The organism is Mesorhizobium captivum, from assembly GCF_033977165.1.
GTDB classification, from domain to species: domain Bacteria; phylum Pseudomonadota; class Alphaproteobacteria; order Rhizobiales; family Rhizobiaceae; genus Mesorhizobium; species Mesorhizobium captivum.
The window spans coordinates 1-57671 of the sequence record NZ_JAVIJB010000026.1 but is presented as its reverse complement, the minus strand read 5'-3'; the positions used below and the strand labels follow the sequence as shown (position 1 = coordinate 57671).

Annotated in this window: 45 protein-coding genes and 1 pseudogene (1 of these 46 running past the window's edge); 36 read left to right on the top strand and 10 right to left on the bottom strand. The window is 63.4% G+C overall.

From position 1 onward, the window contains the following. From RFM40_RS21400 to RFM40_RS21385, 4 genes are all read right to left on the bottom strand, one after another. Window positions 1-691, bottom strand: the 5' portion of a protein-coding gene (locus RFM40_RS21400; protein WP_292298341.1) for a sugar ABC transporter permease. 563 nt of this gene lie to the left of the window's left edge; the window shows 691 of its 1254 coding nt (coding positions 1-691); its start codon is at window positions 689-691; its stop codon lies off the left edge, out of view. After that, window positions 688-1500 (bottom strand): ATP-binding cassette domain-containing protein, encoded by an 813-nt coding sequence (locus tag RFM40_RS21395; RefSeq protein WP_320278143.1) that lies wholly within the window; start codon window positions 1498-1500, stop codon window positions 688-690. The genes RFM40_RS21400 and RFM40_RS21395 overlap by 4 nt, the downstream gene beginning before the upstream one ends. A 164-nt stretch (window positions 1501-1664) precedes the next feature. After that, the gene (locus tag RFM40_RS21390) at window positions 1665-2732 is read right to left on the bottom strand and encodes an ABC transporter substrate-binding protein (protein WP_292338352.1); all 1068 of its coding nucleotides are present in this window, start codon (window positions 2730-2732) and stop codon (window positions 1665-1667) included. Between the two features lie 224 nt (window positions 2733-2956). Then, on the bottom strand, window positions 2957-3841 hold the full coding sequence (locus RFM40_RS21385) for an AraC family transcriptional regulator (RefSeq protein ID WP_320278142.1): 885 nt from the start codon (window positions 3839-3841) through the stop codon (window positions 2957-2959). Window positions 3842-4116: 275 nt separating this feature from the next. Between RFM40_RS21385 and RFM40_RS21380 the strand changes: the two genes are divergently transcribed. The 7 genes from RFM40_RS21380 (at window position 4117) to RFM40_RS21350 (ending at window position 13512) form a co-directional block, all read left to right on the top strand. Then, the gene (locus tag RFM40_RS21380; RefSeq protein ID WP_320225301.1) at window positions 4117-4719 is read left to right on the top strand and encodes an ANTAR domain-containing response regulator; all 603 of its coding nucleotides are present in this window, start codon (window positions 4117-4119) and stop codon (window positions 4717-4719) included. Window positions 4720-4721: 2 nt separating this feature from the next. After that, window positions 4722-5942: a CmpA/NrtA family ABC transporter substrate-binding protein gene (locus tag RFM40_RS21375; protein WP_320225467.1), complete on the top strand. Its 1221-nt coding sequence runs from the start codon at window positions 4722-4724 to the stop codon at window positions 5940-5942. A 210-nt stretch (window positions 5943-6152) separates the two neighbouring features. Then, a complete protein-coding gene (locus tag RFM40_RS21370) occupies window positions 6153-6473 on the top strand; it encodes a hypothetical protein (protein ID WP_320225300.1) in 321 nt (106 codons plus the stop codon). Between the two features lie 64 nt (window positions 6474-6537). Then, the gene (locus RFM40_RS21365; RefSeq protein WP_320225299.1) at window positions 6538-7833 is read left to right on the top strand and encodes an MFS transporter; all 1296 of its coding nucleotides are present in this window, start codon (window positions 6538-6540) and stop codon (window positions 7831-7833) included. A gap of 17 nt (window positions 7834-7850) precedes the next feature. Then, on the top strand, window positions 7851-10298 hold the full coding sequence (gene nirB, locus RFM40_RS21360) for a nitrite reductase large subunit NirB (RefSeq protein WP_320225298.1): 2448 nt from the start codon (window positions 7851-7853) through the stop codon (window positions 10296-10298). Window positions 10299-10509: 211 nt separating this feature from the next. Next, entirely contained in the window at window positions 10510-10839 is a 330-nt protein-coding gene (gene nirD, locus RFM40_RS21355; RefSeq protein ID WP_320225297.1) for a nitrite reductase small subunit NirD, read from the top strand. 3 nt (window positions 10840-10842) lie between these two features. Then, the gene (locus tag RFM40_RS21350; RefSeq protein ID WP_320278141.1) at window positions 10843-13512 is read left to right on the top strand and encodes a nitrate reductase; all 2670 of its coding nucleotides are present in this window, start codon (window positions 10843-10845) and stop codon (window positions 13510-13512) included. Window positions 13513-13524: 12 nt separating this feature from the next. Here RFM40_RS21350 and RFM40_RS21345 read toward each other — a convergent pair whose 3' ends face one another. After that, on the bottom strand, window positions 13525-14742 hold the full coding sequence (locus RFM40_RS21345; RefSeq protein WP_320278140.1) for an NAD(P)/FAD-dependent oxidoreductase: 1218 nt from the start codon (window positions 14740-14742) through the stop codon (window positions 13525-13527). A gap of 14 nt (window positions 14743-14756) precedes the next feature. After that, complete coding sequence (locus RFM40_RS21340) at window positions 14757-15521, bottom strand: HpcH/HpaI aldolase family protein (protein WP_320278139.1); 765 nt, start codon at window positions 15519-15521, stop codon at window positions 14757-14759. Between the two features lie 111 nt (window positions 15522-15632). Here RFM40_RS21340 and RFM40_RS21335 point away from each other — a divergent pair. The 18 genes and pseudogenes from RFM40_RS21335 to RFM40_RS21250 all read left to right on the top strand — a co-directional run. Beyond that, window positions 15633-15923 (top strand): annotated as a pseudogene (locus RFM40_RS21335) (NAD(P)-dependent oxidoreductase); the annotation flags it as partial. Window positions 15924-16028: 105 nt separating this feature from the next. After that, window positions 16029-16841, top strand: a complete 813-nt coding sequence (locus RFM40_RS21330; RefSeq protein WP_320278137.1) for a shikimate dehydrogenase family protein — start codon at window positions 16029-16031, stop codon at window positions 16839-16841. After that, the gene (locus tag RFM40_RS21325; RefSeq protein ID WP_320225292.1) at window positions 16834-17640 is read left to right on the top strand and encodes an SDR family NAD(P)-dependent oxidoreductase; all 807 of its coding nucleotides are present in this window, start codon (window positions 16834-16836) and stop codon (window positions 17638-17640) included. The genes RFM40_RS21330 and RFM40_RS21325 overlap by 8 nt, the downstream gene beginning before the upstream one ends. A gap of 11 nt (window positions 17641-17651) precedes the next feature. After that, on the top strand, window positions 17652-17999 hold the full coding sequence (locus tag RFM40_RS21320) for a RidA family protein (protein WP_320278136.1): 348 nt from the start codon (window positions 17652-17654) through the stop codon (window positions 17997-17999). A 77-nt stretch (window positions 18000-18076) separates the two neighbouring features. Further along, entirely contained in the window at window positions 18077-18865 is a 789-nt protein-coding gene (locus tag RFM40_RS21315; protein ID WP_320225290.1) for a FadR/GntR family transcriptional regulator, read from the top strand. Window positions 18866-19159: 294 nt separating this feature from the next. Further along, window positions 19160-19882 carry an SDR family oxidoreductase gene (locus RFM40_RS21310; RefSeq protein WP_320225289.1) on the top strand — a complete coding sequence of 241 codons (723 nt, stop codon included), beginning with the start codon at window positions 19160-19162 and terminating at the stop codon, window positions 19880-19882. Window position 19883: 1 nt separating this feature from the next. After that, complete coding sequence (locus RFM40_RS21305) at window positions 19884-20633, top strand: SDR family NAD(P)-dependent oxidoreductase (protein WP_320225288.1); 750 nt, start codon at window positions 19884-19886, stop codon at window positions 20631-20633. An 83-nt stretch (window positions 20634-20716) separates the two neighbouring features. Continuing rightward, on the top strand, window positions 20717-21667 hold the full coding sequence (locus RFM40_RS21300) for a LysR substrate-binding domain-containing protein (protein ID WP_320225287.1): 951 nt from the start codon (window positions 20717-20719) through the stop codon (window positions 21665-21667). Between the two features lie 87 nt (window positions 21668-21754). After that, window positions 21755-22789, top strand: a complete 1035-nt coding sequence (locus RFM40_RS21295; RefSeq protein ID WP_320225286.1) for an amino acid ABC transporter substrate-binding protein — start codon at window positions 21755-21757, stop codon at window positions 22787-22789. A 137-nt stretch (window positions 22790-22926) separates the two neighbouring features. After that, on the top strand, window positions 22927-24090 hold the full coding sequence (locus tag RFM40_RS21290; protein WP_320225285.1) for an ABC transporter permease subunit: 1164 nt from the start codon (window positions 22927-22929) through the stop codon (window positions 24088-24090). 3 nt (window positions 24091-24093) lie between these two features. Further along, window positions 24094-25173 (top strand): amino acid ABC transporter permease, encoded by a 1080-nt coding sequence (locus tag RFM40_RS21285; protein WP_320225284.1) that lies wholly within the window; start codon window positions 24094-24096, stop codon window positions 25171-25173. A 13-nt stretch (window positions 25174-25186) separates the two neighbouring features. After that, complete coding sequence (locus RFM40_RS21280; RefSeq protein WP_320225283.1) at window positions 25187-25942, top strand: amino acid ABC transporter ATP-binding protein; 756 nt, start codon at window positions 25187-25189, stop codon at window positions 25940-25942. Window positions 25943-25995: 53 nt separating this feature from the next. Continuing rightward, window positions 25996-27402 (top strand): FAD-binding oxidoreductase, encoded by a 1407-nt coding sequence (locus RFM40_RS21275; protein ID WP_320225282.1) that lies wholly within the window; start codon window positions 25996-25998, stop codon window positions 27400-27402. 114 nt (window positions 27403-27516) lie between these two features. Continuing rightward, on the top strand, window positions 27517-29187 hold the full coding sequence (locus tag RFM40_RS21270; protein ID WP_320225281.1) for a thiamine pyrophosphate-binding protein: 1671 nt from the start codon (window positions 27517-27519) through the stop codon (window positions 29185-29187). Then, window positions 29184-31280, top strand: coding sequence for a hydantoinase/oxoprolinase family protein (locus RFM40_RS21265; RefSeq protein WP_320225280.1), 2097 nt, complete (start codon window positions 29184-29186; stop codon window positions 31278-31280). The genes RFM40_RS21270 and RFM40_RS21265 overlap by 4 nt, the downstream gene beginning before the upstream one ends. Continuing rightward, window positions 31277-32893 (top strand): hydantoinase B/oxoprolinase family protein, encoded by a 1617-nt coding sequence (locus tag RFM40_RS21260; protein ID WP_320225279.1) that lies wholly within the window; start codon window positions 31277-31279, stop codon window positions 32891-32893. Before RFM40_RS21265 ends, RFM40_RS21260 begins: the two co-directional genes overlap by 4 nt. Then, window positions 32893-34095 carry a pyridoxal phosphate-dependent aminotransferase gene (locus RFM40_RS21255; protein WP_320225278.1) on the top strand — a complete coding sequence of 401 codons (1203 nt, stop codon included), beginning with the start codon at window positions 32893-32895 and terminating at the stop codon, window positions 34093-34095. Before RFM40_RS21260 ends, RFM40_RS21255 begins: the two co-directional genes overlap by 1 nt. Window positions 34096-34098: 3 nt before the next feature. After that, on the top strand, window positions 34099-34911 hold the full coding sequence (locus RFM40_RS21250; RefSeq protein ID WP_320225277.1) for an NAD-dependent epimerase/dehydratase family protein: 813 nt from the start codon (window positions 34099-34101) through the stop codon (window positions 34909-34911). Window positions 34912-35040: 129 nt separating this feature from the next. Here the strand turns inward: RFM40_RS21250 and RFM40_RS21245 are convergent, their stop codons facing one another. Together RFM40_RS21245 and RFM40_RS21240 are read right to left on the bottom strand one after the other, a co-directional pair. Further along, entirely contained in the window at window positions 35041-36024 is a 984-nt protein-coding gene (locus RFM40_RS21245; RefSeq protein ID WP_320225276.1) for a GlxA family transcriptional regulator, read from the bottom strand. A gap of 255 nt (window positions 36025-36279) precedes the next feature. Further along, window positions 36280-37656: an aspartate aminotransferase family protein gene (locus RFM40_RS21240; protein WP_320225275.1), complete on the bottom strand. Its 1377-nt coding sequence runs from the start codon at window positions 37654-37656 to the stop codon at window positions 36280-36282. A gap of 221 nt (window positions 37657-37877) precedes the next feature. On the opposite strand from RFM40_RS21240, the gene RFM40_RS21235 reads away from it, so the two are divergent. Further along, complete coding sequence (locus tag RFM40_RS21235; RefSeq protein WP_320225274.1) at window positions 37878-38996, top strand: NAD(P)/FAD-dependent oxidoreductase; 1119 nt, start codon at window positions 37878-37880, stop codon at window positions 38994-38996. Between the two features lie 125 nt (window positions 38997-39121). Here the strand turns inward: RFM40_RS21235 and RFM40_RS21230 are convergent, their stop codons facing one another. Next, window positions 39122-39736, bottom strand: a complete 615-nt coding sequence (locus RFM40_RS21230; RefSeq protein WP_320220810.1) for a Crp/Fnr family transcriptional regulator — start codon at window positions 39734-39736, stop codon at window positions 39122-39124. Between the two features lie 645 nt (window positions 39737-40381). Further along, window positions 40382-40975 (bottom strand): ABC transporter permease family protein, encoded by a 594-nt coding sequence (locus tag RFM40_RS21225; RefSeq protein ID WP_320225273.1) that lies wholly within the window; start codon window positions 40973-40975, stop codon window positions 40382-40384. A 441-nt stretch (window positions 40976-41416) separates the two neighbouring features. On the opposite strand from RFM40_RS21225, the gene RFM40_RS21220 reads away from it, so the two are divergent. The 10 genes from RFM40_RS21220 to RFM40_RS21175 all read left to right on the top strand — a co-directional run bounded on the left by RFM40_RS21220 (window position 41417) and on the right by RFM40_RS21175 (window position 57402). Further along, a complete protein-coding gene (locus RFM40_RS21220; RefSeq protein WP_320225272.1) occupies window positions 41417-43513 on the top strand; it encodes a GumC family protein in 2097 nt (698 codons plus the stop codon). A 20-nt stretch (window positions 43514-43533) separates the two neighbouring features. Beyond that, window positions 43534-44097, top strand: coding sequence for a transcription termination/antitermination protein NusG (gene nusG / locus RFM40_RS21215; protein ID WP_320225271.1), 564 nt, complete (start codon window positions 43534-43536; stop codon window positions 44095-44097). Between the two features lie 354 nt (window positions 44098-44451). Continuing rightward, entirely contained in the window at window positions 44452-46080 is a 1629-nt protein-coding gene (locus RFM40_RS21210; protein WP_320225270.1) for a hypothetical protein, read from the top strand. Between the two features lie 185 nt (window positions 46081-46265). Next, window positions 46266-47486, top strand: coding sequence for a glycosyltransferase (locus RFM40_RS21205; protein WP_320225269.1), 1221 nt, complete (start codon window positions 46266-46268; stop codon window positions 47484-47486). A 240-nt stretch (window positions 47487-47726) separates the two neighbouring features. After that, window positions 47727-48989, top strand: coding sequence for a polysaccharide biosynthesis/export family protein (locus RFM40_RS21200; RefSeq protein ID WP_320278172.1), 1263 nt, complete (start codon window positions 47727-47729; stop codon window positions 48987-48989). Between the two features lie 545 nt (window positions 48990-49534). Next, window positions 49535-51313, top strand: a complete 1779-nt coding sequence (locus RFM40_RS21195) for a type I secretion system permease/ATPase (protein ID WP_320225465.1) — start codon at window positions 49535-49537, stop codon at window positions 51311-51313. 31 nt (window positions 51314-51344) lie between these two features. Continuing rightward, window positions 51345-52649: an HlyD family type I secretion periplasmic adaptor subunit gene (locus RFM40_RS21190; protein WP_320225267.1), complete on the top strand. Its 1305-nt coding sequence runs from the start codon at window positions 51345-51347 to the stop codon at window positions 52647-52649. A gap of 62 nt (window positions 52650-52711) precedes the next feature. Then, window positions 52712-53662 carry a sulfotransferase family protein gene (locus RFM40_RS21185; protein WP_320220819.1) on the top strand — a complete coding sequence of 317 codons (951 nt, stop codon included), beginning with the start codon at window positions 52712-52714 and terminating at the stop codon, window positions 53660-53662. A 67-nt stretch (window positions 53663-53729) separates the two neighbouring features. Continuing rightward, a complete protein-coding gene (locus RFM40_RS21180) occupies window positions 53730-55235 on the top strand; it encodes a lipopolysaccharide biosynthesis protein (protein ID WP_320278135.1) in 1506 nt (501 codons plus the stop codon). A 151-nt stretch (window positions 55236-55386) separates the two neighbouring features. After that, on the top strand, window positions 55387-57402 hold the full coding sequence (locus RFM40_RS21175) for an RTX toxin (protein ID WP_320225265.1): 2016 nt from the start codon (window positions 55387-55389) through the stop codon (window positions 57400-57402). The last annotated feature ends 269 nt before the right edge of the window (window positions 57403-57671 follow it).

Genomic DNA, 57671 nt, shown 5'->3' with positions numbered 1-57671 from the left:
ACGAACGCGACGACAGCCCGGCGGCCTGGCGGCGCTGCGCCTTGCGGTAGCCGAGCAGCAACGCGAGCACGCCGGGTACGACGGCCAGCGTGTACGACACCCAATGCGGCATCACCAGGAGCTGGCCGAAATTCACCAGCGGCGAATCGTAAGGCAGATTGATCGAGCCGGTCGGGCCGAGGATGTAGAGCTGCAATCCGAGGAAGGCGAGCAGGCCAGACAAGGTCGACACGAAGCTCGGCATGCCGAGCCGGTTGAGCAGCAGCGCATAGACGCAGCCGGTCACGAACCCGACCGCCATCGCCGCCACGATGGCAAGCGCGACCGGCCAGCCCCACTGGACCCAAAGCACGCCGAGCAGCGCCGAAGACAGGCCGCTGACGGAGCCGACGGACAGGTCGATCTCGCCGACCATCAGAACGCAGACGATGCCGAGTGAGATGATGCCGACCGTCGAGCAGTCGAACAAAAGGTTGACCAGGTTGTTCGGCTGCAGGAATACGGGGTTCAGCGTCTGGAAGATCGCACAGATCAGGACCAGCCCGACAACCACGGGCAGCGAGCCGAGATCCCCGGACCGGACGCGGTCGAGAAAGCCCCTGATGGCGCCCTTCGCGCCGCTGCGATCCTTCAGCCGCTCGTCGCTGCGATCGAGCAGCGCGCCGGGATTGCGATCGGAAGCCGTCGTCATGGCTGTTCTCCCTGCACCTTCTCGGCTGTGCGCCTGCCGCGCCGCGAGACCGCGTTATCGTCGGCGCCGGTTATCGCGGTCACCAGTTCCTGATTGGATGCGCCGGGCAGGAAGATACCGTTGTTGCGGCCGAGCCTCAGCACCACGACGCGGTCGGCCACGGCGCGCACATCCTCCATATTGTGGCTGATCATGACGACCCCCAGCCCGCGGTCGCGCACGCGCTCGATGAGGTTCAGCACCTCGGCAGTCTGGGCAACGCCAAGGGCCGCAGTCGGTTCGTCAAGGAGAATGACCCTCGGTTCCATCAGCAGCGAGCGGGCGATCGCGACAGTCTGCCGCTGGCCGCCCGACAGCGACGCCACCGGCTCGCGCACGCTGGGGATCCGCGCCGACAACTCTTTGAGCAGCGTCCAGGCGCGGACCTCCATCGACACTTCGTCAAGGCGAAGCGGATGAAGCTCGCGGCCGAGGAAGATGTTGGCCACGACATCCAGATTTTCGCAAAGCGCGAGATCCTGGAAAACGGTGGCAATGCCGAGTTTTAGTGCCGCGGCCGGGTTGGCCAATGTCACCGGCTGGCCGTCGAAGGTGATCGAGCCGGAGCTCGGCATATGCGCGCCGGCGAGGATCTTCACCAGCGTCGACTTGCCGGCGCCGTTGTCGCCGACCAGGGCGACGATCTCCCCGGCGTTGATGTCGAGATCGACATCGGTGAGCGCCGACACCGCTCCGAAATTCTTCGAGATGCCGCGCAGGCTGAGCACCGGCTGGCGGCTTGTCGTGGACGGCGTGTCGGGTATTGCCATGGCGCTGTTACTCTTCCCGCGTTTGGTTCGGTATGTCCGGCCGCCAGGAGGTAGCGGCCGGACACGCCCGGCTGTCAGCCCAGATGGGCCTGCCGAGCATATCGCATGCGACGCGGCTTTCGCCGCATCGCTCTGGAGACAATGCCGCCAGGCGGCATTGCTCCTTATTCAATACCGAGCTTCTTGCAGCCTTCGGCGTAGCGGTCTGTGCAGAGCTGGGCTGCGGTCTGGATCTTCTTGTCGATGATCTCGGCCTTGAGGTTCTCCTGCGTCACCACCGCCGGCACGAAGAGCTTCGAGGGCGTGTCGTAGAGCGTCGTCTCGGCTTTGGGCGTCTCGCCCTTGAGAAGCTGCACCGCAACGTTCGCGGCTGCCGCGGCGACGATTTCGCTGGGCTTGGAGATAGTGTTGTACTGATCGCCGGCAATGATGAGCTGCAAGGCGGCGATCGTGGCGTCGTTGCCCGTCACCGTCGGCACCGGATCGACGCCGGCCGCCTTGAACGCGGCGATGGCGCCGCCGCCCGTGCCGTCATTGGCGGCGACCACGCCGACGATCTTGTTGCCGAAGCGCGAAATCTGCCCCGCCGCCCATTGCTGGGCATTCGACGGCGCCCAGTTCGGCGTGTCGAACTCGGCCAGCGTCTTGTAGCTGCCGGTCTTGAGGCCTTCATGAATGCCGTCCTTGATCAGGCCCGCCGCGGCATCGGTCGGAGAGCCGTTGATCTGCAGCACGCCGACATCGCCGTCGCTCGACACTCCCTTCGCTTTGAGATGCTCGACCAGCGAGGCGGCGATCGCCTTGCCGATGGCCTTGTTGTCGAACGACACGTAGAAATCGGCCTTGGTATCCGGGATCGGCCGGTCATAGGCGATGACCTTGACCCCTTGCGCCTGCGCGTTGTGCACCAGCGACGCCGCTGCCGCGGAATCGACCGGGTCGAGCACGATCACCTTGGCGCCCTGGGTGATCACCGAATTGAACTGCTGCTGCTGCTTGGTGACGTCGGCGTCGGCGTTGAGGTAAAGCACCTTGCAGCTGTCGCAGAGCTTCTTCATTTCGGCGACGAAGCCGGGATGATCGTGCTCTTCGTAACGCGTCGAGCCCTGGTCGGGCATCAGGAACGCGACGGTGGAACCGGCAATATCTTGCGCATTGGCAAACGTCGCGCCGAGAGCGAGGCTCGAGACGGCCAAAGCAGCCGCGGCCAATCTGGACATGTATCTGGACATAAGGTCTTCTCCATTCCCATTGTTTGATGTAACGACCTCGACATCGGGCTATGGATGTCTGCTCGTGTCGCCCGATCGGAAGTCTAGCGAACTCGTGCAGCAGCCTAACGGCTTCCTCCCGCTGGCATGACACGAGGCAATGCTCGTCCGTCGTGGTTCGCTCGCGCGACCCATCGCTTCGTCTTGGTTCTTACTTAGGCTTGTTTTTCCTCCCAAACTCCTTTCTATGCGGCGCGCGCGGCCGCGAAATTATCCGCAACCAATCGTCTGAACTGCGACGGCGGCATCCCCTTCTCGGCCAGAAACTGGCGGTTGAAGTTCGACAGGTTGTTGAAGCCGACCTCGAAGCAGATATCGGAAATCTGCGCCTGCTCGTCGCTCATCAGGATCTGGCAGGCGAGATTGATGCGCAGGCGCTTGATGTATTGCAGCAGCGACATGCCGGTGTGCTTGCGAAAGGACCGCGAGAACGCGCTCGGCGTCTGGCCCGCGATCGCCGCCAGGTCGCCTTCGTTGAATTGCTGGGTCAGGTTCTCGCGGATGTAGGCGAGCGCCTGGTTCATGCCGGCCGACATGTAGCCCGACGGGTCAGGCAGGTAGTTTTCGCTGGCGAGCACGCGCGGCGAGGTCTCGCGGCTCAGCGCTTCCATGATCGACATGAACAGGCTGATCCGGTGCACACCGTAGGCATGCGTGATCTCCGCCAGCAACGGCATCACCTGTCTGCTCACACCTTTGCCGAACAGGACGCCGCGCCGCGCCAGGTCGAGCAGCGGCGAGACTACGCCTAGCTCCGGAAAAGTCGTGATCGCGCCGCCGATGAATTCCTCGCTGAACTGAACCAGCCTGCAGCGCAGCAGAACAGACTGGCCTTCCGGAACCTCGCTGATCCAGTTATGCGGCAGGTTCGGGCCGGCCAGCACGAGATTGCCGATCTCGAACTCGCCGATGAAGTCGCCGACGAAATAGCGGCCCTTGGTCGCGACGATCTGGTGCAGCTCGTATTCGGGATGAAAGTGCCAGCGTACCGTATGGTACGGATAACCGTGCCACTTCACCGCGAACGACTCGCCAGGCCTTATCTGTATGACTTCCAGATCGGGTCCCATGCTTCCTCCCGGAGGCTGTCGGGTGCTTCAGCCTTCGAACCGCGGCCGTTGTTTGGCTCATCTAGGGTCAGGATAACCGCGGCCAAGCAGGTCCGCCACCTCGCCACGCCGCGTTGACTGATACGTTTTTGACCATTTTGGGCCACGAAGATCGCATCTTCGAAAATTAGACGCCGCGAACGTTCGGGATTGGCCAACGGCGCTTGGGCGGGGAAAGTTCGCTTCGGACCACGCTGCCGCATTGCACAATTTCGGTTCGACTGCACAATAGGCGCATGTCCGCCGGTTCGTTGACCATCCTTGTTATCGACGAGAACCGCATCCGCACCTCGATCATCGAGGCCGGATTGCGGGACGCCGGCCATCGCCATGTCACGGTGGTCCACGACGTGGCCGGCATCGCCCGGCGCATCGCCGAGATCGAGCCGGACGTCATCGTCATCGATCTCGAAAATCCAAACCGCGACATGCTGGAGAACATGTTCCAGCTGTCGCGCGCGGTGAAACGGCCGATCGCCATGTTCGTCGACCGCTCCGACCAGGCCTCGATCGAGGCGGCCGTCGATGCCGGCGTGTCCGCCTATGTCGTGGACGGGCTTAAGAAGGAGCGCATCAAGCCGATCCTCGACATGGCGATCAGCCGCTTCAATGCCTTCTCGCGCATGGCGCGCGAACTGGAGGAGGCGCGCAGCGAGCTCGAGAACCGCAAGGTCATCGATCGGGCCAAGGGAATCTTGATGAAGTCGCGCGGCCTGAGCGAAGAGGCGGCCTACGCGCTTCTGCGCAAGACCGCCATGAACCAGAACCGCAAGATCGCCGAGATCGCCCAGAGCCTGGTGACCGCGGCGGGATTGCTGGGACCGCTGGAGGGCGAATGAGCATGACTGCTGGGCATCAGATCACCGCCGGCTTCATGCCGCTCTTCGACAGCGCCGTTCTGGTCGCGGCCGGCGAGATGGGTTTTGCCGCCCGCGAGGGCATCGAGCTCAAGCTGCATCGCGAGACCTCCTGGGCCAACATCCGCGACCGCATCGCCATCGGCCATTTCGACGTAGCGCATATGCTGGGACCGATGCCGCTCGCCTGCAGCCTCGGCCTCACGCCGCTTGCGTCGGAAACCATCGTGCCCTTCTCGCTTGGGCTCGGCGGCAACTGCGTCACCGTCTCCAACACGGTTTGGCAAGGCATGGCGGCGAGCGGCGCCACGCCTGATCTCGATCCGGCGCGTGCCGGGGCGGCGCTTGGCGCGCTGATCCGCGAGCGTGCCGGCCGCGAGCCGCTGCGCTTCGCGGTCGTGCACCCGCATTCCGGGCACAATTACGAACTGCGCTACTGGCTTGCCGCCTGCGGCATCGATCCCGACCGCGATATCGAGATCGTGATCGTGCCGCCGCCCTTCATGGCGGACGCGCTCGCCGCCGGCCGCATCGACGGCTTTTGCGTCGGCGAACCCTGGAACAGCGCCACTGCTGCTGCCGGCACCGGCCGTATCGTCACCGTCAAGGCGCTGCTGTGGCGCAACAGCCCGGAAAAGGTGATTGGCGCGCGCAGGGCCTGGGCCGAGGAGAACCCGGAAGCGCTGGCCGCGTTGCTGAGGGCGCTGCATCACTCCGCCCGCTGGTGCCAGGATCCGGCAAACCGGGGCGAGCTGGCCGCGCTGATGGCGAGGCCTGCCTTTCTCGGGCAGCCGGAGGCGATCCAGATGCCGGTTCTCACCGGACGCCTTCAGCTCGGCGGTGGCGCGGAACGGCGCGTCGAGGATTTCTTCCTGCCCTTCGACAAGGCGGCGAATTTCCCCTGGAAGAGCCACGCGCTGTGGTTCTACACGCAGATGGTGCGCTGGGGACAGTTGCCACACACACCAGGCAACCTGGCAATTGCCCGCGACTGCTATCGGCCCGACCTCTACCGCTCGGCGCTTAAGCCGCTCGGCGTGGCGCTCCCCGGCGCCAATGCCAAGGTCGAGGGCGCGCTGAAGGTCGCGACGCCGGTCGGTTCGGCGGGGGCGAGCCTTGTGCTTGGCCCGGACGGATTCTTCGACGGCCAAATCTTCGATCCGGACAAAATCGACGCCTACATCGCCGGCCAGGAGCGCGCCTGATCATTTGCGCGCCATTCTTGTGCATTGCACAAAATTTATGCGCCCTGCCCGCGCTGTTGATCAATGTTTGACCGCTTTCCCGCTTCCCCGGATTGGCGCGCGATGCGCCTACCGCGTTGATTTCATTTGAATTTCATATTCAAGGCCAAACTGGCACGCTTCGTGCTTTGAAATAATCGAGCCCTCGCGGGCAAATAGAAAAGGCGTCCAATGGCGGGCGCCACAGGCAAAGCTGCCGCTCAGGTCACCACGCGATCCCGGATGTACGGACGCGAGGCCTGGACGGCAGCTTTTTTGTTTTTGGACCCGAACGCAATCGAAGGCGCCGATCCCAAGCGGCGCCACCCGGAGACGATGATGACGAAACGGATCGGACCTTCGCTCAAGGACTTCACCCGCCGCGACTTCCTGGTGAGCAGTGCGCTGACGGCAGCGCTCTTCATCGCCGCGCTACTGCTGTTTCCCACCAGTCACGAGACAGAGAGCAAGGGCTCGCAAGTGACCGCGCAAGTCCCGGTCTCACCGCGCTGACCGATGCCACGCCTCTGATCAACACAGCACGCGGCGCCTCCCACGCCGCAAACCGGAGCCGACCATGACCGCAAACCTCCCAGCCGCGCAAAGCCAGGACAGTAGCTCCCGGCAGGCGCTCGTCATGTCCACCATCGCCTTCACCGTCTGCTTCGCGGTGTGGACGATCTTTTCCATCATCGGCGTGCGCATAAAGCAGGAGCTTGGGCTCAACGAGACCGAATTCGGCCTGCTGGTCGGCACGCCGATCCTGACGGGCTCGCTCGTGCGCATGGTGCTCGGCGTCTGGACCGACCGCTATGGCGGCCGCCTGGTTTACACCATGACCATGCTCGCGGCTGCAGTCGCGACCTTCCTGCTCGCCTTCGCGCACACCTATGAGCAGATGCTGATCGCGGCCCTCGGCGTCGGGCTTGCCGGCGGTTCCTTCGCCGTCGGCGTCGCCTATGTCTCGCGCTTCTTCCCGGCTGGGAAACAAGGTACCGCGCTCGGCATCTTCGGCGTCGGCAATGTCGGCGCCGCGGTCACCAAGTTTCTGGCGCCGTTCGTGCTCCTTTCCTGGGGCTGGCAGTCGGTCGCGCTGATCTGGGCGGCGGCGCTGGTCGTCATGGCCATCGTGTTCTGGTTCACGACCGGCGACGATCCGGTCATCCGCGAGCGCCGTGCCGGCAAGGCCGTGCCGGTAAGGAGCTTCTGGCTGGAATTCGCGCCGCTGAAGAACCTGCAGGTCTGGCGCTTCGCCTTCTACTACTTCTTCTCCTTCGGCGCGTTCGTGGCGCTGTCGCTCTGGCTGCCGCGCTACCTGATCGGCGTCTACGGCTTCGGCATCGCCACCGCCGGCATGATCGGCGCCGCCTATTCGATCCCCGCAAGCGTTTTCCGCGCCTATGGCGGCGTGCTTTCCGACCGCGTCGGCGCCCGCACCGTGCTCTACTCAACCTTCACCGTCTGTGCCGTCGCGACCCTCGTTCTGTCTCTCCCCTCGGCAGACTACGTCGTGCGCGGCATCAGCGGGCCGATCCCGTTCCACGTCGAGATCGGCCCGCTCGCCTTCATCGCCGTCGCTTTCGTGCTCGGCTTCTTCATGAGTCTCGGCAAGGCCGCCGTCTACAAGCACATCCCCGTCTACTATCCGCAGAGCGTCGGCGCGGTCGGCGGCGTGGTCGGCATGATCGGCGGCCTCGGCGGCTTCATCCTGCCAATCGCCTTCGGCGCGTTGAATGACCTCACGGGCGTCTGGTCGAGCTGCTTCATGCTGCTCTTCCTGATCGTTGTCTCCTGCCTGGTCTGGATGCACCTCGCCATCCGCCGGATGGAGCGCGCGGCCGAGACCGCGTCCCTCTCCTACGCCGCCGAATAGATAGGAGCAGACCGGACATGACCGAGAAACTCGTCATCATCGGCAACGGCATGGCGCCGGGCAGGATGCTCGAGCACCTGCTGGAGGCCGCGCCTGACCGCTACGCCGTCACCATCTTCAACGCCGAGCCGCGGGTGAACTACGACCGCATCATGCTCTCGCCGGTGCTTTCGGGCGAGAAGGCGTTCGAGGAAATCGTCATCCACGGCGACGGCTGGTACATCAAGCACGGCATCACCCTCTACAAGGGCCACAGGATCGTCGCCATCGACAGGGACGCAAAGACCGTCACCTCGGACCACGGCGTGACCGAGAGCTACGATCAACTCGTAATCGCCACCGGCTCGGTTCCCTTCATCATTCCGGTGCCCGGCAAGGACTTGCCCGGCGTGCTCACCTATCGCGATCTCGACGACGTCAACGCCATGCTGCTTGCCGCGCAGTCACGCGCCAAGGCGATCGTCATCGGCGGTGGCCTGCTCGGCCTCGAAGCCGCGGCCGGGCTCAAGGAGCGCGGCATGGATGTCACCGTGCTCCACGTCATGCCGACGCTGATGGAGCGTCAGCTCGACCCGGCCGCCGGCTACCTGCTGCAGAAAGCGGTCGAGGCGCGCGGCATCAAGGTCGTGACCAGGGCCAACACCAAGGCCATTATCGGCAACGGCAAGGTCGAGGGCGTCGAGCTCATGGACGGCACGGTCATCCCCGCAACGCTGGTGGTGATGGCGGTCGGCATTCGCCCGAGCACCGCCCTGGCCAAGGAAGCCGGGCTGGAGGTCAATCGCGGCATTGTCGTCGACGACCGCATGCGGACCTCGAATCCGGCGATCATGGCGCTCGGCGAATGCGCGGAGGTCGGCGGCCATGTCTACGGGCTGGTCGCGCCTCTCTACGAAATGGCACGCGTCGCGGCAGCCGGGCTCGCGGACGAGGACAGGCGCTTCGTACACTCCGACACGCCGACCAAGCTCAAGGTCACCGGCATCGACCTCTATTCGCTGGGCGACTTCGCCGACGGCGACGATCGCGAGGAGATCATTCTGCGCGACGCGTCAGCCGGTATCTACAAGCGCGTCGTGCTGCAGGACAACCGCATCATCGGCACGGTGCTGTTCGGCGAGACCGCCGACGGCGCCTGGTTCAACGACCTCAAGAAGAAGGCCACCGATATCTCTCAGATGCGCGATACGCTGATCTTCGGCCAGGCGTTCCAGGGAGGCGCTTCCTCGGACCCTCTGGCGGCCGTTGCGGCACTGGCGGATGATGCGGAAATCTGCGGCTGCAACGGCGTCTGCAAGGGCAAGATCACGGGCGCGATCACGGCCAAGGGGCTGACCGGGCTCGACGACGTGCGCGCCCACACCAAGGCCTCGGCCTCGTGCGGCTCGTGCACGGGTCTCGTCGAACAGTTGCTGAAGCTGACGCTTGGCGAGGCCTACAATCCGGCGGCGGTGCAGCCCATGTGCGGCTGCACCAGCCTCGGCCACGACGATGTGCGGCGCCTGATCAAGGCGAAAGGCCTGAAGACTATACCCGCCGTCATGCAGGAACTCGAATGGAAGACCTCCTGCGGCTGCGCCAAGTGCCGGCCGGCGCTCAACTACTATCTCGTCTGCGACTGGCCGGACCAATATGCCGACGACTACCAATCGCGCTTCATCAACGAACGGGTGCACGCAAATATCCAGAAGGACGGCACCTATTCGGTAGTGCCGCGCATGTGGGGCGGGGTGACCAGCGCCGGCGAATTGCGCGCCATCGCCGACGTGGTCGACAAGTTCCGCATCCCGACGGTGAAGGTGACAGGCGGCCAGCGCATCGACATGCTGGGCATCCGCAAGGAAGACCTGCCGGCGGTGTGGGCCGATCTCGGCAAGGCCGGCTTTGTCTCCGGCCACGCCTATGCCAAGGGCTTGCGCACGGTGAAGACCTGCGTCGGCTCCGACTGGTGCCGGTTCGGCACGCAGGATTCGACCGGGCTCGGCATCCGCATCGAGAAGTTCATGTGGGGTTCCTGGACGCCGGCCAAGGTGAAGATGGCGGTGTCGGGATGCCCGCGCAACTGCGCGGAAGCGACCTGCAAGGATGTCGGCGTGGTCTGCGTCGACAGCGGCTACGAGATCCATTTCGCCGGCGCCGCCGGCCTCGACATCAAGGGCACCGAAGTGCTCGGCCTGGTGAAGACCGAAGACGAGGCGCTGGAGGTGATCGTGGCGCTCGTCCAGATGTACCGCGAGCAGGCCCGCTACCTGGAGCGCATCTACAAATGGGCCAAGCGCGTCGGCACCCCCGAGATCAAGAGGCAGATCCTCGACGACGCCGGGCGCCGCAGGACCCTCTTCGACCGCTTCGTCTTTTCCCAGAAATTCGCGCAGGTCGATCCCTGGTCCGAGCGCGTGTCCGGCAAGGACAAGCACGAGTTCCGGCCGATGGCCTCGGTGGGATTCGCCGAGGCGGCGGAATGATGGAGATGGTTGCGCGAGGCACCCCCCTCTGGCCTGCCGGCCATCTCCCCCTCAAGGGGGGAGATCAGCTTTCATTGCGGCCTTCGCCAATCTCCAACGCTGCAGGACGAACGCCAAAGGCGACGCTGCCAATCTCCCCCCTTGAGGGGGAGATGTCCGGCAGGACAGAGGGGGGTGCCCGGGCGCATTCCTATCAAGCAAAGGCGACCCAATGACCTGGACACTTATCGGCTCCCTCTCCGACATCCCTCGCCGCGGCGCGCGCTGCGTAGCCACACCGCAAGGCAAGATCGCCGTCTTCCGCACTGCGGAAGAGCAGGTCTTTGCCATAGACGACCACTGCCCGCACAAGGGCGGGCCACTCAGCCAGGGCATCGTCCATGGCGCGGCGGTGACCTGCCCGCTGCACAACTGGGTGATTTCGCTGGAGACGGGCGAGGCGCTGGGCCCCGACCAAGGCTCGGTCCGGACGATCCCGGTCAAGGTCGAGGGCGAAAGGCTCTTCATCGCGCTTGAAGCGTTGGCCTCGAAAGCGGCCTGAGGCATGGAAGAGGCACGCGAGGTGAGGACCACCTGCCCCTATTGCGGGGTGGGCTGCGGCGTGCTGGCCGAGATCGCCGCGGACGGCAAGGCAACCGTCCGCGGCGATCCCGAGCACCCGGCCAATTTCGGCCGGCTTTGCTCGAAGGGAACGGCTCTCGGCGAGACGCTCGGCCTGGCAGGCCGCCTGCTCCAGCCGGAAATATGCGGCAAGCAGGCAGGCTGGGACGAGGCGCTCGATCTCGTAGCCGCGAAATTCTCGCGGGTAATTGCCGAGCATGGGCCGGACTCGGTAGCCTTCTACGTCTCCGGTCAGTTGCTCACCGAGGATTATTACGTCGCCAACAAGCTGATGAAGGGTTTTGTCGGCTCGGCCAACATCGACACCAATTCGCGGCTCTGCATGGCTTCGTCCGTCGCCGGCCACCGCCGTGCTTTCGGCGAGGACATCGTACCCGGCGTCTATGAGGATTTCGAGTGCGCCGATCTCATCGTGCTCACCGGTTCCAACACCGCATGGTGCCATCCCGTGCTCTACCAGCGCATGCTCGCGGCGCGCAGGGAGCGCGGAACCAGGATCGTCGTCATCGATCCGCGCCGCACCGCCACGGCCGACGAGTGCGACCTGCATCTGGCGCTCGATCCCGGCACGGACGTGCTGCTGTTCAACGGGTTGCTCGCGCATCTGGTGCAGGCCGGAAAGATCGATGCCGGCTTCGTCCACGACAGCACCTCATGCTTCGACGCTGCAGCTTCGCTGGCCAGCGCCGATGCGCCGTCGATCGCGCGCGTCGCGAAAGGCTGCGGGTTGGCTGCCGCCGATGTTCAGGCCTTCTACCATCTCTTCGCCGAGACCGAGCGGACGGTCACAGTCTACAGCCAGGGCGTCAACCAGTCGGCGCACGGCACCGACAAGGTCAACGCCATCATCAACTGCCATCTCGCCACCGGCCGCATCGGCAAGCCCGGCATGGGGCCGTTTTCGGTCACCGGCCAGCCGAACGCCATGGGCGGCCGCGAGGTGGGAGGCTTGGCGAACCAGCTTGCCGCGCATATGGACTTCGCGGACGAGGCCAACGTCGACCGTGTCTCCCGCTTCTGGAACGCGCCCAACATTGCGCGCCGCGGCGGCCTGAAGGCCGTGGACATGTTCCAGGCAGTTGCCGACGGCCGCATCAAGGCACTGTGGATCATGGGCACCAATCCCGCGGTCTCGATGCCGGACGCTTCGCGCGTGCGCGCCGCTCTGTCCAAATGCGATTTCGTCGCTGTCTCGGATGTCACCCGCACCGACACCACGCGCTATGCCGACGTCCTGCTGCCGGCCGCCGCCTGGGGCGAGAAGGACGGCACGGTCACCAATTCGGAACGGCGCGTCTCGCGTCAAAGACCATTCCTGCAGCCCCTCGGCGAGGTGAAAGCCGACTGGCGCATCATCTGCGAGGTCGCCGCGCGCATGGGCTTCGGCGATGCGTTTGCCTACCGGACGCCGGCCGAGATCTTCCGCGAGCATGCAAAGCTCTCTGCCTTCGAGAACGATGGCGAGCGCCTGTTCGATCTCGGCGGCCTTGCCGATATCAGCGACGTGGACTACGCCGCCTTCCCTCCGCGCCATTGGCCGGCACCGAAGCCGCGCGAGCAGCAGGCGAGATTGTTTGCCGATGGCCGTTTCCCGACGCCCGACGGTCGCGCGCGCTTCGTGCCGGTGCGGCAGGAGGCAACGGCCTTTACGGTCGACGCGGACTATCCGCTCGCTCTGAACACCGGCCGGCTGCGCGACCAGTGGCACACCATGACGCGCACCGGCAACGTGCCGCGCCTGATGGCGAACGCACCGGAGCCCGCGGTCGACCTCCATCCGGCGGATGCGGCCGCGCACCATCTCAAGGATGGCGACCTCGCCCATCTGTCGACGCGCTTCGGCTTCGTGCGCGCAAGGGTGCGCGTGGCCGACGCGCAGCGGCGCGGCCAGGCCTTCATGCCCATGCATTGGAGCGGCCAGTTCGCGGCCAGGGCCGCGGCCGGCCTATTGTGCGCGCCTGTCACTGATCCGCATTCCGGCCAGCCGGAGCTCAAGCATGTCCCGGTCAGGATCGTGCGCGAAAACATCGGCTGGGCCGGTGTGCTTATCACAAGACGCGATCTCAGACCGACAGGTTTCGTCCATTGGAGCCGGCACGCGGTCGAGGGCGGTTGGGTCTACGAGCTGACCGGAACCGAGCCGCCGGACCAGGGCATTCTCCTGGCGCGCAAGCTGCTCGGCGTCATTCGGCAGGATCAGCTCTTGGAATACACCGATCGCCGCGGGCTCGCCTATCGCGCCGCGGCCATCGACGAAGGCGGCGCCATGTCAGAAGCCTTGCTGGTTGCCGCTCCGGACCAATTGCCGACGCAGGACTGGCTGGTGTCGCTGCTCGCCACGCATCAGCCGCTGTCGGCCACCGATCGCCACGCGCTTTTGTCGGGCCGCTCACCCGCGCCGACGCCCGCCATCGGGCGGGTCGTGTGCTCGTGCTTCCATGTCGGCGTCAACCAACTCGCTTCGGCGGTCGCCACGGGATGCGACAGTCTGGAGGCGATCGGGTCGACGCTACGCGCCGGCACCAATTGCGGTTCCTGCCGCTCAGAGATAAGGGCGATCATCGAGGCCCACCACGTTCAGGCAGCCGAGTGAGCGGCCGCGGAATCAGATAACCGCTTCTTCGAGGAACGGCTCGTTGCGCGGAATGCGCTCGTAGCAGAACGGCGACAAGTCGAGCGTCTGGAAGGCGCCTTGGACGATCAGCTCCGACACCGCCCGGCCGACGGCCGGCGACTGCTGCAGGCCGTGACCTGAGAAGCCGTTGGCGAACATGAAGTTCGTCACCTCGGGGTGGAAGCCGACGATGCCGTTGTGGTCGAGCATGTTGTACTCGTAATGGCCGGTCCAACTGGTCTGGACCTTCAACGCGTCGAAGGCCGGAATACGGTGCCAGAGCGCCGGCCAGATATAATCGTCGAACTCCTCGAAATGCATTTCGAAGTCGTCGTAATCGGCAGGTCCGTCGCCCTGCGGCGTGTTGCCGGTGAGGAAGAGCTCGCCTTCCGGACGCACAAAGGTGCCGGAGAGATCGATGACGTTGGGCATCCGCCCGGGGATCGGATTGGCGCTGGCGAAGACGAAGCTGTAGCGCTTGTAGGGCGCGACCGGGATCGACAGCTCGGCCATGCCGGCGACCTGTTGCGCCCGCGGGCCAGCCGCGTTGACCAGCGTGCCGCAAGCCACCGTCTCGCCTGTCGCGAGGCGGGCCGAGACCACCCGCCCACCCGCAAGTTCCAGCCCTGTCACGGCATTGTCGATATATTCGACGCCGCTGGCGCGCGCCGCGCGGCGGAAGCCGTTCAAGAGGCCCATGGAATCGAACCAGCCCTCTTCGCGAGCGCCCCAGGAGCCGCCGCCGAGGTCGTCGACATTCAGCCAGGGAAAGCGTTCCTTCAGAGGGCCGGGCTCGAGGAAGACCGTATGGGCGCCGAGGCTGCGCTGCAGCTCGACCCGTTCGCGCGCCGCTTCCACGCCTTCGGGCGAACAGCAATAGAGATATCCGTGCTCCTTGAAGCCAAGGTCGGGCGCCGGCTCGTTCGTGTAGAAAGGCGCCATCCGCTCCTGGAAGCCGCGGATGATCTCGATGCCGAACTGGCTGATCTTCACATTGATCGGATTGGAATATTGCTGGCGGATGGCGCTGGTGGAAAGCGCCGTCGAGGAAAACTCGTAGCTTGAGTCGCGCTCGACGACGAGGATCGAAGCGCCGTTGCCCAGCGCCTGGCTTAGCCAATAGGCGGTCGACGAGCCGATGACGGCGCCGCCGACAATGACAATGTCATAGGCGCTGCGCGACGGTGCTTTGTAAGGGGGGATCGCCACGATCGTCTCCGAGTCTACTGGTTAAAGGAAGCAATCAGCGCATCCGAGCCCCGCGCCAGCAGGCCGAGGTCGGATCCGACGGCAACCATAGTGAAGCCGTCGGCGAGATATCGGTCGGCGTCGGCCTTTACAGGCGCCAGGATGCCGCTGGCCTTGCCTGCCGCAGCTGCGGCCTTGCGCACGGATGCGATTGCCTCCTGCACATCCTCGGCGCCGGGATTGCCCATCGCGCCCATGTTCGTGGAGAGGTCGCCCGGGCCGACGAAGAGAACATCGACGCCGTCAACCGCCGCGATCTCTGCCGCGTTGGCGACACCGGTTTCATCCTCGATCTGTACGGCGAGAAGCTGCTGCTCGCGCGCCTTGGCATGATAGCCGGCGATGCGGCCGAAGGCATTGGCGCGATGGCCGACCGAGAAGCCGCGAAAACCGCCCGGAGCGTAGGTCATGGCGGCGGCAATGGTCCGCGCCTGACCCGCCGTCCGCACATTCGGGATCATCAGGCTGCGGGCGCCGACGTCCAGCGCCTGCTTCATCAGATTCGCGTCGTCCGACGGCAGACGCACCACGGCTTCGCAAGGAAACGCCGCCGCGACCTGCAGCTGCGCCATGATGCTGCGTAGATCGTTCGGACTGTGCTCGCCGTCGATCAGCAGCCAGCCGGCTCCTGAACCGGCGACGACCTCGGTGGTGAGCGCCGAAGCCAGCGAGCACCAGATGCCGACTTGGGGCCGGCCGGCCTGTACGGCAGCCTTCAGCGAATTGACGCGCTCCTGCATTTTACGATCGGCCTCCAGTCGGAAAGAAGGTGCATTGAAATTTGTATGATGTCCTATATCATACGCCTTACTTGAGCTGCAAGGCGCTCTGACGCCGTACGGGAGTTGAGCATGAAAATTGGCTTCATCGGGCTTGGTGTCATGGGTGCGCCGATGGCGCGGCATCTCGCCGGTGCCGGGCATGAGATCGTCACGGTCCTGAACCGCTCCCCGCTTCCGACGGATCTGAAAGCATCTGTGGTCACCTCCCCCGCCGAGGTGGCGCGGATATGCGAGATCATCATCACCATGTTGCCCGACACGCCCGACGTGGAGCGCGTCCTGTTCGGCTCAAGCGGCGTGCTCGAAGGCATTTCGGCCGGCAAGCTGGTCATCGACATGAGTTCGATCAGCCCGATCGCGCCTGCTCGGCCCGAACGGGCGGCGCGGACGCCGACCATTCGTCCCTCGTTCGGGCTCTCGAGATCCTGAGCGACCATGAACTGTCAAAGGAAAAGGAGTGAACCGATGCGCGGAACCGGCAAGGCCGAAATCTTCGTCATGCTGGCCCATCCCGTGGGCCATGCGAAGAGCCCTGGTATCTTCAACGATATCTTCGAGCAGAAAGGGCTCGACAGCCTGATGGTGCCGTTGAGCTGCCGTCCGGAGGATTTCGACACTTTTTGGGCCGGCATTACCGCAGCGGAGAACATCCGGGGCGTCATCATCTCGGTCCCCTACAAGACGGCGGTCTTTCATAAATGCGCCGCCGCTCACGACCGCGCCGCTCGGGTGCAGAGCGCGAACTCCGTGCGCAGGCAGGCGGACGGCACCTGGTATGCCGACAACTTCGACGGCGTAGGCTTCATCGACGGGCTGAAGGCAGGCCGACACCAGATCGCCGGCAAGCGCATCCTCCAGGTCGGCGCCGGCGGCGCAGGCGCCTCGCTGACTTATTGCCTGGCTGAAGAAGGCGCAGCGGAAATCCGCCTGGCCGACATCGACAGAGACCGCGCCGCAAGGCTCGCATCGCTGGTCAACAAGGCTTTTCCCAACTGCCGCATCGAGGTCGCAGATCCCGATCCGTCCGGAATGGATATGGCGATCAACGCCACGCCGTCCGGGCTGAAGGCCACCGATCCGCTGCCGATGGACGTGAGCAAGCTGACACCGGACATGACCGTGGTCGACATCATCATGGAACCGGCCGAGACGGCGCTGCTCAAGGCGGCGAAGGAGATCGGCTGCCGCATCCAGCCGGGGCGCCCGATGATGGATTTCCAGGTCGAGGCCATGTCTGAATTCTTCGACATCGAGCGGAAGGACCGTCGCAATGGCTGACGCATCGACGGCGGTTGTTATCGGCGGCACGTCCGGCATCGGTCGCGCGATCGCGCTGCGCTTCGCCGAGGACGGCTATCAGGTGGTCGTCGCAGGCCGCGATACCGTTCGAGGCAAGGAGGCAGCCGGCGCCAGCGAGGCAGCGGGCGCGCCGCGCGCCCTCTTCGTGCAGACCGATGTCGCCAACCCCGCCTCCGTCGAGGCGCTGGCGCAGAACGTCGCGGAAGCGTTCGGCACGCCGCATGTCGTGGTCAACTGCGCCGGCATCCTGCAGAGCGGCAAGCATGTGCTCGACCAGGATCTCGACGAAGACGAGCAGATGTGGCGCGTCAACTATCGCGGCACGCTGCTTGGCTGCCAGGTGTTCGGGCGGCTGATGTCGGCGGCCGGGCGAGGCGCTATCCTCAACGTCGGCTCCCTCGCCTCTTTCGCGCCGCTCTCGCTCCCGGCCTACACGCCCGCAAAGCATGCGGTTCTGGCCCTGACGCAGATTCTGGCCGCCGAGCTAGGCCCGCATGGAGTTCGGGTGAACGCCGTGGCGCCGGGCTACACGCTTTCCGATGGGCTGAAGGCCAGGATCGCCAAGGGTGAGCGCAACCCGGAAGCCATCCAGGCCACTACTGCGCTGCGTCGTTTTGTCGAGCCGCGCGATGTCGCCGAGGCGGCACTGTTCCTCTGCTCCGACCGTGCCGCTTCGATCACCGGCATCACGCTGCCCGTCGATGCCGGCTGGCTCGTCCAGGCGCCCTATGCGCAGTACCTGCAGGGCAACCCCATCCGGCAGACGCCGGCAATCTGAGAGGCATTTCCGTGACCGATATCCAGCGCTTCAACTTCGACACCCGCATCCATCACGGTGTCATCCACAACGGCACGCTCTACCTCACCGGCCAGGTCGCGAGACCAGGCCAGTCGGCGGCCGAGCAGATGCGCGAGGCGCTCGGCAAGATCGACGCGCTGCTCGCCAAGGCCGGCACAGACAAGACCTGCATCCTTCACGTCCAGATGTGGCTGGACGACGTCCGCGACTTCGATGAGGTCAACGCGGTCTGGGACGCCTGGATGCCGAAGGAACACGCGCCGGCGCGCTCTTCCGGCGAAGGACGGATGGCCAAGCCCGGCATGCTGGTCGAACTCATCGTCACCGCGGCGGTTTGAATGGTCTTGCCGGTTCGGGCATCATCCCGAATCTGAACTTGAACGGCCCGAATCTGAACTTGAACGGAAAGACCTAAATGACGAAGCGCAAGCCGCTTTCCACCGTCGTGGCGGAGAGCTTGGCCGAAAAGATCCGCTCCGGACGGTTGCAGCCTGGCGCGCAACTGCCGACCGAGGCGGAGCTCTGCGCCGAGTACGATGTCAGCCGTACCGTCGTGCGCGAGGCGGTGGCGCGGCTGCGCTCGGAGGGCATGGTGGTGCCGCAGCAGGGCCGCGGCATGTTCGTCAGCGAAACGCCCGTGCCACGCAATTTTTCGATACCGGACGAGGCGCTCCGAACCTTGCCGGAAACCATCGCGCTGCTCGAGCTCAGGTTGAGCGTCGAAGTGGAATCCGCCGGGCTCTGCGCGGAGCGCCGCACCGACAAGGAAGCGCGCGATATCCGCGCCATGATGGAACAGGTTGACGCCCAGCAGGCGGATCCTGACGCCGTCCAGATCCACTACGACTATGATTTTCATCTTGCGATCGCCAAGGCCGCGCGCAACGAATTCATCCACGGCTTCCTCGCTTATCTCGGGCCGATGATCGTGCCGCGCTTCCAGCTCGGCTATGTCGTCGAGCCCGCGCTCAAGGACAGCTATTACGCGCGCATCCACAACGAGCACCAGGCAATCGTCGACGCCATCGAAAGGCAGGACGGCCGCTCCGCCCGCCAGGCCATGCGCAAGCATCTGCACAACAGCCTGGGACGCGTGCGCGCCTTGGCGAGGGCCTCCGGCGTCGAGGCGACGGACGCGGAGCAAAAGGCCGCCGCGGCCTCGCTCTTCACCAAAATGAAAAGGCCGGAATCGACCGGCGGATAAGCCGCGACGACTTGCGATCCGGAGAGCCTGCGCTGAAGGCAACCGCCGGGCGATTGCGAAAGCCATGTTTTTGCTTGGCCGAACGGCTGGAAGCCCCTCGCCTGCGCCGAACATCTTGTTTTCCTCTGGTTTGCGGCTTTCGAGGTCGTGCGGTCGGCACAGAACGTTTTAACCTCCGAAACGGCTTTCGAAAGTTTATCTTTCCTTTTTGCTGCTTTTCTTGGTTTCGCGGCATCGGCCCAGGCCGCACACTGACGCCAGGCAATTGGGGAAGCCGCAATCGGGGAAACCAAGGTGACGACAGCCTTCATCACAGGAGCGACGAGCGGCATAGGACGAGCGATTGCCATCGCGTTGAGCGATGCGGGCTACGACGTCTATGCGGTCGGCCGTAGCCAGGCGGCGCTCAAGGAACTGCAGGCAGAGCGGCCGGCCATCGTTCCCATTGCGGTCGACGTCACCGACCGCGAGGCGTTGGAATCGGTTCTGGCCGATCTCGCCATCGACGTGCTGATCAACAATGCCGGCATGATGCCGCCGCTCGGCAACTTCGCCGACATGAAGATCGCCGACATCGACACCACGCTGGAGGTGAACCTCAGCGCCGCGATCCTGCTCACCCGCCTTGTCGTGCCGCAGATGCGCGAGCGGCAGTCGGGGCACATCCTGTTCACCGGCTCCTCCGCCGCCCATGCGGCCTTCCCCAACGTCGCCGTCTACTCGGCGACGAAGGCGGCCATCGCCGGCTTTGCCGCCGCGTTGCGCGCCGATCTCTCGCAACACGGCATTCGCGTCACCGAGATTGTTCCGGGCCGCGTCGAGACGCAACTCTACAAGGATATCCTCGACCCGGAGGCGCGAGCGGCGATGTACGCCGGCAATGTCGCCGTGCAGCCGGACGACGTGGCCAAGATGGTCGTCGCGCTGCTCGGCCTGCCCGCATGGGCCGACGTTACCCGCTTCGACATCATGCCGACCCGGCCGACCACGCCGATTGGCAGCAAGCAAGGAAAATAGGATGAAAGACCTTTCCGTTCTGATCGTTGGCGGCGGCGCCGGCCTTGGCGCCCTTCTCGCCCGTATGGCCGTCGAGGCCGGTGCGGCCAAGATCGGCATCATCGACATCAACCAGGAAGCTGCCGAGAGCGCGCTCGAACCGGCAAGGGCCAAGGGCCTGCCAAGCGCGGCCGCGGCTTGCGACATCCAGGTCGGACCGCAGTGTCATGCCGCCTTCGAGGCCATTGTCGCCAAGCTCGGGCGCGTCGACACGCTGATCAATTGCGCCGCGATCTATCCTCGCCGTCCGCTCCTCGAGATCACCGACGCCGAGTGGGACGCCTCCACCGGCATCAACATCAAGGGCACCTACCATATGATGGTGGCGGCCGTTCGCCATATGCAGACGCAGGAGCCGAAGAGCCACGTGCGCGGCCGCATCGTCAACCTGACCTCGGTCGACGCCTTCAAGGCGCACCCGCAGAACGCTCACTATGCGGCGACCAAAGCCGCAGTCGTCAGCCTGACCCGCTCCTTTGCCCACTATGTCGCCAAAGACGGCATCCTGGTGAATTCCGTCGCGCCCGCCGGCATGGCCACCGAGAAGGCAAAGGCCCTCGGCTTCCTCGAGGAACTGGCCAAGGCAAGCCCGCTCGGCCGCGGCGCCGAGCCGACCGAGATCGCCGAATGGGTGCTCATGACCGGCGGCCCGAAGAACACCTACATGACGGGTGAAAACGTAATTGTCTCGGGCGGTTACATTTACGCTTGAACCAATTTTCAGAAGCCGGCGGCGACTGAAATACGGCAGTGCATGATCAACGGAGTCTCGAACGAAAGGAGGCGGACTTCACGATGAGCGGCAAGCTTCGCCTTCCTTCGCTGAACGCGCTCCGCGTCTTCCACGCCGTCGCGCAGCACAAGAGCTTCCGGCAGGCCGCCGACGAGCTTTTGGTGACCCCGCAAGCCGTCGGCCAGCAGATCAAGCTCCTGGAAGACACGCTTCAGGTGACGCTGTTCGAGCGCAAGGGCCGCTCGATCGAATTGACGGAGTCGGCGATCCTGCTCTCGCACTACGTCAAGGCCGGCTTCGACGAGTTTTCCGAAGGCGTTCGCCGCGTCACCAAGTCGAACTACCGTGACCGCATCAACCTCAATGCGAGCCCCTACTTCGCCACGCACTATCTGCTGCCCAGGCTTTCGCTGTTCCGCGAGATCCTGCCGGGCGCCGATCTGCGTCTCACGACGATGGTCGACCTCCCAGACTTCGGACGTGACGACATCGATATGACGGTGCAGTGGGGCTACGGCAACTGGCCGGACTATGAGACCACGCTGCTGGTGCCGGATCCGAAGATCATCTGCTGCACGCCGGCGATCGGTGAGAAGATCAAGTCGGCGCAGGACCTGACGCGGTTCACGCTGCTCGACACCGTCAAGTCGAAGCGGCTGTGGCCGGACATATTGCGCCACCTTGCCGTCGAGAAGACCGAGGGCGACCGCAGCATCGGCTTCGACGATGCCGCGACCATGCGCCGTGCGACCTTGCAGGGCATAGGCATCGGACTGGTCTCGGTCATCGACGCCGAGGAGGACTTTCGGTCGGGCGCATTGGTGGCGCCGCTTGGCCGTGACGCGCTTTCAGACATGAAGCCTGAGGAAGTCCCCGGCTTTTACCTGATCGTCCCACGCGGGCATCTGCGCGTGAAGGCGGTGGCTGCCCTCCACCGATGGCTCGTCCAGCAGGACTGGGGCAGTGACCTGAAGATTTCCTCCGTGCCGAAACCGACCCCGCTCTCCGACTAGGAGCGGCTTCGCGACCGAGTTCCGAAAGGGTTCTTCCGGACCTCCAAAAACAAGAACCAAAACAACCTCAACAGTGGAGACAACAACATGAAAATGATGAAATGGGGGGCTGCCGCCTTGGCCCTTGGCCTGGTGCATTTCGCGGTGCCTGCGGAAGCGGCGGGCGGCAAGACGCTGGAGACCGTGAAGGCGCGCGGCGTGCTGAACTGCACCGGCCATGACGGCTCCTATCTCGGCTTTGCCGAGGTGGACGACAAGGGCAACTGGAAGGGCATGGACATCGACCTCTGCAAAGCGGTGGCGACCGCCGTGTTCGGCGATCCGGCAAAGCTGAAAATCGTGCCGATCAGCTGGGCGCAGCGCTGGCCGTCGCTCCAGTCGGGCGATGTCGACATCATCATCAAGGCCTCGGGCGGCACGCTCAGCCGCGACACCGAACTCGGCCTGCAATTTTCCATGTCCTATTACCTCGGCACGACCAAGGTAATGGCGCACAAGGAGCTCAACCTGAAGTCGCTCAAGGACGCCAATGGCGGCACGATCTGCATCCCCGCCGGCACCTCGCAGGAACAGCAGGTTGCCGCCTATGCCCAGAAGCTCGGTATTAAGCTCGAGCCCGTGCTCATCGAAAAGACGGAAGAGCTCGAACAGGCTTACTTCTCCGGCCGCTGCGATCTCTATGCGCAGTGGGGACCGACGCTCGCCATTGCCCGCATCGCCAAGAGCAAGGTCGAAGACCATGTGATCCTGCCCGACGTGCTCGCGGTCGAGCCCGAAGTCATGATCATGCGGCAGGGCGACGACAACTGGGTCGACATCGCCAACTGGACGCTCAGCGCCCTGATCTTCGCCGAGCAGGAAGGCATCACCTCCAAGAATGTCGACGAGATCAAGGCCAAGCCGACCTCGCCGCAGGTGGCGAAATTCCTCGGCGCCACGCCGGGCATGGGCAAGGGTCTCGGTCTCGCCGACGACTGGGCCTACAACGTGATCAAGAAGGTCGGCAATTACGGCGAGATCTTCGAGCGCGATCTCGGCAAGGACTCGCCCTACAAGATGGATCGCGAGCTCACCAACCTGTGGAACAATGGCGGCGTCGTGTTCCCACTGGTGATCGACTGATCCGCCTAAGCATTTGCAGCCAAATGAAATCGATTTGGCGCCGCAGAAATGCGACCAAGCAAAATTGAACGCATCCCGCTCTTGGCTCTGCCTGGCTCTTGCCAGGCGGAGCTGGCGCCAATTCGGGAAAGACGCTGATGATCAGCCTGCTGAGAGATCAGAGGGTACGCAACACGCTGTTGCAGGTTCTTTACGTCGGCTCGCTGGTCGCGATGATCCTTGCCTGCGTGATGATCGCAAGGCGGAACCTGGCGGAGCAAGGGATAACCTCGGGGTTCGACTTCCTGTTCAAGTCGACCGGCTGGGACGTGAACTTCTCGCTCCTGCCCGCCACAGCCAATGATCCCTACTGGTGGTATTTCCTCATTGGCATCATCAACACGCTGTTCCTCGGAACCACCGGGCTGATCCTGGCGACGATCGTCGGCACGATCATCGGTCTGGCGCGCACCTCTTCGAATGAATTGGCGCGGCTGCTCGGCCGCACCTATGTAGACATCTTCCGCAACATCCCGCTGATCCTCCAGGTTTTCTTCTGGTACGCCGTCATTACGCATCTGCCGACGCCGCGCGCCGCGCATGAGGCCTTTGGCATTCTGCTGACCAGCCGCGGCCTTTACGTGCCGGTCCCCAACGTCGGCGGTCTGGCGCTGGCGGCGACCGCTATGGCGGTGATCGCGGCGATCGCGCTTCCAGTCTGGCTCGGACGGACATCACGCCTCAGCCGGCCTGTCGGCGAGCGCCTTGGCGTTCAATTCGCCGGTGTCGCGGCGGCGCTGGCCTGCGCGGTCATCATCCTGACGGCCGGCCGCCTGCCCGACCTGCCGCCGCTCGATTTCCCTGCCCTGCAAGGCCTCAACCTCAAGGGCGGCTTGCGCATTCCGCCGGAGTTTTCCGCTTTGGCCATCGCCATCGCCATCTATGGCGGCTCCTACATCGCCGAGATCGTGCGCGGCGGCTTCAAGGCGGTCGGCAAGGGTCAGATGGAGGCGGCGCTCTCGCTTGGCCTTAGCCCTTGGCGGGTCTTCACGCTGGTGCGGTTGCCACTGGCGCTGCGCGCCATGCTGCCGATCCTCGCCAACCAGTATGTCTGGCTGATGAAGGCGACGACCATGGGCATCGCGGTGGGCTTCACCGACTTCTTCATGATCGTGGCGCTGACCATCAACCATTCCGGCCAGACGCTGGAAGCGATCGGCATCCTGATGGCGGGATTCCTTGCCATCAACCTCAGCCTTGCCGCGGTCTTCAATCGCATCAACAAAGCCATTGCCCTCAAGGGCAATCAGTTGAGGGGGTGAGAGATGGAGATGGTCGTTATCGCTCCCCCTGCCCCGGGGAAGATCAAGGACCTGAAGCGGCGCTTCTTTGCGACGCCGCTTCAGGCTCTGTTGTCGCTGATATCGGTGGCGATCATGGCTTTCGTCGTCTGGAAGCTGCTCGACTGGGCGGTCTTCTCTGCCGTGTTCACGACCAGCGGCGGGCCCGAGGCATGCCAGGTGGCGGCGGGAGCCTGCTGGTCGGTCATCGCTGCAAGGTGGCGCATCATTCTCTTCGGCCTCTATCCCTTCGAGGAGCAATGGCGTTCGGCGTTGGCCTGTGTGGCCGTGGTGGTGATGACGGTGCTGAGCTGCATTCCAGCCTTCTGGACGGGCCGCCGCATCGCGCTCGTCTGGGGGGCAGGGACAGTCCTCTATTACGTGTTGATGAAAGGCGGCGTGCTTGGCCTGCCTTATGTCGGCGAGGAAGCCTGGGGCGGGCTGGCGCTCACCCTCTTCATCTTCGTGACCACCTGCCTGATCGGCTTCCCGCTGGCGATCTGCCTGGCGCTGCTGCGCCGGTCGGACCTGCCGTGGATTTCCAGGACCACCGGTCTCATCATCGACGGGGTCCGCTCGCTGCCGCTGATCTCGATCCTGTTCACCTTCGCCGTCGTCCTGCCCTTCGCGCTGCCGCAATGGCTGCTAGGCGACAAGCTCTACCGGGTGATCATCGGCTCCGCCCTGTTCTTCTCCGCCTATCAGGCGGAGATCGTCAGGGGCGGCATGCAAGGCGTTCCGAAGGGACAGGAAGAGGCCGCCATGGCTCTCGGCATGAGCTACTGGCAGCGCATCGGCCGCATCCTTCTGCCGCAGGCCATGCGCAACGCATTGCCGGCAACGATCAACCAGTTCGTCATCTCGTTCAAGGAAACCTCGCTGGTGGTGATCGTCGGCTTCTTCGAGATCCTGGCTTCGGGCAACGCCGCCTACGGCACCGGCGAATGGCGCTTCGCCTATGTCGAGGTCTATGCCTTCATCGCCATGATTTATTTCGTCTTCGTCTTCAGCCTGTCCCGCTATGGCGCTTTCCTCGAGCGACGCATGTCGGCCGGCGAACGATAGGAGAGACCCGCAAATGAACTCGACGCAGTCATCCGGCGCCGCCGTGCGCATCGAAAACCTCGACAAATACTATGGGACGTTCCATGCGCTGCGGAAGATAAACCTGTCCGTGCAGCGGGGCGAAAAGATCGTCGTCTGCGGCCCCTCCGGTTCCGGCAAGTCGACCATGATCCGCTGCATCAACCGGCTCGAGCAGCACAATGGCGGCCGCATCACCGTGCTCGGCACCGAGCTCAACGACGATGTCGGGAACATCGACGGGATCAGGCGCGAAGTCGGCATGGTGTTCCAGCACTTCAACCTGTTTCCGCACATGAGCGTGCTGGAGAACTGCATGATCGCGCCGATGATCGTGCGCAAGCGGCCGCGTGCGGAAGCAGAGGCGACCGCCCGGCGCTATCTTGAGAAGGTCCGCATTCCCGAGCAGGCGATGAAGTTTCCCGGCCAGCTCTCCGGCGGCCAGCAGCAACGTGTGGCGATTGCGCGCGCCCTTTGCATGCAGCCGCAGATCATGCTGTTCGACGAGCCGACCTCGGCACTCGATCCGGAAATGATCGCCGAGGTGCTGGACGTCATGGTCACGCTTGCCTCGGAAGGCATGACGATGATCTGCGTCACCCACGAGATGGGCTTCGCGCGCCGCGTCGCCGACCGGGTGATTTTCATGGACGGCGGCGAGATCGTCGAGGAAGCGCCGCCGGAGGAATTCTTCATCTCTTGCCGGAACGAGCGCGCGCGGCAATTCCTGTCGCAGGTCCTGGGTCATTGAGCCGGGCGCCGCTGCTGTCTATACGCGGCGTGCCACACATTGCAGGTATCCCAATGACCGACCCCGTCGCCACTCTGAGTGAGATTCTCGGACCGAAAGGCTGGCTTTCGGGCACTGACGCCGAGCCCTACCAGCGCGACTGGCTGAACCGATATGGTGTCGCCCCGCTGGGCGTTGCCAGGCCCGCGAGCACGGCTGAAGTAGCGGCGGTCGTCAAGGCGTGCCGAGAGGCGGGTGTGGCGGTGATCCCGCAAGGCGGCAACACAGGCCTGTGCGGCGGCGCCGTCGCCGATCGGCCGAACGCCGTGATCGTCTCGCTTTCGCGCATGACGGCGATCGGCGAACCGGATCCGGAGAGCGGGTCGATCGCGGTTGACGCGGGCGTCGTGCTCGCCGCGCTGCATGAGGCGCTGGAGCCGCATGGCCTGATGTTTCCGATGCATCTCGGCGCCGAAGGCAGCGCCAGGATCGGCGGCCTGATCGGCACCAACGGCGGCGGCAGCCAGGCGTTCCGATACGGGATGATGCAGGATCTTGTGCTTGGTCTCGAGGTCGTGACGCCGGACGGCGCAGTGTGGGACGGGCTGCGCGCGGTGCAGAAAGACAATGCCGGCTACCAGTTGCGCAAGCTTTACTGCGGCGCGGAAGGCACGCTGGGCGTCGTGACGCGCGCGGTGTTGCGGCTCTATCCCAAGCCAAAGCAGCAGGCGAGCGCGCTGCTGGTCATGTCCGACTTCGCCGCCGCCGTGTCGTTCGGCGCCTATCTTCGCGGCGAGGCCGGAGAGTTCATCGCCGGGCTCGAATTCTTCTCCGATGTCGGCCTGGCGCTGGCGCTCAAGCACCTGCCCGACCTCGCCTATCAGCTGGAGACACGCGGCGACGTCTACCTGCTCGTCGAGCTGGCCTCGGGTTCGCCGCGGGTGCCGCTGGACGAGATTCTGAACTCGGCGCTGGAATGGGGCATGGAGCAAGGCCTGGTCGTGGACGGCGCGCTGGCCAATTCGGGCGCGCAGCGGGCGCAATTCTGGCGTCTGCGCGAAGAGCAGCCCGAGGGGCAGCGGCTGGAAGGCGAGCAGTTGAAGCACGACATCTCCGTGCCGCCGGGCGCGATCGCCCGCTTCATCGAGGCCGGCGCAAAGATCTGTGACGACATCCTATCGGGCGTGCGGATCAACCCGTTCGGGCATCTCGGCGACGGCAACATCCACTACAATCTGTCGCCGCCGGAAGGTCGCGCCGATTTCGACGGCAAGGCCGGAGAGTTCGCCGAGGCGCTGGCTGCGCTTGCCACCGAAATGGGCGGCAGCTTCGCGGCCGAGCATGGGCTTGGCCGCGCCAAGATCGCCATGGCCGACCGGACCAGGGGTGTACGGGAGCGGGAGCTCATGGCGCGGCTGAAGGCTGCGTTCGATCCGTCGGACACGATGAATCCCGGCGTTCTGGTGCGTTCGCCAGAGTAAAGAAAAACTTTCGATTAGACCGCATTTCTTGATTTCGCCGCGGTCCGCCAGCGTGCAGGTATAGATCGAAGGGCAGGCTCGGTCCGCTTGCCGACACAGCGGGGTGTTCGAAGCATGATGCGCAATGGCGGTCGCCTTCTTGTCGAGTGCCTGATCGCGCTCGGCGCGACCAAGAGCTTCGGCGTTCCTGGCGAAAGCTATCTGGCCGTTCTCGACGCGCTGCACGACACCCACGGCAAACTGGATTACGTGCTCTGCCGCAACGAAGGCGGCGCAGCCTTCATGGCCTCGGCCTTTGGCAAGCTGACCGGCACGCCGGGCATCTGCTTCGTCACCCGCGGCCCGGGAGTGACCAACGCCAGCATCGGCGTGCATACGGCCATGCAGGACTCGTCGCCGATGATCCTGTTCGTCGGCCAGGTCGGCACCGACATGAAGGGCCGCGAAGCCTTCCAGGAGATCGACTACCGGGCGGTGTACGGGACCGTTGCCAAATGGGCGGTCGAGATCGACGACGTCTCGCGCCTGCCCGAGATCGTGGCGCGGGCCTGGACCACCGCTCTGACCGGACGGCCTGGCCCGGTCGTTGTCGCGCTGCCGGAAGACATGCTGACCACGATGACCGAAGCTGCGCCACTCAGCGGCCCGGCGGCGATCTTCGAAGCCGCGCCGGCACAGGATGCGATCGCATCGGCGCTCACGCTGCTGGCGGCTGCCGAGAGGCCGGTCCTGCTCATGGGCGGCACGAACTGGACGGCGGACGGACGTGCTGCGCTTCAGGCCTTCGCCGAAGCCTCCGACATCCCGGTCATCGCCGCCTTCCGCTACCAGGACCAGTTCGACAACCACTCGCCGGTCTTCGTCGGCGAGGCCGGCGTCGGCATGGTGCCGCATGTGAAGAACCTGATCCGCGACGCCGACGTGATCCTGGCCGTCAATGTCCGTTTCGGCGAAATGACGACGGACGGCTACACGCTGCTCTCGGTGCCGGTGCCGCGCCAGAAGCTGATCCATGTCCATGGCTCCGACCGCGAGATCGGCAAGATCTATGTGCCCGCGATTGGCATCCATGCCGGCCCGAATGCCTTCGCTAAGGCATTGACCCCTGTCAAAGGCGCCTGGGCCGACTGGCGCGCGGCTGGGCGCAAAGCCTATGAGGGCGCCTTCGCAGCTCCCGTCCAGCCCGGTCCAGTCGACATGGTCGCGGTCAGCGCCTGGCTGCGCGAGACCCTGCCCGCCGACATCATCCTCACCAATGGCGCCGGCAATTTCACCGTATGGCCGAACAAATTCTTCAAGTTCGGACGCCAAGCGCGGCTGCTCGCTCCGCAATCCGGCGCCATGGGCTACGGCCTGCCGGCCGCGATCGCAGCGAAGGTCGCCTACCCGCAGCGCACCGTCGTCTGCTTCGCCGGTGACGGCGACTTCCAGATGAATTGCCAGGAACTCGGAACCGCCATGCAGGCGGGCGCGCAGCCGATCGTGCTGATCATCAACAACGGCATCTACGGCACCATCCGCGCACATCAGGAGCGCAACTATCCGGCCCGCGTCTCCGGAACATCGCTCGAAAATCCGGATTTCGTGACGCTGGCAAAGGCCTACGGTTTCCACGCCGAGCGGGTCGAATCCACCGGAGATTTTGCGGCGGCGTTCGAGCGGGCGCTGAAGTCCGAAACAGGCGCCGTGCTCGACATCGCCATCTCGCCCGAAGCGCTCACGCCCCGGCAGACCCTCTCCCAGATGCGCGACGCCGCGCTCGCTTCCCAGAAGGCCAAGGCATGACCTCCAGAACTGACGACATTCGTCTCGGCGCGGACATCGGCGGCACCTTCACCGACATCGCCCTCGACGTCAGAGGAACGATGTTTTCGACCAAGGTGCTGACCAACTATTCGGCGCCCGAACAGGCGATCCTCGACGGCATCGCCATCGTCATCCGCGATGCTGGAATTTCTCCGGCTGAAATCGGCATCATCATCCACGGCACGACGCTCGCGACCAACGCGCTCATCGAGCGCCGTGGCGCCAAGACCGCGCTGGTCACGACGGAAGGGTTCCGCGACGTGATCGAGATGCGGACGGAAAACCGCTTCGAGCAATATGATCTCAACCTGCAGCTGCCGACGCCGCTCATCCCGCGCGAGGATCGCTTCACGGTCAAGGGTCGCATCGGCGCCGAAGGCCAGGAACTGCAGCCTCTCGACGAAGCCGCGCTCGAGGAAATCGCCGAACGGATCGCGGCCGGCGGCTTCGGCTCGGTGGCGATCGGCTTCATCCACGCCTACGCCAACCTCGACCATGAGCGCCGGGCGCGCAGGATCCTTGCTCGAAAACTCAGCATCCCGATTTCGATCAGCGCCGAAGTCTCGCCGCAGATGCGCGAATTCGAGCGTTTCAATACCGTCTGCGCCAACGCCTATGTACGACCGCAGATGGCCGACTACCTCGCCCGCCTGCAGACGCGGCTGAAGGACATGGGCGCCGACTGCCCGGTCTTCATGATCCATTCCGGCGGCGGCCTGATTTCGGTGGAAACCGCGTCGGAATTCCCGGTGCGGCTGGTCGAGTCCGGCCCGGCCGGCGGCGCCATCTTCGCCGCCGACATCGCCAGGCGCTTCGGTCTGGAAAAGGTCGTCTCCTACGACATGGGCGGAACCACCGCCAAGATCTGCCTGATCGAGGATTACGCGCCGCGCACCGCGAGAACCTTCGAAGTGGCGCGCACCTATCGCTTCTCCAAAGGCTCCGGCATGCCGATCTCCATCCCGGTGATCGAGATGATCGAGATCGGCGCCGGCGGCGGCTCCATCGCCTGGGTCGACGCCATGGGCCGCATCCAGACCGGGCCGGAAAGCGCCGGATCGGAACCAGGCCCCGCCTGCTACGGCCGCGGCGGCAGGCGCCCGGCCATCACCGATGCCGACCTGGTGCTCGGCAAGCTCGATCCCGACAATTTCGCCGGCGGCGCGATCAGGCTCGACACCTCCGCTTCCGAACAGGCCATCCTGCTCGATGTCGGCGAGCGACTTTCGTTGAATGCCATGTCGACGGCCTTCGGCATCTGCGAGGTGGTGGACGAGAACATGGCGAATGCCGCCCGCGTCCACGCCGTCGAGAACGGCAAGAATATTTCCGACAATCTGATGATCGCCTTCGGCGGCGCGGCCCCGCTGCACGCGGCCAGGCTGTGCGAAAAACTCGGCATCGATCAATGCATCGTGCCGCGAGGCGCCGGCGTCGGATCGGCGATCGGCTTCCTCAAGGCTCCGTTCGGTTACGAGGCGCTGGCTTCGAAGCTGACGCGCCTGTCGCGGTTCAAGCCGGGAGAGGTGAATACGCTGCTTGCCGAGCTCAAAAACTCCGCCGAGGGTTTCGTGCGCACCGGCGCCAGCGGTAAAATCGTCTGCGAGATCACCGCCTTCATGCGCTATGCCGGCCAGGGCTGGGAAATCCCGGTGCCGCTGGCCGACGAGCCGTTCGGCGACGACGCCGTCGCCAAGCTCAAGGAGCTGTTCGAGGAGAACTACCAGCGCTTCTTCGGCCGCGCCATCGAAGGGCTCGACGGGCTGGAGATCGAGATCGTCACCTGGTCGGTCAAGGCGACGGATGTTCGTCCCGCCGTTACGAGGCACGAGCTGACCACCGGCAAGAAGACGAGCGAACCGACCACGACGCGCGAGGTCTTCGATCCCGTCAGCGGCGCGCCGCGCAGCTATGGCATTGTCGAGCGCGACACACTCTGCACCGGCGACCGTGTTGCGGGCCCTGCCGTCATCGTCGAACGCGAAACGTCCACCGTCGTCACCACCAGCTTCGACGCCGTCGTCCAGAGCGACGGCGCAATCCTCCTGATCCGCAAAGGCAGTCAGGCATGAGCGATATTGGCGAAATCCGCATGCAGGTCATGTGGAACCGGTTGATCTCGGTAGTCGAGGAGCAGGCGCTCACCCTGCTGCGCACGGCCTTCTCGACCTCGGTGCGCGAATCCGGCGACCTTTCCGCCGGCGTGTTTGACCCGCGCGGCCAGATGCTGGCGCAGGCGGTGACCGGCACCCCCGGCCACGTCAACACCATGGCCGAAGCCGTGCTGCATTTCATGAACGAAATCCCGCGCGATCAAATGTTCGAGGGCGACACCTACGTCACCAACGATCCCTGGCAGGGCACGGGCCATCTGCACGACATCACCATGGTGTCGCCGTCTTTCCTGAACGGCGAGCTCGTGGCCTTCTTCGCCTGCACGGCGCATGTCGTCGATGTCGGCGGGCGCGGCTTCGGCGCCGACGGCAAGTCGGTCTATGAGGAAGGCCTCCAGATCCCGATCATGAAGTTCGCGGAAAAGGGCAATGTCAATCTCGATCTGGTCAGGATCCTGCGCGCCAATGTCCGTGAGCCTAACCAGGTCGTCGGCGACTTCTATTCGCTCGCCGCCTGCAATGAGGTCGGCCACCGACGGCTCGTCGACATGATGAAGGAGATCGGCCTGACTTCGCTCGACGGGCTCGGCGAGTTCATCTTCTCGCGCACCCGCGACGCCATGCTCGAACGCATCGAGGCGCTGCCCAAGGGAAGCTGGTCGAACGAGCTGGTGACCGACGGTTATGACGAGCCGGTCAAGCTCGCGGCCACGGTCTCGGTGCGCGACGACCATGTCGATGTCGATTTCACCGGCACCGACCCAATGAGCCGCTGGGGCATCAACTGTCCGATCATCTACAGCAAGGCCTATGCCTGCTATGCGCTGAAATGCATGGTGGCGCCCGACATCCCGAACAATGCCGCCTCGCTCGCCTTCTTCACCGTGTCGTCGCCGGTCAACATTCTGAACGCCGTGCGGCCGGCGCCGGTGGCGCTCAGACACATCTTCGGCCACATGGTTCCCGATCTGGTGCTGGGGGCGTTTTCCAAGGCGTTGCCCGGCAAGATTCTCGCCGAAGGCGCCGGCGCGCTGTGGAACATCCACATTTCGGCACGGCCTGTCGCCGGAGCATCAGGCCGCCGCGCCGAAGTGCTGATGTTCAACTCCGGCGGCATGGGCGCTCGCCCCGAGCTCGACGGATTGTCGGCGACGGCCTTCCCTTCAGGCGTGCACACGATGCCGATCGAGGCGACGGAGCACACCGGCCCGATCGTCATCTGGCGCAAGGAACTGCGGCCGAACTCCGGCGGCGACGGCGAATTCCGCGGCGGCCTCGGGCAGATCATCGAGATCGCGGCGACCGAAGGTCATGAGTTCGACTTCTCGGCCATGTTCGACCGCGTCAACCATCCTCCTCGCGGACGCGATGGCGGCAAGCCCGGCGTCGCCGGCGTGGTGAGGCTCGATGACGGCACGAAGATGCGCCCGAAGGGCTGGCAGCATGTGCCAGCAGGACGCCGGCTGATATTGGAGTTGCCGGGCGGCGGCGGCTATGGCGATCCGTTGAAGCGCAGCGCCGAAGCGCGAGCCAATGACCGATCCAAGGGATACATCTCGGAGAGCGAATGATGAGCTATATTGCCTCGCGCCTGTCGGTGGTGAAGCCTTCGGCTTCGATGGCGGCTTCGCAGGCCGCCAAGGCGCTTCGTGCCAGGGGCGTCGACGTGATCGACCTCGGACTGGGCGAGCCCGATTTCCCGACCCCGCTCCACATCATCGATGCCGCCCATTTCGCGGCAAAGGCCGGTCAGACGCTCTACACGGCGGCAGCGGGTACGGCCGAGGTGCGCGAGGCGGTGGCCGGCAAGTTCCGCCGCGAGAACGGGCTGGACTATACGGCCGACGATATTGTCGTCGCCAACGGCGCCAAGCAGATCATCTTCAACGCGCTGATGGCGACGCTGGAGACCGGCGACGAGGCGATCCTTCCGGCGCCCTACTTCGTCTCCTATCCCGAGATGGTGAAGCTGCTCGGCGGCACGCCAGTCGTCGTCGAGTGCCCGGAGACAACCGAATTCCGGCTGACGTCGGCTCTGCTGGAAAAGGCAATCACGCCAAGGACTAAGTGGCTTTTCCTCAACATGCCAGGCAACCCGTCCGGCGCGGTCTATTCGCAATCAGACCTCGAGGCGCTGGGCGCCGTGCTGGCAAAACATCCGCAGGTGCTTGTCCTCTCCGACGAGATCTACGAGCACATCCTGTTCGACGGACGCGAGTTCGTTTCCTTCGGCAAGGCGTGCCCCGAACTTAAGGACCGCACGCTCATCGTCAACGGCGTCTCGAAGTCCTACGCGATGACCGGCTGGCGTGTCGGCTATGCCGCTGGCCCTGCGCCGCTGGTCAAGGCGATGTCGACGATTCAGAGCCAGTCCTGCACTTCCGTGTGCTCGATCGCGCAGGCGGCCACGGTCGCCGCGCTCAACGGCCCGCAGGACGAGGTCGCGCGCTTCCGGCATGCCTTCGAGGCGCGTCGCGATCTGGTCGTGGACGGCATCCGCAAGATCAACGGGCTGACGCTGTCGCCGCCGGAAGGCGCCTTCTACGCCTATATCGGCTGCGCCGGCCTGATCGGCCGCAAGACACCCAAAGGTGTTACGCTGGAGGACGATGCGGCCGTGGCAAACTATCTTCTAAACGAAGGACGAGTGGCGTCGGTGCCGGGCGTCGCCTATGGACTGTCACCCTATTTCCGCATCTCGACGGCGACCGGCGAAGAGGTGCTGACCGAGGCGATCTCGCGGATCAACGCCGCCGTCGCGCAAGTGGAGTAAATGATGCCGCACTACGAACGTATCCTGATCACCGGCGCCGCCGGCCGGCTCGGCTCGCAATTGCGCAAAGGCCTGGTGCCGCTGGCAAAAACGATCCGCCTGGCGGGACGCGAACCGTTCGGCGATCTTGCACCTCACGAGGAGGAAGCCGTCTTCGACCTCGCCGACATGGAGGCGACGATCGCCGCGACCAAGGACTGCGACGCGATCGTGCATTTCGGCGGCGCGCCGCTCGAATGCGAGTGGCAGACGATCCTCGATTCCAGCATCCGCGGCTCCTACCACATCTACGAAGGCGCCCGGAAACACGGCGTGAAGCGCGTCGTCTACGCTTCTTCGGTCCACGCCATCGGCTATCACGAGATCGAGGCGCATATCGGCGTCGATGCGCCGGTGCGCCCCGACAGCCTCTATGGCGTGTCGAAGAATTTCGTCGAAAGCCTCAGCCGGCTCTACTGGGACAAATTCGGCATCGAGACCGTGTGCCTGCGCATCTTCTCGTCCTTCCCGGAGCCAGCCGACCGCCGCATGCTATGGTCCTATCTCTCCTTCGCCGACTGCGTGCGCCTGGTCGAGGCGTCGCTGACCGCCCCGCGTGTCGGCCACACCATCTCGTTCGGCATCTCCGACAACAAGCTGAAGATGATCGACAACAGCGGCGCGGACCACCTCGGTTTCATCCCGCAGGACAGCGCCGAGCCGTTCCGCGCTGCCGTCGAGGCGAAGACGCCGGTTCTCGACCCGACGAAGCCGTCGGTGAAATATCTCGGCGGCTGGTTCTGCGAGCTCGGGCACCCGGACGACAAACCTGCGTGACCCCCGCTGGAGCAATTCCAGGAAAAGTGTTGAGCGGTTGGGCTCGGCACCTTCGCCGTAGCGTTCCGTCCGGAATTGCGTGAAAAAAATAGAGCGGTTCGGCGTTTCCGTGAAACGGGGAACCGCTCTTCAGTTTGGCATTGCCGACCTGACCTTGCTGGGCGGCACGCCGAACGTCTCGCGAAACGCCCTGGAGAAATGCGAGGCATTCTCGAAGCCGACTTCAATCGCGATCTCGACCATCGGAACGCTGGTCTCGAGCAGCAGCTGCTTCGCCCGCTCGAGGCGCAGTCTTTTGTACACGAGCGCCGGGGAGCTCTTTGTTTGCTCCATGAACAGACGCTCCAGTTGCCTGCGCGATAAGCCGACCGATGCCGCCAGTTGGGGAATGGAGATCGTGTTCTCGATATGGCTCTCCATCATGATGAGCGCCGCCTGGAGCCGCGGGTCGTCGCATTCGATGGCAAGCGGCCTGCGCGGCTGGATGTGCAAAGCCGATCGTGCCTTGTCGATCTGCAGCACTTCGAGCGCATTCCGCTCCGCCCGTTCGCTGATGTGGCGTCTCACGATCGACGCCGCCATGTCGGCCGCGCTGCTGCCGCCGGCGCATGATCCCCTGGTCCGATCGAGGTTGAAAATGCGGTCGGCCCGGACCTCGTGATCAGGGAAACGCTGGCGGAACGCCTGATAATGCAGCCAGCTGACGCAGGTCCGGTGGTACTTCATCAGGCCGGCGTCCGCCAGGATGAAGGTACCCGTGCAAACTCCGATCAACGGAACCTTGGCTGCCGCGGCTTTCTTGAGGTAGCGGACGGTTTCGTCGTCGACCGGGAATTCATTGTTCAGCAATCCGCCGACGACGACGATGTAGTCGAACAGGCCGGGATCGACGAAATCCGATGTCGGCGCGACCTGCACGCCGCAACTGGCGGTGATCAGGTGTCTGGTGCTCGCCAGAACCTGCCAGTCGGCAAAGACCCTGCCGGATCTGTCTGCTTCGTCGCTGGCCAGGCGCAGCGTGTCGACGAACAGAGCAAACGCTGAAAGAGTGAACGAACGGGCGAGAATGAAACCGATTTTCAGCCGGCTGGTCTCCGGAACCGCTAATTTCATACTTGCCTCGCTCCTGTTGGCGGACAATGCGCGCACTCTGAAGCGCTATTTCCAAACCGGCGCTGATCTCGCCGTCAACACCTTTTCACGCATGGTAAGATGCCAGCCTCTGCCGTCCTCGGATGGTCCATCAACGACTTGGCCGCCTCGGAAGGAGACGCGCCGTCGGGCCCGGATCGTCGCGCCGGCTGGCAGAAGGCTAGCGGTGTCTTATGTGGCGACGCGGAAAAGACGGTGTCACCGCCTCGGATTGGCTCAGCCCTGCGGCCGGACCTGCGGCAGGGCGGCGTCGAGCGACCGCTCGAACGCATCGACAAGCGTGTCGACCTGGGCCTCGGTGATGATCAGCGGCGGACAGAAGGCGATGGCGTCGCCCATGTTGCGCGAGATCACGCCGTTCTGCTGCAGCAGGCCGTTGACCAGTGCGCCGAGTGCGGCGGGCTTGCCCCACGGCGCTTTGCTCGCCTTGTCGGCGACCAGCTCGACGGCGGCGATGAGACCGACGCCGCGCACCTCGCCGACCAGCGGATGCGAGGCAAGCTTGCGCAATCGCGCTTGAAGCTGGGCGCCGACCTTGCGCGCATTGCCGACGAGGTCGCGCTCCTCGATCAGCTTGATGTTTTCCAGAGCGACGGCCGCGGCGACCGGATGGCCGCCGCCGGTGAAGCCGTGGCCGAACGTGCCGATGCGGTCGCTCTCGTCGGCGATCGGCTCGAACATCTTGTCGTTGATGATAAGCGCCGAGATCGGCAGGTAGGAAGACGAGATCTGCTTGGACAGCACCATGATGTCGGGCTTGATGCCGAAGGTCTGGGAGCCGAACATCTCGCCGGTCCGGCCGAAGCCGCAGATCACTTCGTCGGCCACCAAGAGGATGTCGTATTTCGACAGCACCGCCTGGATCTTCTCCCAGTAGCCGGCCGGCGGAACGACGACGCCGCCGGCGCCCATGATCGGCTCGCCGATGAAGGCCGCGATCGTTTCAGGCCCCTCGGCAAGGATGAGCTTTTCCAGATCGTCGGCAAGCCGCGCGGAGAACTGCTCTTCGCTTTCGCCGGGCTCGGCCTCGCGCCAGTGATGCGGCGTCGAGGTGTGCAAGATATTGGCGATCGGCAGGTCGAAGGACAGATGATTGTTCGGCAGCCCGGTCAGGCTTGCGGCGGCGATGGTGACGCCATGGTAGCCGCGCTTGCGGCTGATGATCTTCTTGCGCGCCGGCTGGCCGAGCGCGTTCGACCGGTACCAGATCATCTTGATCGCGGTGTCGTTGGCCTCCGAGCCCGAATTGGTGAAATAGGCCTTGCTCATCGGCACCGGCGCCATCTGCACCAGCTTCTCCGCCAGGTCGATCAGCGGCGAATGCGCCCTCGAGCCGAAGTCGTGATAGAAAGGCAGCTTCGACATCTGCCGCGTGGCAGCCTCGACCAGCCGCTTTTCCGAAAAGCCAACGGCGACGCTCCACAGGCCCGCCATCGCTTCGATGTAACGGTTGCCGGCAATATCCTCGACATAGACGCCGTCGCCCTTCTCGATGACCAGCGGTCCGGTCTCCTGATGCTTGCGGGCATTGGTGTAGGCATGCAGATGGTAGCGGATATCGCGGGCTTCAGGGGAATTCGGTCTGGCGTCCATGATGGCTCCTGTTTGCAGGCTCGAAGCGAAAACAGACTGTCTCCCTGAAGGAGAAGTTCACAAAATCCGCCTCACGTCTGCACTGCTGATGCATCATGGCGGGATGCCGCCGCAAGAGCCGCTGTGTCACAATCGATAGCGCCATGAGGTTTCCGAGGTGGACAGAGACTGTATGGTTGCAGGGGCTTGGCGCGACGCATGCGCAACCGGAGGAACGTGGCATGGAACAGGTCGACTGCGTAATTGTCGGCGCCGGCGTCATCGGACTTGCGGTTGCGCGTAGCCTTGCGGCGAAGGGCCTCGATACGCTGATCCTCGAAGCGGCGGAGGCCGTAGGCACTGGAACGAGCTCGCGCAACTCGGAAGTCATCCATGCCGGCATCTATTATTCCGAGGGCTCTCTTAAGGCTCGTCTCTGCGTCGCCGGCCGCGACATGCTCTACCGCTACTGCGCGGAGCGCTCGATCCCGCACAAGCGCTGCGGCAAGCTCATCCTCGCGACCGGCGAGGCACAGGAGCCGGTGCTTGCGACCATTCGCGCCAATGCCGCCGCTTGCGGCGTCAGCGATCTGCGTTTTCTTTCCGCTGCCGAGACGCGGGCGCTGGAACCGGCGTTGCGTTGCACGCAGGCGCTGTTCTCGCCCTCAACCGGTATCGTCGACAGCCACGCCTTGATGCTGGCACTACGCGGCGACGCCGAGGAAAAAGGCGCGATGCTGTCATTCAACACGCAAGTCGTTTCGGGATATATCGAAGCCGGCCGCATCGTTCTGCAGACGACCGACACGGCTACCGGCGAAGGTTTCGAGATCGCCACATCGCGTCTCGTCAACGCGGCCGGCCTTGGCGCTGTGGCGCTGGCTGGCTCACTGAAAGGCTTCGACCGGCAATTCCTGCCAACGCTTCGTTACGCCAAGGGCAACTATTTTTCGGTGGCCGGACGCGCGCCCTTCTCGCGACTCGTCTATCCCGTGCCAGAACCCGGCGGCCTGGGCGTCCACCTGACGCTCGACCTCGGCGGGGCAGCGCGCTTCGGACCTGATGTCGAATGGACTGAGACGCTGGACTACCGCGTCGATCCGGCGCGTGGCGAGCGCTTCTACGACGCGATCCGCAAATATTGGCCGGGCCTAGCCAACGGCAGCCTGCAGCCCGCCTACAGTGGCATCCGGCCGAAACTCTCCGGGCCAGGCGAGCCCAACAGCGACTTCGTGATCCAGGATGCGGCGACCCATGGCGTCGAGGGCTTGGTCAATCTGTTCGGAATCGAAAGCCCTGGGTTGACCTCGTGCATGGCAACCGCACAGCATGTGACGAACATCCTCGCCCTGGAGCGCTGATGGACGCTCGAACCGCAAGCGGTGCCGGCTGATACAGGACTGGCATGGAGAACCGAAGGCAGTCCGTCCAACTGCCGTAATCGACTGCTCCAAAATGATTATTTTCACTTGGCGCCAATTTGACGTCAGCTCGAAATGTAGGACCGATCAAATCCAGCTGTTTCGATCAGTCCCGCGTGGTCATGTAACTCGACCACGCCGTTGCGGAATGACGCCAGCCCGGTCTCCCGCAATGCCTTCAATACACGACTCACATGCACAGCCGAAAGCCCGAGCGCGTCGCCCAGTTCCGCCTGGGTCAGCGGGCATGCAAAGCGGTCCGGATAACTCGTTGCCGATCGATGTACGCGGCAGGCCAGCTCAAGAAGAAGATGGGCCGTGCGCTCCACGGCCCCCCTTCTGCTGGCCCCGGCCAGATGTTCCGCGAGCCGTGAGTATCGGCTTGCCTGAGCCACCAGGATAGCCTCGCAAATCGACTGCGGGTAGCGCGAAAAACAAGCATGGACAGGACCGGCCAGCTCGATCGCAGTCACGTCCGATAGAGCCGTTACCGTCTCGCCGGCTTCTCCGGCAAATTCGATCATGGCAATTTCGCGAGGAAGCGCAAAATCGACGATGAGACGCGAACCATTCGACAGCGTTTTGGCGAATGCGGCCCACCCGGCGGTCATGATCAGGATACAGGATCTGGCCTGATACTCGCCTGCAATCGTCGTGTTGGCCGGATAGGTGCGGCGCATAGCTCCCGGCAGTAAAGATATCCCCCGTTCCCAACTTGCCTCAGCAAGCGTAGGTCCCCGCGCCAATCCAAGAGCCAGCTTTGATAAGCCCATTTTGTTTTGAGCATCCCCAACTCGTGACCACCCCCTGATCAACTTCGAGCTGCAACCATCAACTACACAAAAGGTTCCATCCATCCTTTCATCCGAATTGCACCTCAGTCTACCACCTTTGGGCACAAGTTTACCACTGGGGTGATCGGAACCCCTTCTCTCGAAGGCTACCATGACTCCCGGAACAACACGACAATGCAGCGGCTGGCATTGGGCAGTCGCGGCAGACCGGCACGACATGCGTAAGACCAGACATCGACTTTGTCCGCGCGGCGCCTTCGCTCGGGCGGCAGTGGCCGTGTGGCCATCGGCAAGTTTCTTGGGAAACCAACTGCATCTTGTCGGCGCAGCACTGCTGCCCGCGCGAGCTTCCGCATCGGGTCGAATCAAAATGCCGGCCATCTCGGCCATGATCGATGGCGGCTCGTGCAGTCCCGCCTGCCGGACCGGCTTCGGCAAGTTGCCCGTGGGCCTGCCAGCAAACCGTTAGTTCCCACGGACGACATGCTTGCGGCTACTTCAACCGGCTCGAACCACTACCAGCATAATCCTTCAACTCGATCGCAGCCCTTCCTTGACTTCTTTCGAAAGCGGATCGCGTTCTGCCGGTCGAGTTGATGCCGGAAGCGCGGAGTCCAATCGGGCGTCGAGCGCTTGTAGCTCTTGCCAAAGCGGACCGGGGATCGACTGCTCCTCTCCTCCGGGCCTCTCCGCTGCGCTGACCGAAGCGGTTTGCTCCATTGTTGCGGCCGGCCGCTTCCTGCGCGACTGAAATCGCGAGACCGCGGGATGCTTGGCGCTGTAAGTCTGCCGTCTTTCCTCGGCAACTTCCAGTTCGCCTAGCGCCGACATGACCGATGCGAGGCGATCCTCGATCTGCTTCAAACGCCTCCGGATGGAAAGCAGAGCAACCGAAACCAGCAAACTATAGGCAAGAAAGACGATGACTGCTCCGGTCGGACTCTCAATGCCGAAAGAGATCAATGTGACAGCCCCAATAAGCACGGCGAGGGCGCCATAGCCCAGCAGCCGACCCTTCTGCAGAAGGAGCATCAACGGCAAGGTTGTTGACAGCATCAGAATGGCTCCCGGTCTGTTGGCGATCCAATCCGCAAATTTCACAACGATTTCGCTGTAAGTGTCCATATCAACCTCGGACTCGCCATCGATCTCAGACCCGCCGGCGGCCGGCCGCCTTCTTGTCGTCCAGGGCACAGGGTTCTCCTGCGAGACGCTACACGTCAGCAGTGTTGTGGACCTCTCGGAAGAGCGGAAGCAAGGTGTCCAGGCGACGTCCCAAAGCTCTGAAAGGCCTGCCGGGTAGACCAGATCGACCTTTAGCCGATTTACTACTCAATAATGGTAATGGCGAGGATGTCCGCGAAGCTGATATGTTTCTAAACCGACCGGTGACGCGATCGGTCAGGTGGGTGGAACAGCGATTTGGACATGCCGGCGGGGCACAAAGGCCCGTGCGATGAGTTTGAGCGCGCCTAACAGCTAACTGCCCGAACCTTTTGGAAAGAAAGCCATTTCAGCCGACGCTGAAGGGGTGGGCGTTGTGCTGCTGATCGCAAGGATTCCGAGATGGCAAGTCCAACTGACAATCCGACCATGATCCGGGAGTTTTTGCCGCTCGACGTCAGGGAGGTCGTTGATTTCTTTCTCCGGCGTTGGAAGCTTGTGTGCAGTATTGCAGCGCTCACTTTCAGTTTATTTCTAGGCGCTGCCTATGTTATTCCGGCATCGTATACGGGTGTTGCGCAAATCTTACTTGACGCACCGATCGACTATATGACGCCGCAAGACTATTCCAATTCTGATTTTGCCGACAATCCAACATTCATCGAAAGTCAAATAGCAGTCCTGAGATCCGCCTCACTTCTTCAACAGGTCGTCGACGGCCAGAAGCTGACGGAAGACCCCAAGATCGGGCCGGCGGCATTGGTATGGCTCCAAGGCGCGCTGGGAGTCTCGCGCGTCGGGCTTGGCAACGTCATTGAGCTTGATGTGAGCACCTACGACCCGCAAAAAGCAGCATCGCTCGCCAATGCCATTGCCCAGGCCTATGTCAACGATCGAATAAAGTCCCGTTACGAAGGGGTCCAGAAAGCCTCCACATGGCTTAGCGAGCGGGCCTCCTATTTGCGGGCGGAGCTCAGCCGTTCGGAACAGGCAGTCCAGAAATTTCGGATCGATCACAATCTGCTGGCGACGCCGGCGGGCAGCCTGACCGACCAACAGCTGTCCGAATTGAACGTCGCCTTGATCAATGCGCGCGCCGAATTGTCGGAGAAACGGGCGCAATATCAACAAGTCGACAAGCTGCAGATTGCCGGCGGCGACATCCAGTCGATGCCCGACGTCTTGCAATCCGTCGTGGTCAGCGCACTTCGATCACAGCTGTCCCTGGTGAGCCGGAAGGAAGCCGACCTCAAATTGAAATACGGCGAACGGCATCCCGATGTCATGGCGGCCCAGGCCGAGCGCCACGACATCGAGGGGCAGATCGCCGCCGAGGTCCAGCGCCTCATCGGCAACCTGAAGAATGAAGTCGACGCCGCCGAAGCCCGCGAGGCTTCACTGGCTCGGGCCCTGGACTCGGTATCCAACCGATCCGAGATCGAAGGTCAGGTTGGCGTTCAGTTACGCGATCTGGAGAGGATCGCCGCCGCGAACAAGGAACTCTTCGAGACATTCCTGTCACGCGCCAAGCTCACCGAGGAAAAATCCACCCTCCTCAACAGCGGCGTGCGCGTGATCACCGATGCCAGCGTTCCGGGTGCTCCGAGCTTCCCGAACAGATCCCTTTTTGCGGCTCTGGGTCTGGTCTTCGGCATTTTCTTCGGCGGCGCCGGCGCCGTTCTTCGCGAGCTTTTCGCTTCCGGCTTCATGGCAAAGAAGCAGATCGAGGACGAACTGGCCGTTCCGGTTCTTGCGTCCATGCCAAGGATGTCGGGCTGGTCGAAAGACGCCCAGTCCCAGGCGCAGCCGGTGGCCTACCTCGAGCGCAAACCACTATCCAGATACAGCGAAGCGGTACGGCGGCTCCGCCTTGGCCTGGAGGCGACCCCGGAATGGGACCGCTCACCGCGCCTCATGCTCGTGACGTCGGCGATGCCCGGCGAGGGAAAGACAACTCTGGTGTTGAGCCTGGCCTGCTCCGCCGTGGCCGACGGCAAACGGGTTCTGGTCATCGATGCGGATTTGCGGCTGTCCTCTACCACGGCCTTTTTCGGCATGGCGGACAAGGTCGGACTGGTCGACCTTCTCACTTTGCCGGTGAAGGCTGCAAACGCAATTCACCTGGACGAACGCTCGGGGATTTCCGTTCTGCCTGCCGGCGCAAGGACCCGCAACCCGCCTGCCCTTCTCGCTTCGGCGCGAATGCGCTCGATCCTCGATGAGCTTCGCGGAAAATTCGACACAGTGATCATCGACGCACCGCCTGTTGGGCCTGCGGCCGATGCCACGATCCTGGCGAGGCATGTCGACAAAGTCGTCTTTGTCGTGAAGTGGCGCGAGACTTCGCGCGAGGCCGTTGCCGAAGGAATTCGACATCTTGGCGGTCGGTCAAGGATTGCCGGTATCGCCTTGACAATGGTGGAGGAACCAAAGCTGCCGAGATACGGCCGTTACACGTCGCTCGAAAGCAGTGTCTCGGACAGTTACTATCTCAATTAGGAGAGAGACAATATTGCGCCATGCTGAACGCTGACTTATACCACAATCGGCCCCTGGAGCTGGCGAGACAAAGTCACGACGGCGAACCTGCCCGTTGGTGCGTGGTCCAGACACACCAGCATTCCGAAAGCCTCGCCGAAAGGCACCTGCTATCGCAAAGCTTCCGAACCTATCTGCCCAAGCGAAGGCGAACTGTCCGGCACGCGCGCAGTGTCAAAACCGTCTCCAGTGCGTATTTCGACTGCTATCTGTTCGTCTCACTGGCTGTTCATCAGCAGAGCTGGTACCCGATCAACTCGACCGTCGGCGTCCGGAAGCTGGTCATGAGCAAAGGAATGCCGATACCGGCACCTTACGGTGTGGTTGAGTCGTTGATATCAGCAACCGACGATGACGGAATTTTGCATCCGGACATTCTGTTGAGGCCGGGTCAAAGAATAAGGATCACAGACGGACCGTTTTCGGACCAGTTGGGGGTTCTTGACCAGGTCGGCAGTGCTGGGGCCGTCAGAATTCTTCTTGATATTATGAACCGTTCGATTCCGATTACTATCGGCAGAGATAAAATATCGGTAATTTCTTAATACTTATTGTGAGCTTTCATTTACTGTTTGCCGGTGGGAAAAAAGTCGAACCGATTGGCACCCAATTCACCCTGGGTGCGGCAGCTTGCAAAGGCGACATCCGAACTCGCGGGCCGGCATTGAGAGGCTTGGTGTCGCAACATTGCAGCGAAGTCAGCCGCCAAAGATTGGATTGCCTCACGTCATCCAACGACGTCGAGCGAATGACGCCAGCCGCTACAAATTGCAGGAGACGTCTTGCAGCCCGCACCCAAATCCAAAACAGGAAGCTACCGGCCCGACGGGCCCGGGGAGCTTCACGATGGCCTGCGGCCGCATCGGTATCGTCGCTGGTCCCCGGACGCCAAGGCAAGGATGGTGACGGAAGCGCTGGCGCCGGGGGCGAATGTCTCGGCGCCAGCCCCTTCGCTTGGCGTGGGCCCGTCGGGCAGCCAAGCAGATGCAAGGTCCTCTCAACCCAACGGAAGCGCTTTGCGGCCCCGCGAAACGGCACCGGTGCTGCCGATTGCCGTGGAACTGTTTCGAGCGTTCGATGAAGCCGGCCTGAAATACGGAATAATTCAGGATCTGGCATCTCTACATGACGGACTGTCCGGCCGAGACGATCTGGATGTCCTCTTGGACAAGCACGACTACCCGGCCTTCTGCTCGATCGTAAGTCAGCTGCACGGCCGTCGCAGCGTCAGCCTGTCCTGTTACGACAATGTCTGCGCCGGACGGGAAGACTGGTTCCTGCCTGATTTTTCGCGTGGCCGCTATCTCCATCTCGATATGCATATCGGCTGCCGGGTCGGCAGGGAATTTCGTAAGCGCTATCCGGTGTTCGATTATGCGGCGATCACGCGGTGGGAGTCGGTCAGCGTCGACGGCGTAGCGATTCCGGTAGTCTCCCCACAAGACGAGCTTCGAATAACGATTGCCCGTTTCGCCTTCCGGGCCTGGGCGCCACCGTGGAGGCAATGGATCACCGTCGGCGATGGTTGGAAGGACCAAATCGCACGCCTGCCATTTCTGCCCGGCGAGTCCGGATTGCGCGTCGTGGAATGCGAATTTGGCCGCGGGGGACCGGTGAACTGCCGGTTCCTGCAAAGCGCCGACGGTCTGGCTGCCCATCGCGGAGATCTCGCCAGGCTGCGGCGTTCGATCCGGGAAATGTGCGGCTTCACGGGGCGCTATGGGATAGCCGATGCCGCGGTCCATCTGACCCGCAAGACCTCATATCTCGGCTTGCGGTTCCTTCAGCGCTTGATGCCCGGCAGCTTTCCGCCAAAGAGACGGCCCGCGGCTGGTGGGTTCGTGGTGGCGCTCATAGGCCCCGACGGCATGGGCAAGAGTACCCAGGCTGACCGGCTGACCCAGATTTTTCGATGGAAATTCGGCTGCGCGCAAGCCTATGTCGGAACCGGCGATGGCAATGGATGGTGGCTTCGCAAGGCGCTGCAGACTCTGGTTTTTCCCCATAGACGCCGCCTCAAGTCCTTGGCCCGCCACGACAGCAAGGATTCCCTCGGCCGGAGCGGAGCCAAGGAGGGCGTTGCCGCCGCCGCATTGGCATTGTGGGCGGTTTTGATCGCGTTTGAACGATACGCTGTGGTGAAACGCGCACATCGGTGGGCGACGCGCGGGCTGATAGTCATTTGCGACAGGTGGCCGCAGGCGCTCCGCAGCGGATATCTAGACGGGCCGACCATCCCACCGCACCTGTTCTCCGTCCCGGGCTTGTCAGCTCTCGCCCGGCTCGAGCAGCGGCTCTACCAGAAGATGGCGGAGTGCCGACCGCACCTCACTTTGCACCTCGTCTCAGATTTTGCCGTCTCCGAGCAGCGAAAGCCGGGAGACATCAAGAAAGAAGCGTTCGATGCGCGGCTGTCACTGATGGCGGAGCTACGAGCCAGGGACAAGAACATCCGGACCGTTGACGCCAGCACGGACGTAGAGGCCGTCGGCCGAGAACTGTTCAGGCACATCTGGCTATCTTTGTAACAGGCGGCCGCGGAGTCCTCGGTCCACATCCATTCCCACAATAGACGCAACCTCCCCCGCGATCGCGCCAGGCGACAAGCGATCCCGGCCATGCGCGCGAAAGGCGGGAGCCGCCAGGCATCTCGCTCGATGCATTCGATCCTCTACCCGAAGCCCGGATTTCACGTCCCCTGAGGTACAGGCAAATGAAGATCGTTCATGTGCTCACCCGACTGCTTCGGGCAGGCTCCGAAGAGAACACATTGGCTTGTTGTCTCGCTCAGGCGCGGCACGGCCACGAAGTGCTGCTGGTTCACGGCGAGGAATACGACCCGAGTCTGCGGGTGTCCGTCGCCGGAGCCCTTCGAGTGGTGACGCTCGGAAAACTCATCAACTCGATTTCGCCCTCGCGCGACATTTCTGCGTTCGGGCAGCTCACGCGCCTTATGCGCGATTGGCAGCCCGACATCGTGCACACACATCAAAGCAAGGCCGGCATCGTCGGCCGTCTCGCCGCAAGGGAAGCCCATATCCCCGGCATCGTGCATGGCGTGCACATTTTGCCGTTCGTGCATGTGGGCACTGCGCAGAGGCTGATATTCCTGGCTGCCGAACGCCTGGCGGCGAGGTTCACGCGCGCTTACATCGATGTCAGCCAGGCCATGCGCGACATTTGCATCGCCAATCATTTGGGCCGCCCCGATCAGCATCACATCGTCCACTCCGGCTTCGATCTGGCACGTTTCGCGAACGCGAAATGGCCGCAAGAACCGCATCTGCTCCTGGGGACGGCGGCCGGCGAACCAAAGCCACCGGTGGTCCTGATGCTGGCCGCGCTGGAACCGAGAAAACGCCACGTCGAGTTCATTGAAGCATTCGGGCAGGTCGTTGATCGAATTCCGAACGTGCGACTGCTCGTGGCCGGTGAAGGGTCGGCGCGCGCCGCAGTTGAATCGGCGATCGAACGATCCCCGTTCGCGAACAACGTTCGCATGATCGGCCATCATCGCGAGCCGGAAAGGCTGATCAGCCTGGCGGACGTGTGCGTGCTGACGTCCATGCGGGAAGGGTTGCCCCGCGTCATGATGCAGTATCTGGCGGGTGGTCGAGCCAGTGTGATCTCTCACCTGCCCGGAGTGGAAGAGGTCGTGAAGCATGGCGTGAATGGAATTGTGGCGCCGGCAGAAGACGTGGGCGCCGCCGCGGCTGCGGTCGCCGATCTTCTCGAGAACCAGCACTATCGCGCTCGACTGGCTGACGGCGCGAAACTCACCGATCTTTCGTCCTGGGGACTGGATTCCATGTGCGAAAGGGTAGAGCTGATTTATCAATCCGTCCTGGAGTCAGCCCCTGCAGCCGCAAGGCCAACCGAGGCGCGAATTCGCGACGGCCTGGCCAAGCAAACCTTGGGGCTGCCCGGATTTTAATCAGCCGTTCGCTCCTTCGAGCGAGCGCGGAGTTGCAAGCTTATTTTTCCAACCGAACGGATCCCCTGCTGTCACGCCCTGGTCGACGCGGGTCGACTGGCCGTGAAGGCAGTTGTCAAGGCAAGCGGAGTACAGACGATGTGTTTGCGTGCTGACCAGCAATTTCCCTCCCAGCCTTCGCGAAGCTGGAGCCGATGGCTCCTTACCGGATTCGAACCGGCGGCCGGCCGCGTGCTCGCAATGATCGCTGGCCTCGCAATTGCCTTTGTCCTGCTCACCGCGCATGCATCCCGCGCCGATGGCTATGCTTTCGACACCGGCGACGTCTTGCGGATATCGGTGATCGGCGAGGCATCCTATCCGCTGGATGTGGTGGTCGACGATCGGGGCTCGATATCCCTGCCCATGTTGGGCGATATTCAAGCGCGTGGCCTCACCACCGTCGCCCTTTCACAAGCCATTGAGCATGCATTTCGGCAGCAGAAGCTCATCCTCGAGCCGTTCGTGAAGGTGGAGATCGGTCAATACCGGCCATTCTTCATTTCCGGAACGGTGGCCCACCCCGGATCCTACCCGTTCCAACCGGGAATAACGGTTCGCCATGCGCTCGCCATAGCGGGCGGCTTTCGGGCTAGCGCGGTGGGAAACACGGAGCCGGCCCTGCAAATAGCCGATCTGCGCAGCACTCGCGCGAATCTGGCGATCGAAGAATATCGCCTCAAGGTTCGGCTCGCCCGGCTCCAGGCGGAAATCCGGGAAGACAAATCCTTCGTTGCTCCGGCGGATCCGCCGATCGAGTTCGGCGGACACCTGATTGCCGACATCATCGCTTCCGAGCAAGCCCAGTTGAACGCGCGGCTTGCCGCGTATCAGGACGACATCTCCTATCTCCAGACCTCGCTGGATCGGGCGAAAAAGGAAGCTGATATGGTCGCCGCCACCAGAAAGGAACGGGAAAAGACCGCAAACCTTCAGCTTGAAGAATTACAGTCTGCCCGCTCGCTGCGGGAAAAGGGGCTGATAACGAACTCGAATGTCAATTCGGCGGAAAGAGCGCATACCAGCTATCGGGCCGAACTGGCGCAGACCGAGCTGCAGCAGGAGCAGGCCCAGCAGGAGATGCTGAACGCGCAGAGCGAACTGCGAAAAAAGCGTCAAAGCCACGAAGTGGAGTTGATCGGACAGACCCAGGACACGCAGGTCGAGCTTGGAAAAGTCCAAAGTCAAATCAGGTATGTCGCCGACAAGCTTCTCTTTATCTTTACTTACGGCGAACAGAGGACCTTTGACGACTTGCAAGGTTCGGTGAAGATTTCGATTTTCAGGCGCGACCAGAAGATCGCTCACGACCTCGTCGCCGACGAAAATACGGAAGTGAAAGCCGGCGACGTCATCGAGGTCTCGCTTGCGGCCAACAAGGGGTTTTACGCTCCGGACTCCGGAACAATGGCGCCTCCGAATACGGAAGGTGCGGCCACCCAGCCCGGCATCATCGGCCAATAAGACGAGCCTCGCTTTCTAAAGCAGCGCTAGGCTTCGAGCCTGCTGTCGCCGCTCCGCAATGCTCTGGATGAGCTGTGCATTTGATCGGTCTCCGGCCGTCTGCACTTAGGGGTTAAGATCTCATCTTCGGAACTTTGACAATGACCTTGGGGGCAGGACTGACCGCCTTGGGGAGCCGACTCCACAAGGCGAATTCGGATGCCGAAACGGAGCAGAGGCCGCTCAGCCTCCTCCGTGCAACGGTGCGCCGCAAAACGTCTCGTCGCGCCCTGCGCCGACCCGTCGTCCGGTCGCACATCCCCGGAGCAATCCTGTTTGTCCTCGCCCTTGCGTTGGTTGGGGCCGATCTTTTACCGCGCTTCTTCGATTTCGGCGGGGTCTCGCAGGCCCGTCCATGGGGCGATCTCGGGACTGGCTGGGGCTATTTTTCCGATCCGTTGGCCTTGCTGGCCGGTCCGGGCACGCTGCCGATTTGGCTGGCTATCGCAGCCCTTGCCTTGCTCGTGGCGGTCGCGCGCTACGCAAGGCGGAAACGAAAAGGCAACTTGCCAGGCGCGTTCGCGAACGCCGGCGCCCAGTCCTCGGTCACGGAACCGGCGCCCGGTTCGGAACTGGCCGACGCATTGCGCTCCTGCCGGGCAGCGTTCGCCGGCGTCGCGCTCTTCAGCGGGGTGAGCAACATCCTCATGCTGACCGGCGCGATGTTCATGTTGCAGGTCTACGACCGCGTGCTGCCGAGCCGCAGCGTCCCGACCCTGATAGCCATGGCGATATTGGCCGGCATTCTGTTTGTCGGACAGGCGCTCATCGACCTTGCGCGCGGCCGCATCATGACCCGGATCGGCGCCGAGCTGGACGACGCGGTAGGGGGGCGTGTCTTCACGGCTGTTTCAAGGCTGCCTCTGTATATCGGCCAGCAGGGCGATGGATTGCAGCCGCAGCGCGATCTCGACGGCATCCGCACATTTCTGTCGAGCGCCGGGCCTGGCACGCTTTTCGACCTTCCGTGGCTTCCTTTTTATCTGGCGATCATCTGGAGCCTTCATCCGACCCTCGGGATCACCGCCACCTGTGGTGCGATCCTGTTGGTGACGCTGACGGCCGCGACCGAGGTCTTTACGCGCAAACCGATAAGCGCCGCGGCTGTGACTGGCGTGCGGCGCAACAGCCTCGCCGAGGCCAGCCGCCGCAACGCGGAGGTGCTTGCGGCGATGGGCATGGGCAACCGCCTGCACGACCACTGGCGGGAGGCGAGTCGTGAATATCTGGCGCAACAGCAGCGTGTCAGCGATATCGTAGGCGGCTTTGGCAGCTTCGCCCGCGCCTTGCGGCTGATGCTCCAGTCGGCAATGCTGGGTGTGGGCGCCTGGCTGGTGATCCAGGGCGAGGCGACGTCGGGGATCATCATCGCCGGCTCCATCCTTGCCGGCCGCGCGCTGGCGCCTGTCGATCTCGCCATCGCCCATTGGCGCAACTTCGTGGCCGCACGTCAGAGCTGGAGCAGGCTGAGCAAGTTGCTCGCCCGATTGCCGCCGGACGCGCAGCCGATGGCACTTCCGGTTCCCGGTGCGAATTTGACGGTGGAGCGCATCGCGATCGGCGCGCCGGGCGCGCAGATCATCGTGCAAGGTGTGGAGTTCAGCCTGGACGCCGGCTCGGTGCTCGGCATCATCGGACCAAGCGGCTCCGGCAAATCGAGCCTCGTTCGTGGGCTGGTCGGCGCGTGGCGACCGCTGGCAGGCCGCATCAAGCTGGATGGCGCCGCACTCGATCAGTGGTCGTCGGAACGCCTTGGCCGCTACATAGGCTACCTGCCCCAGGACGTCGAACTCTTCGCTGGAACCGTTGCCGCCAATATCGCCCGCTTCGATCCCGGACCGGATCCGGAGGCTATTGTCGCCGCCGCCCGCGCGGCGGGTGTCCACCAGCTGATCATCGGTCTTCCCAACGGCTACGAGACGCAGATCGGAGAGGCCGGAACCGCGCTTTCGGCAGGGCAGCGCCAGCGCGTTGCCCTGGCACGCGCGCTCTATCGCGATCCGTTCCTGGTCGTCCTCGACGAGCCCAACTCCAATCTCGACATCGAAGGCGAAATGGCGCTTGCCGCAGCCATCCTCGGAATCAAGGCCCGCGGCGGCATCGTGGCGATCGTGGCGCATCGGCCGAACATCCTCAGCACCGTGGATTTCCTGCTGCTGATGAAAGAGGGGCAGATGCAGATCTTCGGCACCAGGGAGTGCGTCCTGTCGAAGCTCCTGCCGATGCCACAAGTCAGTGCCGAGGGCCTGCAGCCGGTAGCAAGCGCCCCACAATTGCGGAACTGAAGACAGGACTCGGGCAAGCAAGGCGACGGACTTGAAGCGGCCTTCTTCCAACTGGCGTTCCATTCGCCGCAACCTGCTGGGCGGGACAACCGTCGTCGCGTTGCTCGTCGGCGGGGCCGGAGTCTGGGCCGGAACCGCAGACATTTCCGGAGCCATCATTTCGCGTGGCGCGGTAGTGGTCGAGACCAGCGAGAAGAAGGTGCAGCATCCGACCGGCGGCGTTGTCGGCAAGATCTTCGCGCGCGACGGCGATCGTGTCCGCGCCGGAGACATTCTGGTCCAGCTCAGCGACACCATTCCGCGCGCCAGCCTGGCCTACGTGACGAAGAACTTGGACGAGCTTTATGCGCGAAAATCGCGGCTTGAGGCCGAGCGTGACGGCAGTGAGCGGATGGTGCTTGCTGCCGAGCTTGCCGCGCGAATGAACGACCCCGAGATTGCAGCCACGGCGGCCAGCGAGCAACGTCTGTTCGATCTTCGCCGGGTCGAGGTGTCCGGCAACAAGGCACGCTTGCGCGAACGCATCGAACAACTCGGCAAGCAGATCGAAGGCTACTCGGCCCAGGAATCGGCAAAGACCAAGGAGATCGAGCTGATCAACGACGAGCTCGTCGACATCCGCAGCCTCGTCGAAATGAAACTCACCCTCAAGTCGAAGCTGACCGAATATGAACGCGAGGCGACACGCATCGAGGGTGAACGGGCGCAACTTGCATCGAGCATGGCGCAGGCGAAAGGGGCCATCGCCGAAGTCGAGCTGCAGGTCCTGCAGCTGGACAAGGAATTTTCCAGCCAGACCGGGAGCGAACTGCGCGATGTCGAAGCCAAGATCGCCGAGTTCGAGGAGAAAAAAGTCGCCGCCGAGGACCAGCTGTCGCGCATCGACATTCGCGCCCCTTCCAGCGGCACGGTTCATCAATCTTCGATCCATACCGTGGGCGGCGTGATCGGTGCTGGGGAGCCTATCATGCTGATCGTACCCGACACCGACACGCTCACGGTCGAGGTGAAGGCCGCTCCGCAGGACATCGACCAGCTCTCGATCGGCCAACGCGCGCTTCTTCGCTTCACCACCTTCAACGTCCGCACCACGCCCGAAACCGAAGGTGTGGTCTCCATGATCTCGGCCGATGTGACGCGCGATCAGCACACCAATGAAGTCTACTACGTGGTGCGCATCACGCCCGACCTGAAGGACTTGAAGAAACTCGGTCCTGTCTCGCTTATTCCCGGCATGCCGGTGGAGGCGTTCATCCGAACCGGTGACCGCAAGGTGTTCTCCTACCTGATGAAGCCTTTGACGGACCAGATGATGCGCGCCTTCAGGGACCAGTAGCGGCGCAGCTTGCCGTGCGGATCGCGCAAATCTTAATTCATGTTTAGCGACGGAGACTTGTCATGATGACAACCGAGCTGAAACCTCCGATTTTTCTGATTGGCAATTATCGGTCCGGCACCACGATTGCGCAGAAATTGATCGGGCTGCACCCCGACATCGTTACTTGGTACGAGCCAAAAACGGTGTGGCTTTACGCGGACCCGGCGCGGCGTCATGACGAATTTGGCGAAATCGATGCCACGAAAAAAGTCGCTCGTTACATTCGAGGCCGGTTCCTCGAATACCAGTTACGAAATGGCAATCGGCAGATCATGGAAAACACGCCCGCCAATGTCTTGCGCGTGCCGTTTGTCCACGAAATATTTCCTGAAGCCATATTTCTATATATTACGAGGAATCCATTCTCCTACATAAGCTCGATGGAGCTCAAATGGCAGCGAGCCAAATCATTCAAGGGGCTTCTGCGTCTCCTGAAAATGACCCCCGTCACTCAGATTCATTACTATGCAACAGATCTTGCAAAACAGATCGTTGCGAAAAGAATATTAAGAAGAAAATACACCTCCATCTATGGCCCTCGCTACAACGGGATAGATCGGGATTTGAAGGAGCAAGAAAAACTGACGGTGATCGCGCGCCAATGGGCGCGCGGCAATCGGAAGGCTCGAGAAGATCTCGCCAGGCTGGGCAACAGCCGCGTGCTGTCGTTTCGCTATGAAGATCTGATCCAGGATCCCGAGCTGGTCTTGCGGCGCATCTTTGACCATTGCGGGCTGAACTGCACCGACGGCATCGTTCGCACGGCCAAGGAGATGATCGATCCTGGCCGCCAGCAGAAATGGCTGCGGCTGGATCCGAACGAATTGGCGGCGATCATTCCCGAGGTCCGGGATGAGATGGACTTCTACCGCTACGAGATCCCGTCCCTTCTCGTTGAACATGGCTCGCGGCCAACGGGGGCTCCGTTGGCGTTTCAGCAGGGCCATCCGGATATTCCATCCCCCCGCTGAGCGGTTCCGGGAAAGATGCACGGCCACCTTGGTCGGTCGAGTAAGTAACCTGCACGTGGAGATTGGCGTGAGCGACATCCGGCGCGGGCTGGCAAAACGCAGTGTCGTGGGCATGTTCTGGACGGGCCTATCCATGGGCGCCCTGGCGGTTGCGGAGCTTGTCGCCCTTCTCCTCCTGGCCCGGTTGCTCTCGCCCAATGAGTTCGGCCTTTACTCGGCAGCCCTGATCGTCATCAAGTTTTCGGCCATCTTCCAGGGCCTTGGCATTACGCCTGCGATCGTGCAGCGGCCTATACTGGAGGAGCGGCATCTTCGGGTCGGATACACCCTGTCGCTCCTCCTCGGTCTTACCGTATCCGCCCTGGTATGGGCGTTGGCACCCGCTATTGCCGGCCTTCTTCGCCTCGCCGATCTCACTCCGATCGTGCGCGCGGTCTGTTTCATCTTTCTTTTCCAGGGAGCCTCCATGGTGGCGCTGGCCTCGGCCCAGCGTGCGTTGCGGTTCCGTTGGCTCGCGCTCGTCGACGCGGTCGCTTTCGCAATCGGTTATGTGGTCGTCGGTCCGGTGCTGGCCTGGCTTGGCTTCGGCATCTGGGCACTTGTCGGCGCGCTGCTGATCCAGCAGTTCATCCGCATGATCGCGCTGCTCGCCGGCCAGAGGCATCCGATGCGGCCTTTGCTGGAGCGGCGCGCCATCGTCGAACTGCTCTATTTCGGCAGCGGCTTTACGATTGCCCGGGTCTGCAACTACCTCGCCACTCAGGTAGACAGGCTCGTCGTAGGCCGCTACCTCGGCGCCGATGCGCTCGGCGTTTACGGCTTGTCGTCCCAGCTCATGACCACTCCGGCGGTCATCGTCGGCCAGGTTCTCGATCGCGTGCTGTTCCCCACCATGGCGCTGGTCCAGGAGCAGCCCGCGCGGCTTGCTCGCGCCTATCGCAGCGCCGTCGCAGGCTGCGCCCTGCTTGTCCTGCCGGCCAGCGTGGTTGTGGCGATCATGGCGCCCGAATTGGTTCGGGTCATTCTCGGACGGGGCTGGGAGGGTGTAGTAGCCCCCCTCCAGATCCTGGCGTTCAGCATGCTGTTCCGCACGAGCTACAAGCTTAGCGACTCTGTCTCGCGGGCAACCGGAACGGTTTACGCCCGGGCCTGGCGCCAGGCTGTTTTCACCGTCGGTGTCTGCATCGGAGCCTTCATAGGGCAATTCTGGGGCGTGGAAGGGGTGGCGTTCGGTGTCGGCCTGGCATTCGGAGCCAATTTCTTTCTCATGGCGCAGTTGAGCCTCCGCGTGACCGGGATGACGTGGGCGGATTTCTTCCTGGCGCACCTGCCTGGCCTCGCGCTCGCGGGCGTTGTCGGAACCGGTGTGTGGGCATTCGTGGACTGGCTTCGCGCCCTCCATCTGTCTCCTCTTCCGCTGCTCATCGATACAGCATTGCTGGCGTCTGCGGGGGGCCTGCTGTTGTGCTGGCTCCTGCCGTCGCTGTTCCTTGGGCGGGAAGGCCTGTCACTGCTGCGCCTGCTCGCATCAGTCGTGCCCGCATGGCCAAGAATGAAGCAGGCAACAGACTGATCAGCGGCGGAACCCGAGGTCAGTTCCGAGGATCACGTTCTTCACGCGCAACGACGCCATCGCCTTGCTCGATCATGGGTCGGCCTGACCCGGGTCGGGCACCTGGAGGTTTCGTTGTTAATCGAGGGGAAATGCGGAAAGGAGATGTATCATGGCTGAACTATTCGAAACGCGGGTGGCGACAGCAGGCGACGATGTCGAGGAGAAAGGCTCCGGTACGATCGGAACCAACACCGGCGACCTGGAGCTGGGCTACGACAGCACCACCCGCCAGACCGTCGGCATCCGCTTCACCGGCATCGATATCCCGCAAGGCGCGATCATCACCAGCGCCTACATCCAGTTCCAGGCCAACGAGGTGAAGACCGGCGCGGCCTCCCTGCTGATCCAGGGCGACGACACCGACGACGCCAGTCCCTTCACCAGCACGGCGTTCAACGTCTCGTCGCTTTCCCGGACGACGGCGTCCACCGCCTGGACGCCGGACCCGTGGAATATCGTGGGCGAACAAGGCCTGGCCGAGCGCACACCGGACCTCTCTGCGATCGTTCAGGAGATCGTCAACCGATCGGGCTGGGCGGCGCTCAACGATATGGCGTTCCTGATCACCGGCACCGGCACGCGCACGGCCGATTCATATGAATACAATCCCGCCGGTGCGCCACTGCTGCACATCGAATATACCTTGCCGGGATCCGGCAATCCGGTGGCTTTCAACACACCCGCCGATAGCAATTCCGCAACCAACCAGATAGCCGAGCTCGCCGCGGCGGGGGCACCCACCGGGATCACCGCTTCGGCTTCGGATCCCGATGCCGGATCGAGCGTCGCCTACAGCATCAACGATGCGCGCTTTGCCATTAATTCCAGCACCGGTGTCATCACGCGCTCGGCCATCGGCACACTCGACTTCGAGACGCAGTCGAGCATCAATCTGACGGTGACGGCTAAGTCTTCCGACGGCAGCACCGCGAACAAGATCTTCACTCTCGCCGTCCTCGACAGCCCGGAACCGGTCGCGTTCAACACTCCGCCCGATGCCAACACCGCGGCCAACCAGATCCTCCAGAATGCCGCCGCCGGCACTGCCGTCGGCATCACCGCTTCGGCCAAGGACCCCGATGCCGGATCGACGGTCAGCTACACGATCGACGACTCGCGCTTTGCCATCAATTCCAGCACCGGCGTCATCACGCGATCGAGCAATGGCGCGCTCGATGCCCAATCCGAACCGTCGATCAATCTCCACGTGACAGCGACCTCGTCCGACGGCAGCGCCGCCACGCACACCTTCACCGTTGACGTCACCGGCGGCAGCGGCCAGTTGCCGACATCGGTGACCTTGGCACATACCATACTGACTTCGCAGTGGTCGCCGCCAAGTCCCGATCCAACCGATATCGTCTATATTTCTCATCTCGGCACGCTGCTGGTTGCCGACAGCGAAGTCGATGAAATGTCCATTTTCACCGGCAAGAATCTCTATCAGATGAATCTGAACGGCACCCTGGCTGGTACGCTCACCACCATCAAGTTCTCCGATGAGCCGGCCGGGGTCACATATAACCCGACGAACCACCATCTCTTCTTCTCGGATGATACCGGCACGAAGAGCGTCTACGAGTTGAACCCGGGGAAGGATGGGCTTTACAATACGTCCGACGATATCGTGACCTCATTCAAGACGGCCGCGTTCGGGAGTTCGGATTCGGAGAGTCTTGCCTACGACACAAACCGCGGAGTGCTCTATCTCGAGGATGGCTCGACCCATAGGATTTACACCATCGCTCCGGGCCAGAACGGCAAATTCGACGGCGTCCCGAGCACGGGCGGCGATGATGTCGTGACGAGTTTTTCTGTACAATCGCTCGGAACCCCTTCTGACGGGGGCATCGCGTATGATCCGGTCCACGACCTGCTTTATGTCATCGCGTCACGCAACTCGGTGGCAATGGTGACGCCAACCGGGGATCTGCTGGGCACGCTCGATATCTCCGCCGCCCACGCGAAGAAACCGGCGGGATTGGCGCTGGCGCCGAGCAGCGACGATCCGAGCCATCAAATGAGCCTCTATATCGTCGATCGGGGAGTGGACAACGACTCGAATCCGACCGAGAACGACGGCAAGATCTATGAATTCCATTTGAATGACTGGCTGCTCGCCTGATCCGTCAGGTGCGATCTTTCAGGCCCCCGGAGCGCGTCATGCCCGGCTCGAAAGGGATGGGCCCGGGCCCGATTGGTGCCGAGCCAACTCCCGCCCCATATCTCCGACCCTTATCGTGGCCCGGACCCGGGAGTCCCGACGCCGGCGGGCCGCGCCCTACGTCCTGAACGGCACTTCCTGCGCAGACTAACGGTTCTGAACTTCTGCCTGGCGCTGCCGCCGGCAAAAGAAAAGCCCGGATCGCTTGCGGCACCCTGGCGTGCTGCAAG

What these genes read in the sequence shown, in the direction of transcription:
- RFM40_RS21395 (WP_320278143.1), bottom strand. Translation starts at nt 1,500, where the DNA reads ATGGCAATACCCGACACGCCGTCCACGACAAGCCGCCAGCCGGTGCTC.
- RFM40_RS21390 (WP_292338352.1), bottom strand. Translation starts at nt 2,732, where the DNA reads ATGTCCAGATACATGTCCAGATTGGCCGCGGCTGCTTTGGCCGTCTCG.
- RFM40_RS21385 (WP_320278142.1), bottom strand. Translation starts at nt 3,841, where the DNA reads ATGGGACCCGATCTGGAAGTCATACAGATAAGGCCTGGCGAGTCGTTC.
- RFM40_RS21380 (WP_320225301.1), top strand. Translation starts at nt 4,117, where the DNA reads ATGTCCGCCGGTTCGTTGACCATCCTTGTTATCGACGAGAACCGCATC.
- RFM40_RS21375 (WP_320225467.1), top strand. Translation starts at nt 4,722, where the DNA reads ATGACTGCTGGGCATCAGATCACCGCCGGCTTCATGCCGCTCTTCGAC.
- RFM40_RS21370 (WP_320225300.1), top strand. Translation starts at nt 6,153, where the DNA reads ATGGCGGGCGCCACAGGCAAAGCTGCCGCTCAGGTCACCACGCGATCC.
- RFM40_RS21365 (WP_320225299.1), top strand. Translation starts at nt 6,538, where the DNA reads ATGACCGCAAACCTCCCAGCCGCGCAAAGCCAGGACAGTAGCTCCCGG.
- nirB (WP_320225298.1), top strand. Translation starts at nt 7,851, where the DNA reads ATGACCGAGAAACTCGTCATCATCGGCAACGGCATGGCGCCGGGCAGG.
- nirD (WP_320225297.1), top strand. Translation starts at nt 10,510, where the DNA reads ATGACCTGGACACTTATCGGCTCCCTCTCCGACATCCCTCGCCGCGGC.
- RFM40_RS21350 (WP_320278141.1), top strand. Translation starts at nt 10,843, where the DNA reads ATGGAAGAGGCACGCGAGGTGAGGACCACCTGCCCCTATTGCGGGGTG.
- RFM40_RS21340 (WP_320278139.1), bottom strand. Translation starts at nt 15,521, where the DNA reads ATGCAGGAGCGCGTCAATTCGCTGAAGGCTGCCGTACAGGCCGGCCGG.
- RFM40_RS21330 (WP_320278137.1), top strand. Translation starts at nt 16,029, where the DNA reads ATGCGCGGAACCGGCAAGGCCGAAATCTTCGTCATGCTGGCCCATCCC.
- RFM40_RS21325 (WP_320225292.1), top strand. Translation starts at nt 16,834, where the DNA reads ATGGCTGACGCATCGACGGCGGTTGTTATCGGCGGCACGTCCGGCATC.
- RFM40_RS21315 (WP_320225290.1), top strand. Translation starts at nt 18,077, where the DNA reads ATGACGAAGCGCAAGCCGCTTTCCACCGTCGTGGCGGAGAGCTTGGCC.
- RFM40_RS21305 (WP_320225288.1), top strand. Translation starts at nt 19,884, where the DNA reads ATGAAAGACCTTTCCGTTCTGATCGTTGGCGGCGGCGCCGGCCTTGGC.
- RFM40_RS21300 (WP_320225287.1), top strand. Translation starts at nt 20,717, where the DNA reads ATGAGCGGCAAGCTTCGCCTTCCTTCGCTGAACGCGCTCCGCGTCTTC.
- RFM40_RS21295 (WP_320225286.1), top strand. Translation starts at nt 21,755, where the DNA reads ATGAAAATGATGAAATGGGGGGCTGCCGCCTTGGCCCTTGGCCTGGTG.
- RFM40_RS21290 (WP_320225285.1), top strand. Translation starts at nt 22,927, where the DNA reads ATGATCAGCCTGCTGAGAGATCAGAGGGTACGCAACACGCTGTTGCAG.
- RFM40_RS21285 (WP_320225284.1), top strand. Translation starts at nt 24,094, where the DNA reads ATGGAGATGGTCGTTATCGCTCCCCCTGCCCCGGGGAAGATCAAGGAC.
- RFM40_RS21280 (WP_320225283.1), top strand. Translation starts at nt 25,187, where the DNA reads ATGAACTCGACGCAGTCATCCGGCGCCGCCGTGCGCATCGAAAACCTC.
- RFM40_RS21275 (WP_320225282.1), top strand. Translation starts at nt 25,996, where the DNA reads ATGACCGACCCCGTCGCCACTCTGAGTGAGATTCTCGGACCGAAAGGC.
- RFM40_RS21270 (WP_320225281.1), top strand. Translation starts at nt 27,517, where the DNA reads ATGATGCGCAATGGCGGTCGCCTTCTTGTCGAGTGCCTGATCGCGCTC.
- RFM40_RS21265 (WP_320225280.1), top strand. Translation starts at nt 29,184, where the DNA reads ATGACCTCCAGAACTGACGACATTCGTCTCGGCGCGGACATCGGCGGC.
- RFM40_RS21260 (WP_320225279.1), top strand. Translation starts at nt 31,277, where the DNA reads ATGAGCGATATTGGCGAAATCCGCATGCAGGTCATGTGGAACCGGTTG.
- RFM40_RS21255 (WP_320225278.1), top strand. Translation starts at nt 32,893, where the DNA reads ATGAGCTATATTGCCTCGCGCCTGTCGGTGGTGAAGCCTTCGGCTTCG.
- RFM40_RS21250 (WP_320225277.1), top strand. Translation starts at nt 34,099, where the DNA reads ATGCCGCACTACGAACGTATCCTGATCACCGGCGCCGCCGGCCGGCTC.
- RFM40_RS21245 (WP_320225276.1), bottom strand. Translation starts at nt 36,024, where the DNA reads ATGAAATTAGCGGTTCCGGAGACCAGCCGGCTGAAAATCGGTTTCATT.
- RFM40_RS21240 (WP_320225275.1), bottom strand. Translation starts at nt 37,656, where the DNA reads ATGGACGCCAGACCGAATTCCCCTGAAGCCCGCGATATCCGCTACCAT.
- RFM40_RS21235 (WP_320225274.1), top strand. Translation starts at nt 37,878, where the DNA reads ATGGAACAGGTCGACTGCGTAATTGTCGGCGCCGGCGTCATCGGACTT.
- RFM40_RS21230 (WP_320220810.1), bottom strand. Translation starts at nt 39,736, where the DNA reads ATGCGCCGCACCTATCCGGCCAACACGACGATTGCAGGCGAGTATCAG.
- RFM40_RS21225 (WP_320225273.1), bottom strand. Translation starts at nt 40,975, where the DNA reads ATGGACACTTACAGCGAAATCGTTGTGAAATTTGCGGATTGGATCGCC.
- RFM40_RS21220 (WP_320225272.1), top strand. Translation starts at nt 41,417, where the DNA reads ATGGCAAGTCCAACTGACAATCCGACCATGATCCGGGAGTTTTTGCCG.
- nusG (WP_320225271.1), top strand. Translation starts at nt 43,534, where the DNA reads ATGCTGAACGCTGACTTATACCACAATCGGCCCCTGGAGCTGGCGAGA.
- RFM40_RS21210 (WP_320225270.1), top strand. Translation starts at nt 44,452, where the DNA reads ATGGTGACGGAAGCGCTGGCGCCGGGGGCGAATGTCTCGGCGCCAGCC.
- RFM40_RS21205 (WP_320225269.1), top strand. Translation starts at nt 46,266, where the DNA reads ATGAAGATCGTTCATGTGCTCACCCGACTGCTTCGGGCAGGCTCCGAA.
- RFM40_RS21200 (WP_320278172.1), top strand. Translation starts at nt 47,727, where the DNA reads ATGATCGCTGGCCTCGCAATTGCCTTTGTCCTGCTCACCGCGCATGCA.
- RFM40_RS21185 (WP_320220819.1), top strand. Translation starts at nt 52,712, where the DNA reads ATGATGACAACCGAGCTGAAACCTCCGATTTTTCTGATTGGCAATTAT.
- RFM40_RS21175 (WP_320225265.1), top strand. Translation starts at nt 55,387, where the DNA reads ATGGCTGAACTATTCGAAACGCGGGTGGCGACAGCAGGCGACGATGTC.